General features: G+C 67.2%; 48 protein-coding genes and 3 pseudogenes. 22 read left to right on the forward strand and 29 right to left on the reverse strand.

The genetic code is table 11. The annotated features are described in order from the left end of the window. Nucleotides 1–364: 364 nt before the first annotated feature. Nucleotides 365–730, reverse strand: a pseudogene (locus tag JO059_RS19555) (peptidoglycan endopeptidase); the annotation flags it as partial. Between the two features lie 350 nt (nt 731–1,080). On the opposite strand from JO059_RS19555, the gene JO059_RS19560 reads away from it, so the two are divergent. After that, entirely contained in the window at nt 1,081–1,500 is a 420-nt protein-coding gene (locus JO059_RS19560; protein ID WP_293321727.1) for a DUF732 domain-containing protein, read from the forward strand. Nucleotides 1,501–1,626: 126 nt separating this feature from the next. Here the strand turns inward: JO059_RS19560 and ychF are convergent, their stop codons facing one another. Then, nucleotides 1,627–2,718, reverse strand: coding sequence for a redox-regulated ATPase YchF (gene ychF, locus JO059_RS19565; protein ID WP_293321729.1), 1,092 nt, complete (start codon nt 2,716–2,718; stop codon nt 1,627–1,629). Between the two features lie 101 nt (nt 2,719–2,819). On the opposite strand from ychF, the gene JO059_RS19570 reads away from it, so the two are divergent. Continuing rightward, nucleotides 2,820–4,070, forward strand: a complete 1,251-nt coding sequence (locus tag JO059_RS19570; protein ID WP_293321731.1) for a DUF6542 domain-containing protein — start codon at nt 2,820–2,822, stop codon at nt 4,068–4,070. On the opposite strand, the gene JO059_RS19575 is transcribed toward JO059_RS19570, so the two are convergent. Next, entirely contained in the window at nt 4,067–5,068 is a 1,002-nt protein-coding gene (locus JO059_RS19575) for a 4-hydroxy-3-methylbut-2-enyl diphosphate reductase (RefSeq protein ID WP_293321733.1), read from the reverse strand. The two genes, JO059_RS19570 and JO059_RS19575, sit on opposite strands and share 4 nt — an antisense overlap. A gap of 100 nt (nt 5,069–5,168) precedes the next feature. Here JO059_RS19575 and JO059_RS19580 point away from each other — a divergent pair, with 100 nt between their 5' ends. The 4 genes from JO059_RS19580 (at nt 5,169) to JO059_RS19595 (ending at nt 8,468) form a co-directional block, all read left to right on the forward strand. Next, nucleotides 5,169–5,825: a lipid droplet-associated protein gene (locus JO059_RS19580; protein ID WP_293321735.1), complete on the forward strand. Its 657-nt coding sequence runs from the start codon at nt 5,169–5,171 to the stop codon at nt 5,823–5,825. After that, entirely contained in the window at nt 5,822–7,060 is a 1,239-nt protein-coding gene (gene xseA, locus JO059_RS19585; RefSeq protein ID WP_293321737.1) for an exodeoxyribonuclease VII large subunit, read from the forward strand. The genes JO059_RS19580 and xseA overlap by 4 nt, the downstream gene beginning before the upstream one ends. Further along, nucleotides 7,050–7,286 carry an exodeoxyribonuclease VII small subunit gene (locus JO059_RS19590; RefSeq protein ID WP_293321739.1) on the forward strand — a complete coding sequence of 79 codons (237 nt, stop codon included), beginning with the start codon at nt 7,050–7,052 and terminating at the stop codon, nt 7,284–7,286. Before xseA ends, JO059_RS19590 begins: the two co-directional genes overlap by 11 nt. A gap of 72 nt (nt 7,287–7,358) precedes the next feature. Beyond that, a complete protein-coding gene (locus JO059_RS19595; protein ID WP_293321741.1) occupies nt 7,359–8,468 on the forward strand; it encodes an NAD-dependent epimerase/dehydratase family protein in 1,110 nt (369 codons plus the stop codon). A 130-nt stretch (nt 8,469–8,598) separates the two neighbouring features. On the opposite strand, the gene JO059_RS19600 is transcribed toward JO059_RS19595, so the two are convergent. From JO059_RS19600 to JO059_RS19610, 3 genes are read right to left on the reverse strand one after another with little or no spacing between them, the layout of a single operon-like run. Next, complete coding sequence (locus tag JO059_RS19600) at nt 8,599–10,143, reverse strand: carboxylesterase/lipase family protein (protein WP_293321743.1); 1,545 nt, start codon at nt 10,141–10,143, stop codon at nt 8,599–8,601. 15 nt (nt 10,144–10,158) lie between these two features. After that, a complete protein-coding gene (locus JO059_RS19605; RefSeq protein WP_293321745.1) occupies nt 10,159–10,956 on the reverse strand; it encodes a dienelactone hydrolase family protein in 798 nt (265 codons plus the stop codon). A 10-nt stretch (nt 10,957–10,966) separates the two neighbouring features. After that, complete coding sequence (locus JO059_RS19610; RefSeq protein ID WP_293321747.1) at nt 10,967–11,641, reverse strand: DUF4245 domain-containing protein; 675 nt, start codon at nt 11,639–11,641, stop codon at nt 10,967–10,969. A gap of 55 nt (nt 11,642–11,696) precedes the next feature. On the opposite strand from JO059_RS19610, the gene glpX reads away from it, so the two are divergent. The 3 genes from glpX to JO059_RS19625 are packed head-to-tail and all read left to right on the forward strand — an operon-like array spanning nt 11,697 to nt 15,213. After that, nucleotides 11,697–12,776 carry a class II fructose-bisphosphatase gene (gene glpX, locus JO059_RS19615; RefSeq protein ID WP_293321749.1) on the forward strand — a complete coding sequence of 360 codons (1,080 nt, stop codon included), beginning with the start codon at nt 11,697–11,699 and terminating at the stop codon, nt 12,774–12,776. Nucleotides 12,777–12,802: 26 nt separating this feature from the next. Beyond that, nucleotides 12,803–14,224: a class II fumarate hydratase gene (locus tag JO059_RS19620; RefSeq protein ID WP_293321751.1), complete on the forward strand. Its 1,422-nt coding sequence runs from the start codon at nt 12,803–12,805 to the stop codon at nt 14,222–14,224. A gap of 23 nt (nt 14,225–14,247) precedes the next feature. Next, nucleotides 14,248–15,213, forward strand: coding sequence for a hypothetical protein (locus JO059_RS19625; protein ID WP_293321753.1), 966 nt, complete (start codon nt 14,248–14,250; stop codon nt 15,211–15,213). Here JO059_RS19625 and JO059_RS19630 read toward each other — a convergent pair. The 5 genes from JO059_RS19630 to glyA all read right to left on the reverse strand — a co-directional run bounded on the left by JO059_RS19630 (nt 15,203) and on the right by glyA (nt 21,440). Beyond that, nucleotides 15,203–16,660 (reverse strand): adenylate/guanylate cyclase domain-containing protein, encoded by a 1,458-nt coding sequence (locus JO059_RS19630; protein WP_293321815.1) that lies wholly within the window; start codon nt 16,658–16,660, stop codon nt 15,203–15,205. The two genes, JO059_RS19625 and JO059_RS19630, sit on opposite strands and share 11 nt — an antisense overlap. 52 nt (nt 16,661–16,712) lie before the next feature. Beyond that, a complete protein-coding gene (locus JO059_RS19635; RefSeq protein ID WP_293321755.1) occupies nt 16,713–17,588 on the reverse strand; it encodes a polysaccharide deacetylase family protein in 876 nt (291 codons plus the stop codon). 88 nt (nt 17,589–17,676) lie between these two features. Continuing rightward, the gene (locus JO059_RS19640) at nt 17,677–18,978 is read right to left on the reverse strand and encodes a PhoH family protein (RefSeq protein WP_293321757.1); all 1,302 of its coding nucleotides are present in this window, start codon (nt 18,976–18,978) and stop codon (nt 17,677–17,679) included. A 250-nt stretch (nt 18,979–19,228) separates the two neighbouring features. Next, nucleotides 19,229–20,056, reverse strand: coding sequence for an acyl-ACP desaturase (locus JO059_RS19645; protein ID WP_293321759.1), 828 nt, complete (start codon nt 20,054–20,056; stop codon nt 19,229–19,231). A 103-nt stretch (nt 20,057–20,159) separates the two neighbouring features. Further along, nucleotides 20,160–21,440 carry a serine hydroxymethyltransferase gene (glyA, locus tag JO059_RS19650; protein ID WP_293321817.1) on the reverse strand — a complete coding sequence of 427 codons (1,281 nt, stop codon included), beginning with the start codon at nt 21,438–21,440 and terminating at the stop codon, nt 20,160–20,162. A 127-nt stretch (nt 21,441–21,567) separates the two neighbouring features. Between glyA and coaA the strand changes: the two genes are divergently transcribed. Then, nucleotides 21,568–22,506 carry a type I pantothenate kinase gene (coaA, locus tag JO059_RS19655; RefSeq protein ID WP_293321761.1) on the forward strand — a complete coding sequence of 313 codons (939 nt, stop codon included), beginning with the start codon at nt 21,568–21,570 and terminating at the stop codon, nt 22,504–22,506. Nucleotides 22,507–22,509: 3 nt separating this feature from the next. Here the strand turns inward: coaA and JO059_RS19660 are convergent, their stop codons facing one another. The 3 genes from JO059_RS19660 to JO059_RS19670 all read right to left on the reverse strand — a co-directional run bounded on the left by JO059_RS19660 (nt 22,510) and on the right by JO059_RS19670 (nt 25,499). Beyond that, nucleotides 22,510–22,923 carry a hypothetical protein gene (locus JO059_RS19660; protein ID WP_293321763.1) on the reverse strand — a complete coding sequence of 138 codons (414 nt, stop codon included), beginning with the start codon at nt 22,921–22,923 and terminating at the stop codon, nt 22,510–22,512. A 385-nt stretch (nt 22,924–23,308) separates the two neighbouring features. Then, the gene (locus JO059_RS19665; protein WP_293321765.1) at nt 23,309–24,679 is read right to left on the reverse strand and encodes a hypothetical protein; all 1,371 of its coding nucleotides are present in this window, start codon (nt 24,677–24,679) and stop codon (nt 23,309–23,311) included. 31 nt (nt 24,680–24,710) lie between these two features. Next, complete coding sequence (locus JO059_RS19670) at nt 24,711–25,499, reverse strand: (2Z,6E)-farnesyl diphosphate synthase (RefSeq protein WP_293321767.1); 789 nt, start codon at nt 25,497–25,499, stop codon at nt 24,711–24,713. 165 nt (nt 25,500–25,664) lie between these two features. On the opposite strand from JO059_RS19670, the gene JO059_RS19675 reads away from it, so the two are divergent. Then, nucleotides 25,665–26,402, forward strand: coding sequence for a hemolysin III family protein (locus JO059_RS19675; protein ID WP_293321769.1), 738 nt, complete (start codon nt 25,665–25,667; stop codon nt 26,400–26,402). Between the two features lie 13 nt (nt 26,403–26,415). Here JO059_RS19675 and JO059_RS19680 read toward each other — a convergent pair whose 3' ends face one another. The 3 genes from JO059_RS19680 to mca are packed head-to-tail and all read right to left on the reverse strand — an operon-like array spanning nt 26,416 to nt 29,583. Beyond that, the gene (locus tag JO059_RS19680; protein WP_293321771.1) at nt 26,416–28,440 is read right to left on the reverse strand and encodes a thioredoxin domain-containing protein; all 2,025 of its coding nucleotides are present in this window, start codon (nt 28,438–28,440) and stop codon (nt 26,416–26,418) included. Further along, nucleotides 28,427–28,714 (reverse strand): hypothetical protein, encoded by a 288-nt coding sequence (locus JO059_RS19685; protein ID WP_293321773.1) that lies wholly within the window; start codon nt 28,712–28,714, stop codon nt 28,427–28,429. Before JO059_RS19685 ends, JO059_RS19680 begins: the two co-directional genes overlap by 14 nt. Beyond that, the gene (mca, locus tag JO059_RS19690) at nt 28,711–29,583 is read right to left on the reverse strand and encodes a mycothiol conjugate amidase Mca (protein WP_293321775.1); all 873 of its coding nucleotides are present in this window, start codon (nt 29,581–29,583) and stop codon (nt 28,711–28,713) included. Before mca ends, JO059_RS19685 begins: the two co-directional genes overlap by 4 nt. 179 nt (nt 29,584–29,762) lie before the next feature. On the opposite strand from mca, the gene JO059_RS19695 reads away from it, so the two are divergent. Together JO059_RS19695 and greA are read left to right on the forward strand one after the other, a co-directional pair. Then, the gene (locus tag JO059_RS19695; protein WP_293321777.1) at nt 29,763–30,197 is read left to right on the forward strand and encodes a DUF4307 domain-containing protein; all 435 of its coding nucleotides are present in this window, start codon (nt 29,763–29,765) and stop codon (nt 30,195–30,197) included. 216 nt (nt 30,198–30,413) lie between these two features. After that, the gene (greA, locus tag JO059_RS19700) at nt 30,414–30,908 is read left to right on the forward strand and encodes a transcription elongation factor GreA (protein WP_293321779.1); all 495 of its coding nucleotides are present in this window, start codon (nt 30,414–30,416) and stop codon (nt 30,906–30,908) included. 71 nt (nt 30,909–30,979) lie between these two features. On the opposite strand, the gene JO059_RS19705 is transcribed toward greA, so the two are convergent. From JO059_RS19705 to JO059_RS19725, 5 genes and pseudogenes are all read right to left on the reverse strand, one after another. After that, complete coding sequence (locus JO059_RS19705; RefSeq protein ID WP_293321781.1) at nt 30,980–32,158, reverse strand: cystathionine gamma-synthase; 1,179 nt, start codon at nt 32,156–32,158, stop codon at nt 30,980–30,982. Between the two features lie 20 nt (nt 32,159–32,178). Then, the gene (locus tag JO059_RS19710; RefSeq protein WP_293321783.1) at nt 32,179–32,892 is read right to left on the reverse strand and encodes an RDD family protein; all 714 of its coding nucleotides are present in this window, start codon (nt 32,890–32,892) and stop codon (nt 32,179–32,181) included. Nucleotides 32,893–32,916: 24 nt separating this feature from the next. Next, a pseudogene (locus JO059_RS19715) lies at nt 32,917–33,492 on the reverse strand (RDD family protein); the annotation flags it as partial. A 121-nt stretch (nt 33,493–33,613) separates the two neighbouring features. Then, nucleotides 33,614–35,020, reverse strand: a complete 1,407-nt coding sequence (locus JO059_RS19720; protein ID WP_293321785.1) for a cystathionine beta-synthase — start codon at nt 35,018–35,020, stop codon at nt 33,614–33,616. 63 nt (nt 35,021–35,083) lie between these two features. After that, nucleotides 35,084–36,151 (reverse strand): alpha/beta hydrolase, encoded by a 1,068-nt coding sequence (locus JO059_RS19725; protein WP_293321787.1) that lies wholly within the window; start codon nt 36,149–36,151, stop codon nt 35,084–35,086. Between the two features lie 243 nt (nt 36,152–36,394). Here JO059_RS19725 and JO059_RS19730 point away from each other — a divergent pair, with 243 nt between their 5' ends. Together JO059_RS19730 and JO059_RS19735 are read left to right on the forward strand one after the other, a co-directional pair. Then, on the forward strand, nt 36,395–37,342 hold the full coding sequence (locus JO059_RS19730; protein WP_293321819.1) for an SGNH/GDSL hydrolase family protein: 948 nt from the start codon (nt 36,395–36,397) through the stop codon (nt 37,340–37,342). Nucleotides 37,343–37,437: 95 nt separating this feature from the next. After that, the gene (locus tag JO059_RS19735) at nt 37,438–38,655 is read left to right on the forward strand and encodes an acetyl-CoA C-acetyltransferase (protein ID WP_293321789.1); all 1,218 of its coding nucleotides are present in this window, start codon (nt 37,438–37,440) and stop codon (nt 38,653–38,655) included. 111 nt (nt 38,656–38,766) lie between these two features. Here JO059_RS19735 and JO059_RS19740 read toward each other — a convergent pair whose 3' ends face one another. Continuing rightward, the gene (locus JO059_RS19740; protein ID WP_293321791.1) at nt 38,767–39,606 is read right to left on the reverse strand and encodes a Bax inhibitor-1/YccA family protein; all 840 of its coding nucleotides are present in this window, start codon (nt 39,604–39,606) and stop codon (nt 38,767–38,769) included. Nucleotides 39,607–39,894: 288 nt separating this feature from the next. Here JO059_RS19740 and JO059_RS19745 point away from each other — a divergent pair, with 288 nt between their 5' ends. The 3 genes from JO059_RS19745 to JO059_RS19755 are packed head-to-tail and all read left to right on the forward strand — an operon-like array spanning nt 39,895 to nt 43,494. Then, the gene (locus JO059_RS19745; protein WP_293321793.1) at nt 39,895–40,932 is read left to right on the forward strand and encodes an enoyl-CoA hydratase/isomerase family protein; all 1,038 of its coding nucleotides are present in this window, start codon (nt 39,895–39,897) and stop codon (nt 40,930–40,932) included. Nucleotides 40,933–40,944: 12 nt separating this feature from the next. Then, nucleotides 40,945–41,724, forward strand: a complete 780-nt coding sequence (locus JO059_RS19750; protein ID WP_293321795.1) for an enoyl-CoA hydratase — start codon at nt 40,945–40,947, stop codon at nt 41,722–41,724. Nucleotides 41,725–41,733: 9 nt separating this feature from the next. Next, a complete protein-coding gene (locus tag JO059_RS19755; RefSeq protein WP_293321797.1) occupies nt 41,734–43,494 on the forward strand; it encodes an alpha/beta-hydrolase family protein in 1,761 nt (586 codons plus the stop codon). Between the two features lie 16 nt (nt 43,495–43,510). Here the strand turns inward: JO059_RS19755 and JO059_RS19760 are convergent, their stop codons facing one another. Both JO059_RS19760 and JO059_RS19765 read right to left on the reverse strand, forming a co-directional pair. Further along, nucleotides 43,511–43,972, reverse strand: coding sequence for a rhodanese-like domain-containing protein (locus tag JO059_RS19760; protein WP_293321799.1), 462 nt, complete (start codon nt 43,970–43,972; stop codon nt 43,511–43,513). Beyond that, on the reverse strand, nt 43,969–44,580 hold the full coding sequence (locus JO059_RS19765) for a cysteine dioxygenase (RefSeq protein ID WP_293321801.1): 612 nt from the start codon (nt 44,578–44,580) through the stop codon (nt 43,969–43,971). The genes JO059_RS19760 and JO059_RS19765 overlap by 4 nt, the downstream gene beginning before the upstream one ends. 163 nt (nt 44,581–44,743) lie before the next feature. Here JO059_RS19765 and JO059_RS19770 point away from each other — a divergent pair, with 163 nt between their 5' ends. The 4 genes from JO059_RS19770 (at nt 44,744) to pstS (ending at nt 48,870) form a co-directional block, all read left to right on the forward strand. Then, nucleotides 44,744–45,145: a lipoprotein LpqV gene (locus JO059_RS19770; RefSeq protein WP_293321821.1), complete on the forward strand. Its 402-nt coding sequence runs from the start codon at nt 44,744–44,746 to the stop codon at nt 45,143–45,145. A gap of 123 nt (nt 45,146–45,268) precedes the next feature. Next, nucleotides 45,269–46,327: a patatin-like phospholipase family protein gene (locus JO059_RS19775; protein WP_293321803.1), complete on the forward strand. Its 1,059-nt coding sequence runs from the start codon at nt 45,269–45,271 to the stop codon at nt 46,325–46,327. Between the two features lie 475 nt (nt 46,328–46,802). Then, nucleotides 46,803–47,669: a DUF4436 domain-containing protein gene (locus tag JO059_RS19780; RefSeq protein WP_293321805.1), complete on the forward strand. Its 867-nt coding sequence runs from the start codon at nt 46,803–46,805 to the stop codon at nt 47,667–47,669. A 109-nt stretch (nt 47,670–47,778) separates the two neighbouring features. After that, nucleotides 47,779–48,870: a phosphate ABC transporter substrate-binding protein PstS gene (gene pstS / locus JO059_RS19785; RefSeq protein WP_293321807.1), complete on the forward strand. Its 1,092-nt coding sequence runs from the start codon at nt 47,779–47,781 to the stop codon at nt 48,868–48,870. 106 nt (nt 48,871–48,976) lie between these two features. Here pstS and JO059_RS19790 read toward each other — a convergent pair whose 3' ends face one another. From JO059_RS19790 to JO059_RS19805, 4 genes and pseudogenes are all read right to left on the reverse strand, one after another. Then, nucleotides 48,977–49,846 carry a patatin-like phospholipase family protein gene (locus JO059_RS19790; protein WP_293321809.1) on the reverse strand — a complete coding sequence of 290 codons (870 nt, stop codon included), beginning with the start codon at nt 49,844–49,846 and terminating at the stop codon, nt 48,977–48,979. Nucleotides 49,847–49,856: 10 nt separating this feature from the next. Continuing rightward, the gene (locus JO059_RS19795; RefSeq protein ID WP_293321811.1) at nt 49,857–50,735 is read right to left on the reverse strand and encodes a class II glutamine amidotransferase; all 879 of its coding nucleotides are present in this window, start codon (nt 50,733–50,735) and stop codon (nt 49,857–49,859) included. A gap of 31 nt (nt 50,736–50,766) precedes the next feature. Beyond that, entirely contained in the window at nt 50,767–51,237 is a 471-nt protein-coding gene (locus tag JO059_RS19800; protein WP_293321813.1) for an SRPBCC family protein, read from the reverse strand. A gap of 15 nt (nt 51,238–51,252) precedes the next feature. Further along, nucleotides 51,253–51,419 (reverse strand): annotated as a pseudogene (locus tag JO059_RS19805) (dihydrodipicolinate reductase); the annotation flags it as partial.

The raw sequence follows: 51,419 nt of genomic DNA on the forward strand, positions 1-51,419 counted from the left end.
GGCTCATGTCCCGCCTTCAGCAAATCTCGACCGGGGGCCGGTATTGACCGCATCAGACAAACTCGTCTACTGGCACTTCATGGAATTGATGCGCGCCGGGAACCGGCGGTGCAAGCCAGCCGGGTATGTGATAGGAATTCGCACGGATCAGAGTGACCGCTGAATTCCGTGCGATCGCTGGGCTGGCATTGATTTGTTATAGAGCCGCAATTCCAGCGTCGCCGGGAGGCGGCAAATCGGGGGCTGGCGGAGGTGGAACTTGCGCGTCGACAAGAACGGGCGGCGCATCCGGCGGGGGCGGAGCGTCCGGCGGCGGAGGCGGCGCATCCGGGGGCGGAGGCAATGCGGCGTCGCCATCGGGCGGCATCGGTAAGAACATGTGGTGGGTGAATCCGGCCTGGTAGGCGCCAGCGCCGCCGACGTGGACGCCGCCGCGTTCACCACTGGACACGGCGGTGCCGTCCGGCAGGGTTACAGCCGTATGGCCGCCGTTCCAACCGATCACCAACGCATTGGGCGCGGTTCCGTATTGAAAGCCCCGCGCTAATAACGCTGCTTCCTCGTTTCCCGTATTGAATCGGCTGCCGAAAATCGGCCTGTCGGCCGCCGCGTTGGCAATCCATGAAGCCAGCCCGGAGCAGTCGGTTCCCGCGGGCGTATCCCCGCCCACAACATAAGGCGTACCGGAAACCTGATTGATAAGCGACATTAATGCTGCCAGAACAACCATGGGCAGGGACGCTAACAAGAAAGGTCATTGGCCGCCAAAAATTGTGTCGTGCGTCATGTGCAAATTCGGCAATGGCGTGCGCCACATTCGCAGCAAACTAGACGCCGGTATTCCGCGGCACCCCGGCCCGTAGGGTCATCGACCGAAACGTCACCGGCCGGCCAAGCACGCTCAGCGTGGCCGTTTGGATGACTCGCCGCCGTGACAGCTCGTCAGCTTCACCGCTCGGCGTGCTGGAGAGCCCGAACGGCGCGGTCGCGTCCCGGTGCTCGCTAAACTGCGATGAACGTTGCGTTAGGTCCAGCGCTGCTCACCCGACGCCGTGAGTCTTGTGACGAGGAGGATTCATCGTGGTGAGAGCCGTCGCCTTATTAGCCCTTGCCGTCGGATTGGCTGTGCCGGCCTATGCGGACACCACCGACGACGCGTTCCTCACGAACCTCGGCACGTCCGGCATGGATTACGGCGCCCCCGACAAAGCAATCCAGGTCGCGAAAAATGTGGTCTGCGCCACCCTGAGCAATAACCCCAATACCCCCAACGCGGAGCTGGTAACCAAAGTCACCGACGTAACGCATTGGCCCCCGCTCAACGCCGCCTACTTCACGGGCGCCGCGATCCAGGCCTACTGTCCGCAATACGGCTCCATTGCCGCCCCGAGCGTCCCGAGGAGGGCTCCCACTGCCCCCAGTACGGCCCCGCCGAAGTCGACGACGCCATCGGTCCAGCCCGCGGCTACGCGGATCAGCATCCCCGCCGACCGGAGGTAGGTACGGGCAACTGCCGCACTTCTTGGACTGCCGGGACGTTGCCGGGAGCCGGAAGTCGGTAACGTCGCGTACGGACCGCCGATTGTGGTCAGCGGAACGTCGAACGCACGTCTGGTAAGCCGTCGGCTATTTCTTCGACGCCGACGCTTGTCCGTGGCGAAATTCGACCACATCCCCGTCGGCCATGACGTAGTCCTTGCCTTCCATGCGGACCTTGCCGGCGGCCTTGGCCGCCGCCATCGACCCGGCGGCGATCAGGTCGTCGTAGGACACGATCTCGGCCTTGATGAAACCCTTTTCGAAATCGCTGTGAATCACCCCGGCCGCCTTGGGCGCGGTGTCGCCTTGGTGAATTGTCCACGCCCGCGCCTCTTTTGGGCCGGCAGTCAGGAACGTCTGCAGTTTCAGGGTGTGAAAACCCGCACGGGCCAGGGCGTCGAGCCCCCGCTCGGTCTGCCCGATCGATTCCAGCAGCTCGGCGGCCGACTCGTCGTCGAGCTCGGTCAGCTCCGATTCGATGGCGGCGTCCAGGAACACCGCGTCGGCGGGCGCGACGAGCCGACGCAACTCGGCGACCCGCGCAGCGTCGGTCAGCACGGACTCGTCGGCGTTGAAGACGTACAGGAATGGTTTGGTGGTCAGCAGGTTGAGCTCGCGCAGCGGCGAGACGTCGACGCCCGCGGCGAACAGGGTCGTCCCACCGTCCAATGTCGCCTGAGCCGCCACCGCCGCGTCGTACATCGGCTTGCGCTCCTTGTTGGTTCGAGCCTCCTTCTCCAGCCTCGGCAGCGCCCGCTCCAGGGTCTGCAAATCCGCCAGAATCAATTCGGTCTCGACGACCTCGATGTCGGATTTGGGGTCGACCCCGCCTGCGACGTGCGTCACATCGTCGTCGGAAAAAACCCGGACCACCTGGCAGATGGCGTCGCACTCGCGAATGTGCGCCAGGAACTTGTTACCCAGCCCGGCGCCTTCGGAGGCTCCCTTGACCAGCCCGGCGATGTCTACGAAAGTGACCGGCGCCGGGACGATGCGCTCGGAATGAAAAAGCTCCGCGAGTTTGGCCAGCCGCGGGTCCGGCAGCGCGACCACACCCTCGTTGGGTTCGATCGTCGCAAACGGATAATTGGCCGCCACCACGTCACTTCGGGTCAGTGCGTTGAACAGCGTGGATTTGCCGACGTTGGGCAGGCCCACGATTCCCAGGCTCAGGCTCACGGGGAATCAAGTCTAGGTTGCTGGGCGCCGACCCATGGCGCGCCCGGCATCTCGATAAGGTCTTTACGGGCGTTTCGGCACATTCCCGGTACGGTCTACATGTGTCAGCACAGCGCGAAGCGTCGGCGGTCGAGGCCGGCCACCGTTCGATCCACCCGAACATCCCGGGCGTTCCGTGGTGGGCCGCGCTGGTCATTGCCCTCACCGCGACCGCGATCGGGTACGGCATCGATGCCGGATCGGGTCACAAGGAGCTGACCCACGTCTTCGCCATCTTCTATATCGCCGGCTGCGTGGCCGCGGTCCTGGCCGTTCGCCAGGAGGGCGTGTTCACCGCGATCATTCAGCCTCCGCTGATACTTTTCTGCGCGGTACCCGGTGCCTACTGGCTTTTCCACGGACGCAAAATCGGCAACCTCAAAGACCTCCTGATCAACTGCGGCTATCCGCTCATCGAGCGGTTCCCCATGATGCTCGGCACCGCCGGTGGCGTACTGCTGATCGGTCTGATCAGGTGGTTTTTCGGGAAGTCGCAGCGGACAGGGACCGAGACCGCGCACGGCGACCAAACCGGCGAGTCGGCCCGATCACACTCCTTCATCGGCGCCGTTGCCGCGAAGCTGGGTTCGCTTCTTGCGCCGGGCACCCACGACGAGGATCTCGGCGGCGATCCCGGGGAGGCGGCACCGCCACGGCGCACTCGCGCGCGCACCTCTCGGGAGGCCACCGCCCGCAGCGACCGGTCGGCGCGTGGCGGTCGGTCCGCCACACGCCCCACCCGAACCCATTCCCGGCACGCGCGGCCGGCCACGGAGGACGACCACGAGCCCGTCGCAGAGCGCCCCCGGCGGCGGCGCCAGGCCCGTCCCCGCGACGCCGATCCTGCCGACATCCCGGGCCGGACCCGCCGTCGTCCCCGGCCGCAGGGCGATCCCGAGCCACTCGGGCAGCCGCCGCGAGAAACCCGTCGCGAAACGCGGCGGAACGGGGCCAATCCCTACGAGTGGCCGTACGACCAGGAAATGCCACGTAGCAGCCGCTTCGACGGCCCGAACCGGTACGGGGACAGGTACGAGGACAGGTACGAGCCGCCCGGCGCCAGCGGGCGTTTCAATCGCTATGCGCCGTACGAGGCGGACCCAGCCTACGAGCCTCCCCGGCGCCGGCGCGCAGCTGCCGGTGGGCCAAACGGCGCAACGCCGACACATCACCCGATCTCGCGCGTCCGCTACCGCGGGCAGGCGCCGGTGAATGAGTCCCGGCCCGAGCCGGGCGGCGAGCCGCGCGCCGAGCGCCGCAGCCGATCACGGCCGCCCGCGCCCCCTGCGGAGTCCTGGGAGTACGACGTTTAAAGGGCCGAGCGGATTTCCCGCGGCAGCGCGAACACCAGGGTCTCCTGGGCCGTCGTCACCGGCTGGACCAGGTCGTATCCGCATTCGCCGAGCCGCTCCAGCACACCACGCACCAACACCTCGGGGACCGACGCACCCGAGGTGACCCCCACCGTGGTGACGCCGTCCAACCACGCCGGGTCGATGTCGTCGGCCCAATCCACCAGGTGAGCGGCCGCGGCTCCGCCGCCGAGCGCCACTTCCACCAGCCGCACCGAATTCGACGAGTTGCGCGATCCGACGACGATGACCAGCTCACATTCGGGGGCCATCGCCTTGACCGCGACCTGCCGGTTTTGGGTGGCGTAGCAGATGTCGTCGCTGGGCGGGTCCTGCAGCTTGGGGAAACGTTGCCGTAGCCGCTCGACGATCTCCATCGTTTCGTCGACCGACAGCGTGGTCTGCGACAGCCAGACCACCTTGTTCTCGTCGCGTACCGTCACGCCGTCCACCGCCTCGACCCCGTCGACCAGCTGCACGTGATCGGGCGCTTCGCCGGCGGTTCCGATGACCTCCTCGTGGCCCTCATGACCGATGAGCAGGATGTCGTAGTCGTCCCGCGCGAATCGCCTGGCTTCGTTGTGCACCTTGGTCACCAACGGGCAAGTGGCATCGATGGTGCGCAGACTGCGTTCGGCGGCGGCGGCGTACACGGTGGGTGCGACTCCGTGTGCGGAGAACACCACGATGGCGCCCTCGGGCACCTCGTTGGTTTCCTGGACGAACACCGCCCCAGCCTTCTCCAGGGTGTCCACCACGTGGCGGTTGTGCACGATCTCGTGGCGCACGTAGACCGGTGCCCCGTGCTTTTCCAGCGCCCGCTCCACCGTCTCCACGGCCCGGTCCACGCCCGCGCAATACCCGCGCGGCTCGGCCAGCAGAACCCTCCTGCGGGCTGGTTCCGTGGCTTTCGCGGACTTCACGGCGCCGGGGATTCCCACGTCAACAGTCGGCGGCATGACATTCAGGGTACTTACCCCCGACATCGAGGGCACGTGGTCCCGCCGGCACACGGCGCGCGGCTTGGCGTTAGCCGCCCCTTGAGGCAGTCTTGGTCACATGGCTACTGCACCGTACGGAGTTCGGCTGTTGGTCGGCGCGGCGACAGTCGCCGTCGAGGAGACAATGAAGCTGCCGAAGACCATCCTGATGTACCCCATGACCCTGGCCAGCACGGCAGCACACCTGGTGATGCGATTTCAGCAGAACCTGGCCGAGCTGGCGATCAAGGGGGACAGCACGCTGGAGTCCTTGTTCCCGCCGAAGGAGGAGAAACCGGAGTGGGCGACCTTCGACGAGGACCTGCCGGATGCCGCCGAGATCTCCGGGGCTGACGCTGTCGCATCGCCCGAGGGCGGCGACGCCGATCGCCGGGCCGAGGGACGGTTCGCGTTGTACTCGATTACCGACGCGCCCGAGGCCGCCAATCCGCCGACCAACGCCGCGGCCCAGTCGACGAAGTCGGGTGCGGCCAGCGCAAAAGCCACAAAAGGCACAAAAGGCACAAAAGCCACGAAGGCACCGGCGATTCCGGAACCGCCGGTGGCCGCCGAACTGGACTATCCGACGCTGACGCTGGCCCAGCTGCGGGCCCGGCTGCAGTCGCTCGATGTCGACGAGCTCGAGGCGCTGCTGGCCTATGAGCAGGCCACGAAGGCCCGTGCACCGTTCCAGACGCTGCTCGCCAACAGGATCACCCGCGCGAACGCGAAGTGACCTCCCAGCTCAACTCCGCGGAGAACCCCTTTCCGGTGCGGGCGGTAGCGATCCGGGTCGCCGGCTGGATCGACAAGCTCGGCACGGTGTGGGTTGAGGGCCAGCTGGCCCAGATCACCATGCGGCCCGACTCCAAGACCGTGTTCATGGTGTTGCGTGATCCGGCCGCCGACATGTCGCTGACCGTGACCTGTCCGCGCGACCTCGTCCTGGATGCGCCGGTCAAACTGGCCGAAGGCGCTCAGGTGGTGGTGTGCGGCAAGCCCTCCTTCTATACCGGGAGGGGCTCGTTTTCCTTGCGGCTCAGCGAGATTCGTGCCGTTGGCGTCGGCGAGCTGCTGGCGCGCATTGACCGGTTGCGCCGGCTGCTGGCCGCCGAAGGACTCTTCGACCCGAGGCTCAAGCGGCCAATCCCCTTCCTGCCCAACATGATAGGCCTGATCACGGGTCGGGCCAGCGCCGCGGAACGCGACGTCATGACGGTGGCGGGCGGGCGCTGGCCGGCGGTGCGTTTCGCCGTGCGAAACACCGCGGTCCAGGGGCCGAACGCGGTCCCGCAGATCGTCGAGGCGTTGGCCGAACTCGACCGCGAACCTGAGGTCGACGTGATCGTGCTGGCCCGCGGCGGCGGCAGCGTTGAGGACCTGCTGCCGTTCTCGGACGAGACGCTGTGCCGCGCGATCGCGGCGTGCCGCACGCCGGTGATCAGCGCGGTCGGGCACGAGCCCGACAATCCGCTGTGCGACCTGGTGGCCGACCTGCGCGCCGCCACGCCCACCGACGCGGCCAAGACGGCGGTGCCCGACACCGCAGCCGAGCGCCGGCTCGTCGAGGACCTGCGCCGGCGCAGCGCGCAGGCGTTGCGCAATTGGGTGTCTCGCGAACAGCGCGCGCTGACCCAGTTGCGCAGCCGACCGGTGTTGGCCGACCCGCTGGCGGCGCTGACGGCACGCGCCGACGAGATTCACCGTGCCCGCTCGGCGGTCCGCCGCGACATCGGTCGGCTGGTCGAGGCCGAAACCGACCGTATCGGTCATCTGAGCGCCCGGCTGGCCACGCTCGGCCCGGCGGCCACGTTGGCCCGCGGCTACGCCGTGGTGCAGACGGTTCCCGACGCCGGGGCTGCGGCGGTGTTGAGGTCGGTCGGCGACGCGCCGCCGGGCACCCGGCTGCGCATACGGGTCGCCGACGGGGCCGTGGGGGCGGTAAGTGAGGGGCTGACCGATGGTCACTAGCGACGACCATCCGGTTACGCCTATTAGTCAGCTCGGCTATGAAGCTTGCCGGGACCAGCTGATCGAAGTGGTGCGGGCCCTGGAACAGGGCGGGTTGGACCTCGAGACGTCGCTGCAACTATGGGAAAAAGGGGAACAACTCGCAAAAAGGTGCGAAGAGCATTTAGCTGGCGCACGTAAGCGAGTCGAGGACACCCTGGCCGCGGGCCGCGCCGAGGAGGGCTGAAACCCGTCGGGTCCGCGGGGTCGATCCGCCATTTGTTTTCAAATTTGGAACACGTTTCAGTATGCTTCCGGCATGGGTGATCCATCACTGACAACCGAACTCGGCCGCGTCCTGGTCACCGGCGGCTCGGGTTTTGTCGGCGCCAACCTGGTGACCACCTTGCTCGACCGCGGATACCACGTCCGCTCCTTCGACCGGGCCCCGACACGGCTGCCCGAGCACGACCGCCTGGAGGTGCTACAGGGCGACATCACCGACCCGACCGTCTGCGCCAAGGCGGTGGACGGCATCGACACGGTGTTCCACACTGCGGCGATCATCGAGCTGATGGGCGGGGCGTCGGCGTCCGAGGAATACCGGCGGCGCAGCTTCGCCGTCAATGTCGACGGCACCAAGAACCTGCTACGCGCCGCGCAGGCGGCCGGCGTGAAGCGGTTCGTATACACCGCATCGAACAGCGTGGTGATGGGCGGTCAGCGCATTGCCGGCGGCGACGAAACCATGCCGTACACCACACGGTTCGACTCCCTGTACACCGAAACCAAGGTGGCTGCCGAGAAATTCGTGCTCTCCGAGAACGGCAACGGTGGCGTGCTGACCTGTTCCATCCGGCCGAGCGGCATCTGGGGCCGCGGCGACCAGACCATGTTCAAGCGGTTGTTCGAAAGCGTCGTGGCCGGCTACCTGAAGGTGCTCGTCGGCGGGAAAAACGCCAAGCTGGACAACTCGTACGTGCACAACCTCATTCACGGGTTCATCCTGGCCGCCGAGCATCTCGTCCCCGGCGGAACCGCACCCGGCCAGGCTTACTTCATCAACGACGGTGAACCCATCAACATGTTCGAGTTCGCTCGACCGGTAGTCACGGCCTGTGGCGTACGTTGGCCGCGTGCGCGGGTCTCCGGCCGGCTGGTGCGCGACGTGATGGCGGTGTGGCAGCAGTTGCACTTCCGGTTCGGGTTGCCCAAACCGCCGCTGGAACCCAATGCCGTCCAACGCCTTTACATTGACAACTATTTTTCAATCGCGAAGGCCGAGCGCGACCTGGGCTATCGTCCGCTGTTCACCACCGAGCAGGCGATGGCCGAGTGCCTGCCGTACTACAAGGAACTTTTCGAGCAGGTCAAGGCGGCGTCCAAACCCCACGTGGCGTCCGTGGTTGCAAGCCCGCCACCGGAGTAGAGCACAACGAAAGCCAGCCGGCGGCTCGCGTCTCCTCTGCTCACCGACCGTGGTGGCTAGGTACGGGTTTTGACGAATTTTCGTCCATATCGCCCACGGTCGACGCGCGATTTCTCGTCGCCGCCGGCGATCAGCGGAAGCTGACCATCTCGGTGCCCCAGGCGGCCCGGATGCCGGCGTCGACGTCGCGGACGACGGTGTCGCGCCTGCCGATGATCAGGCAGGCACGGTCGGGGACCTGGTACGGAGCCCAATCCGGCTCGCCGCCGACGCCCGCGGGCTTGCCGTAGGCGGCGAAGTTGAGCCAGCGGGTACGCACCCGCTTCGAGACCGCCTTCGCGGTCTTGACGCCGCCGAGCTTCAAGGTCGGGTCCTTCGGCGCACCGAGATTGCCCCACACATAAGGTAATTCGGTGGCGTGGGCGGCGCCGACCAGCAGGAGCTTCAGCAACGGGGTCGAGTAGTCGAATCGGTACAGATACACCGGCGCCACCCGCCGGTGGCCCTCCGACAGCCACACCGACGGCATGCGGAACCCGACGTCGGTCGCGATGCTCAAATATCTTGCCCGGCGCGGCATTCGGGAGTACGCCGACACGATCTGCTCCTGAGTGGGCAATTGCAGGTCGGGCTGCTCGGCGGCAATCTGGGTGAACATCGACGTGATCGCACGCGGGGTGACCGGCATCAGCGGCGAGCGCATCAGCCGGAAGAGCGCCGCCTCACGCTTGTTGCTGCCGATGATCACTGGGACGGGGTGCGTGCGGCCCTGCTGCGCCAGCTTGACCGGGTAGTCGTGCAGCAGCTCACCGTCGACGATCGGGACGAACGCGAGCGTACCCGGATTTCGCACAGGGACCTCGTCGAAGACCTCTTGCGATGCGGCGATGATCGCGGCGATCGGCGCTTCGACCAACCTGCCGGCGTCGGACGGGGTCACTCCCATCTTGTCCAGGACGCTGACCGCGACACGCTGTGCCCTCTCGCGGTCGTAGACCGACGTGGCCGGCGAGCTCTGAGCGATCGCGCCGGCGAACAACCCCTCGGCCGCGGGGGCGGCGAGCAGCGTCGTGACGATGCCCGCGCCTGCCGATTCCCCGAACAGCGTGACGCGTTGGGGATCACCCCCGAACGCCGCTATGTTGTCCCGCACCCAGCGCAACGCCGCCAGCACGTCGTGCACACCGATGTTGGAATCGAAGCGGCGCCCGGCGGTGCTGAACGACGACAGGTCGAGAAAGCCCAGCGCTCCGAGCCGATAGTTGACCGTCACCACGACGACGTCGCCACCTGCGGCCAGCCTGCGTCCGTCATACAGTGGCTGACTGCCCGATCCCAGGATGTAGGCGCCGCCGTGCAGCCACACCAGCACCGGCTTCCCGTCACCCGGCTCGGTGCCCGACGACGTCCAGATATTCAGGCGCAGGCAGTCTTCACCCTGCGGCGCACCCAGGTCGAGGGGCATGTTCGGGAAGGACGGCTGCGGGCAGGCCGGACCGAAGGAGGTGGCGTCGACCACCTCGGTCCACCGTTCGGGGGGCTCGGGAAGCCGGAACCGCAGGTCGCCGGCGGGCGGTGCGGCGTACCGGACGCCTCGCCAGGTGCGGATCTCGCCGTCTTGGGTGCCGCGGACGGGGCCGTAGGTGGTGTCGACCACCCGGTTGTCGATCGCCATGCGTTCGGGGCTTCCCTAGCTGAGCCGCTCGGTGAGAAACTCGACGACCCGTTTGCGGGCCTCGTAGGCGGGTTGGCCGTCGACCTCGCGCACCTCGTCGGTGAGCACCGAGTGCGCCATCTTCCCGAAACCGCCTTCGTTGCCCGGGCTCGAGTCGATTTCGATGACCTCGAACGCGTCGCCGAGCCGCTGCTTGAGCGTCGCGAACCGTTCCCGCGGGACGGTGCGGTCCTCGCTGAATCGCAACCCCATGGCGCACAGTCCTTCTCGGGCGCAGCGCTCGGCCACGGTGGCCAGCTCGGGCTCGCTGAGCCCTGGATCGGCGCGTCGGGCACGGCCCAACGGCAGCGGCACCGACGGCTGGCTGAGCACGGGAGCCAGCACACTGTCGTCGACCGCGGCGGCCAATGCGAATCCACCGGTGAAGCACTGCCCGATGACGCCGACCCCCTTGCCGGGCGTCGACGCGTTGAGGTCACGGGCCAGCGCGCGCAGGAACAACGAGACCGGCCGCTGCTTGTTGGTGGCGAACGCAGCGAATTCCCTTGCGACACAAGCCCTGCTGATGCTGCTCAGGATGTAGCCGACGGTCTTCGGCTTGCCCGGCTCCCCGAACAGTGACGGCATGGCGACGGTGAAACCGTTGTCCACCAGGTGATTACCCAGGGCCAGCACCGCGGGATGGATGCCGGGTATCTCGGGTATGAGCACCACACCCGGGCCGGCGCCCTTCCGATAGACGTCGTGGGTGTAGCCGCCACCGGAAAACGGCGCCACCGTCCATCCGGAGAGGTCTGCGTGCGGTGCGGTCACGTGCTTTCCTTCAGCGTGCGGGCAGGGGCGGCTGCGATTGTGTGGCCGCCGCCAGCGTACGGAACTGATCGGCGCTGCCCGCACCGGTGATCGCGACCTGGGTCGCGCCGGCCGGGCCGCTGAGCCTGGTGGTCCATATCGGTTCGGCGGCGGCGCCGTCCTGTCCGACCCCGCGATAGACGATCCAGCTGGTGCCGTCGACGTCGACCGTGCCGGTCGGATACGCCGACGGATGGATCGAGCCGACCAGCCTGTCCTCGTCGGCGTTGCTCTGCGTGAGGCTCAGATAGAGGCCCGAGGGGCTGATGAATCCGACCGTCGAGGTGGCCGCGTGCAGCCGCTGACCGGTCGCCGGGTCGGTGCGGCTGTTCTCGATGCCGCCCCGGCCGCCAGAGTTGGGCTGCCAGCCGGCGGGCAGGTGGGCCAATCGGATGGGGAACCCCAGCGTCTGGGCATCCGCCCGCAGGGCCGTCGCCGCGTCGTAGGACGGAACAACTCCCTTCCCCGTCCCTCCCGGTTGAAACGAGCACATGCCGACCAGGCCCGCCAGCAGGATGCAACCGACCACCAGCGGTACGAGCGACCACAGCATGTCGCGGCCATCCTGCAGCAGCCGCGGCTTGGCGGGTCGAGGCGCCGGAGCCGGCTCGCGTACCTCGACGTTCGGCTGCGGCTGCTCGGTCATCCCCCGAGTATCCCAGTTTCAGCAGACCGATTCGCTTCTGGGACAATCTGCAGCCATGACAGTTGAGGGGGACCGCCCCGCCGCCGCGACTGGCCGCGACCCCGCGCAGGCACGTCCGCGAGGCGAAGCACCGGACCGCAACCTTGCCCTGGAACTGGTGCGGGTCACCGAGGCGGGCGCGATGGCCGCCGGCCGCTGGGTGGGCCGCGGCGACAAGGAAGGCGGCGACGGCGCCGCGGTCGACGCGATACGCGAGCTGGTGAACACCGTGTCGATGCGCGGGGTGGTCGTCATCGGGGAGGGCGAGAAAGACCAGGCGCCGATGCTCTACAACGGCGAAGAGGTCGGCAACGGTGACGGCCCGGAATGCGACTTCGCCGTGGACCCCGTTGACGGCACGACGCTGATGAGCAAGGGCATGCCGAACGCCATCTCTGTGTTGGCGGTCGCCGATCGCGGCGCCATGTTTGATCCGTCGGCGGTGTTCTACATGAACAAGATCGCGGTCGGACCGGAAGCCGCAAACGTGCTGGACATCACCGCGCCGATCGCCGAGAACATCCGGGCGGTCGCCAAGGTCAAGGCCTTGTCGGTACGCGACATGACCGTGTGCATCCTGGACCGCCCGCGGCACGCTCAATTGATCCAGGACGTGCGGGACACCGGAGCCCGCATCCGGCTGATCACCGACGGCGACGTGGCCGGCGCCATCTCGGCCTGCCGGCCCGACTCCGGCACCGACATGCTGGCGGGTATCGGCGGTACCCCCGAGGGCATCATCGCCGCCGCGGCCATCCGCTGCATGGGCGGTGCCATTCACGCCCAGCTGGCGCCCAAGGACGACGCCGAACGCCGCAAGGCGCTCGACGCCGGCTACGACCTGGACCGGATATTGACCACCGAGGATTTGGTATCCGGGGAGAACGTCTTCTTCTGCGCGACCGGGGTCACCCAGGGCGACCTGCTCAACGGCGTCCGTTACTATCCGGGCGGTTGCACCACCCACTCGATCGTGATGCGTTCCAAGTCGGGCACCGTGCGCATGATCGAGGCCTACCACCGACTTTCCAAGCTCAACGAATATTCCGCCATCGACTTCATCGGCGACAGCTCTGCCGCCTATCCCCTGCCGTAATCGAATACAGAACAAGGACCTCATCAATGGCCGATGAAGCCGAGTACCGCATCGAGCACGACACCATGGGCGAGGTGCGGGTGCCCGCAAAAGCCCTGTGGCGCGCCCAAACTCAGCGAGCCGTGGAGAACTTCCCGATCTCGGGCCGCGGCCTGGAGCGCGCCCAGATTCGGGCCTTGGGCCTGCTGAAAGGTGCGTGTGCGCAGGTGAACAAGGACCTCGGGTTGCTGGCGCCGGAGAAGGCCGACGCGATCATCGCCGCGGCCGCCGAGATCGCCGACGGCCGCCACGACGACCAGTTCCCCATCGACGTCTTCCAAACCGGTTCGGGGACAAGCTCGAACATGAACACTAATGAGGTCATCGCGTCCATCGCGGCTACGGCGACCCCTCCGGTTAAAGTGCACCCCAACGACGACGTCAACATGTCGCAGTCTTCCAACGACACGTTCCCGACAGCCACCCACATCGCGGCCACCGAGGCGGCGGTGCGTCACCTCATCCCGGCGCTCGAGGTGCTGCACGACGCGCTGGCGAGCAAGGCGCGTGAATGGCGCACGGTGGTCAAGTCGGGCCGCACCCACCTGATGGATGCCGTGCCCGTGACGCTCGGCCAGGAGTTCAGCGGGTACGCCCGTCAGATCGAGGCCGGCATCGAGCGCGTGCGCGCCACCCTCCCGCGGCTGGGTGAGCTGGCAATCGGCGGGACCGCGGTCGGCACCGGCCTCAACGCTCCCGACGGCTTTGGCGCCCGGGTGGTCGAGACCCTGATCGCTTCGACGGGCTTGTCCGAACTGCGCACGGCCACAAACTCTTTCGAGGCGCAGGCCGCCCGCGACGGGCTGGTCGAGGCGTCCGGCGCGCTGCGCACCATCGCGGTGTCGTTGACCAAGATCGCCAACGACATCCGCTGGATGGGATCGGGTCCCCTGACCGGCCTGGCCGAAATCCAGCTGCCGGACCTGCAGCCGGGCAGCTCGATCATGCCGGGAAAGGTGAATCCCGTTCTGCCCGAGGCTGTTACGCAGGTCGCCGCGCAGGTGATCGGGAACGACGCCGCGGTTGCCTGGGGCGGCGCCAACGGCGCCTTCGAGCTCAACGTCTACATCCCGATGATGGCCCGCAACATCCTCGAGTCCTTCAAGTTGTTGACCAACGTCTCCAGGTTGTTCGCGGAGCGCTGCATTGTCGGGCTGGCCGCCCACATCGAACGCCTGCGCGAGCTGGCCGAATCCTCCCCTTCGATCGTGACGCCGCTGAACTCGGCCATCGGCTACGAGGAAGCCGCCGCGGTGGCCAAGCAGGCGCTCAAGGAACACAAGACCATTCGCCAGACCGTCATCGACCGGGGGCTGATTGGCGACAAGCTGTCGATCGAGGAGCTGGACCGCCGGCTCGACGTGCTGGCGATGGCCCGCGTGGATGACAATGTGAAGCTGCAGGACTGAGTGAGGGTGAGGGTGGTTCGGCGATGACGGCTCCTCCTGGCGGCCCCTACGGTCAGGATCCCTACGGGACCAATCCCTATGGTCAGCCCCCGAATTGGGGCGGCCAGCCATCGGGCGGCTACCCGTACCCACCCCCCGGCGGCCCATACGGCAACACGCAGGGCGGTGCGAATCCCTATGCGGCGGGCGGCTATCCACCGCAGCAGTTCCCCCCGCCCGGGCAGCAGGCCCCTCCGGGCTGGCCGGGCGGCCCGTACCAACCCGGACCACCACCGGGCGGCCCGCGCTCGAAGCTGCCATGGCTGATCCTCGCGGGCGTCGCGGTGCTGGGCGTCATCGTGCTGGCGGTGATCCTGGTCATCGGCCTCAGCAGTGGGAATAAGTCGAACAAGGCATCCCCCTCGTCGACCACAGCGGCGCCGACCTCGCAGCCCAACAATTCTCAGCAGACGGCGACCGGGTGCACGCCCAACGTGTCCGGCGGCGAGAAACCCGCCGGCGGTAGCCCGGTCAGGGCGGGCAAGCTCTCGTTCCCGGACACCGCGGCGCCCGGTTGGGCGCCGTTCTCGGACGACCAGAACCCGAATCTCATCGGCGCGGTGGGCGTCGGCCAAGAGGTGCCCAACGCCAAGGGGTGGATGACCCTGGCCGAGGTTGCCGTAACCAACTTCGTCAGCAGCATGAACGTCAGTGCGCAAGCGTCGAAGTTGATGGACTGCGTGGCCAGTGGGCCCGGCTACTCGAATGCGTCACCGACCCTGGGCCCGAAGAAGACGTCGTCGATCACCGTCGACGGGGTCAAGGCCGCCCGAGTGGACGCCGACATCACGATCGCGGACACCTCGATCGGCGTGAAAGGCGACTCGGTCGTCATCATCGCGGTGGACACCAAGCCGGTCACCATCTTCATGGGCGCCTCACCGATCGGCGATGCGGGCAACGCGAACATCGTCAATGGGGTCATCGCGGCACTGAAGGTCAGCCAGTAGCCGCGGCCGCCGGTGCCGAGACGTGGGTGGCTTCCGAACGCCCACGCAGGACCGTGGAATAGCATTCGGCCCAGTGCGCCCGCTCGGCCTCGCCGGCCCGTTCGATGGCCGCCGCCGAGCACAAAATCCGTCGGTCGGCGGTTTTGGCCAGGTCGGCCAGCCGCGCAGCCTCGTTGACCGCGTCGCCGATCACGGTGTACTCGTAACGGTTTTCGGCGCCGACATTGCCGGCGAAGACCCGCCCCGCCGAGACGCCGATGCCGAAATCGACTGGTAGCCGGCGCAGCTCGGTGGCCAGTGCGCGCGCCGTCGCCAACGCGGCTGACCCCGGCTGACTGGTGCGCAACGGCGCTCCGAAGACGGCAAGCACGGCGTCGCCGGCGAATTTGTTGATCAGGCCGTGGTGCTCGTCGACCGCATCGACCACAATCCGGAAGAAGTCGTTGAGCACCTCGGCGACCTCTTGTGGTGGACGGCTTTCCGCGAGCCGCGTCGACCCCACCAGGTCGATGAAGAGGACCGCCGCGTCGACCACGTCTCCGGACAGCGACGCGCCCTCTTGGATGGCGCGCTGGGCGACGTCAGTTCCGACGTGGCGTCCGAACAGGTCGCGCAACCGGTCCCGCTCGGCGAGCCCGGCGACCATTTTGTTGAATCCCGTTTGCAGACGCCCGATTTGGGACCGCTCATAGGCGCCGACGTATGTTGCGATGCGGCCATGCTCGACCTCGGCCATCGCGTCGACGACCTCGTCGAGCGGATCGGAAATGGACCGCGACGCCAAAATCATGGTCGGCAGCCCGAGCACCAGCGCGGCCAGCGACACCATCAGAACGGGGACATCCAGCGACGCGAACCGTTCGATGAGCCAGCCTTTCGAGCGCAGAACGACCAGGGTGGCGATCACCCCGATGGGAAGCGCGCTGCACAGGAACCACAGCAGAACCAGCCGCGCGAAGACGCCGGGCACCAGGAGGCGGGGCTCGGAACGCAGCGTGGCCGCGGCCAGGATGGGGCGCAGGGTGCGTTGGGCAAGCAGCATTCCGGTGCCCGCGGCAGCCGGTCCGCCGAGCAGCACACCAAGCAGAATTGGCAACAGCAGCGCAGCTCCGCCGCCGCGATTGAGCAGCATCAGAACGGCGCCGGCCACCACCCAGGCCACGAACAAGATCGCCGATTGACGGCCGGCAATTTTCAGTGCGGCTTTTCGCTGCTGCTCGTTCGGTTCCTCACCCGCGGCAAACCAGCGCAGCGTCGGGACGAGAGTCACGACACCCGCCACCGCGACACTGATGGTTCCCAGCACCACCAAAACCACCACCGTCGAGGTGTTCTTCTCGGCGAAGCCAACCGACGTGTGGCCCCGCAGCGGGATCAAAATGGCGGTCGCGCTGACGACGGCGACCACGTAGGCGCTGGCGAGGTCAATCGCGTACCGAATCGCCAACCTGCGAGCGGACTTTCGTTGCACCGTCGCCGTGGGCGCACCCGGAGTGGTTCTAGGCACCGTTGTTCGGTCCGCCCGAGTTCTGGCCGGGGATGTCGGTGATCGGGAAGTTGGGCATCGGCTTGGGTGAGGACGTGTTGGGTAGCGTCGGAATCTCGCCGGCCGGGATGTCGTGCAGTTGGTTGGCGGGCGGCCCGTTTTCCCGGCCCCCGTAACTGCTGCCGGGCGCGCGGGGCCCCAGCAGCTCCGTGACCGTCACCAAGCGGTAGCCATTGGCCTTGAGCACCGGAATGAACTGGTACACCAGATCGACGGTGCTCGAGTAGGTGTCGTGAAACAGCACCACCGAGCCGGGCTTGAGGTAAGTCATCAGCATGTACCGCGTCGCGGCCGTGTTGGAGTCGTTGATCCAGTCGAAAGGGACTACATCCCAGAGGATTTCAGCCAGTCCGAAACGCCCGGCGGTCTGGCGCACGCCTTCGTTGGACAGTCCGCCCGCGGGACGCCACAGCGACGGCGTACGGCCGGTCGCGGCGGTGATCGCATCGTTGGCCTTCGAGAGCTGGCCGGCGACGTCCTCGGGGGGAATCGTCGTCATGTTGGGGTGCTCCCACGTGTGGTTGCCGAATTCCATGCCGGCGTCGGCGATGCGCTTAGCCCCGGCCGGGTTGGCAGCGACCTTGTTGCCGATCAGGAAGAACGTGGCCTTCGCGTCGGCGTCCTTGAGGATTTGCAGCAACCGGTCGGTGTAGGGGCCGGGGCCGTCGTCGAACGTCAGCGCGATGCACTTGACGACCGAGCAGCTGAGGTTGTCGGCGCGGGTCACATGTCCGGTGAGCCCGCCGACCAGCAGCACCACGGCGGCCGCGATGACACCGAGCACCGTCCGCCAGTAGCGCCAGGCTTGGCTGTCGGGTCGTTTCCGCACCTGGGAAGTTTACCCGCCGCGAGACTGCAGCCAGCGACGCGTTTCGCGAGTGGAGCTGTAGTGGAATGCGGTTTCGCGACGGAAGGGCTCAGTGCGGCCCGGCGATTTCCTCGAGCATCTCGGTGACCAGCGCGGCGATCGGCGACCGCTCGCTGCGCAGCAGCGTGATGTGGGCGAACAGCGGATGACCCTTGAGCTTCTCGATCACCGCCGCAACGCCATCATGGCGGCCGACCCGCAGGTTATCGCGCTGGGCGATGTCGTGGGTCAGGACCACCCGCGACCCGGCGCCCAACCTGGACAGCACCGTCAGCAAAACATTGCGCTCCAGCGACTGCGCCTCATCAACGATGACGAACGAGTCGTGCAGCGAGCGGCCGCGGATATGCGTCAGCGGCAGCACCTCGAGCATGCCCCGGGACAGGACCTCCTCCAGCACGGCGGGGCTGGCCAGCCCCTCGAGGGTGTCGAAGACCGCCTGGGCCCAGGGGCCCATCTTCTCGCTCTCGCTGCCGGGCAGATAGCCCAGCTCCTGGCCGCCCACGGCATACAGCGGACGAAAGACCACCACCTTGCGGTGAGTCCGGCGTTCGAGCACCGCCTCGAGACCCGCGCACAGCGCCAGTGCCGACTTGCCGGTGCCGGCCTTGCCGCCCAGCGACAAGATGCCCACCGACTCGTCCAGGAGCAGGTCGAGCGCCACCCGCTGCTCCGCGGACCGTCCGCGCAGCCCGAACACCTCGCGGTCGCCCCGGACCAGCTGCACGCGTTTGGCCGGGGTGACCCGGCCCAGCGCATGCGAACTGCCGCCTAGCAGGCGAATGCCGGTGTGGCAGGGAAGATCTCGTGCCTCGACCAGATCGATCTCGCCGTCCGCGAACAGCGCGTCGATGTCCTCGGCGGCGGTCTCGATCTCGAACATGCCCGACCATCCGGAGGCCACGACGTCCTGTGCGTGGTACTCGTCGGCGGACAGGCCTACCGCGGCGGCCTTCACCCGGAGCGGAATATCCTTGCTGACCAATGTGACTCGCTTGCCCTCTGCGGCCAGGTTGGCAGCGCAACTCAAGATTCGGGAGTCGTTGCTGTCGGTGCGAAAGCCCGCCGGTAACACCGCCGGATCGGTGTGGTTCAGTTCGACGTGAAGCGTACCGCCTTGTGCGCCAACGGGAATGGGCTGATCCAACCGTCCGTGCTCAAGCCGGAGATCATCGAAGAGACGCAACGCCTGACGGGCGAACCACCCCAGCTCGTGGTGGTGGCGCTTGGCCTCGAGTTCACTGATCACCACCAGCGGGACAACCACCTCGTGCTCGGCGAACCGGCTGCACGCCCAGGGGTCGGACAGCAGCACGGAGGTGTCGATCACGTAGGTCCGGGTTTCGGTCACGAAGCGCTCCTCGAGCGGGTAAGCCCGGGCGGACCCGCGCGGGCATGTCGGCGGGAGCCGCAGCACCAGGACCGGGGCCGGTCCTGCCTAGAAACACCTGAGCGGTGACGGAAGGTGCCGCCCTGGCAGCAGAGCATGTCGCTGGCCATCGAGAACGACGCTACTCTCGTCGCCGGTCGGCCGCCGTGCAGGCGCGCCGAGAGTCACACGGCACCACAAGTCCGGTTTAGAGTCCGGCTTAACGTCCGGCTTAACGGATGACGAATTCCCTCAGCGAGGGCTCGTCGGCCACACTCCATTCAGTGATGCGGTCGGAGATCGCCCGCTGCAGGTCGGCCGGGCCGAAAATGCCGGCGTCGGCGACTCTGCGCACCTTGTCGGCGTAGGCGTCGATGTCGGCACCCGGAACCTGAAGATCCGCCGCGCGCGCCGCGATCGCGGCGATCGTCTCGTCGCGGGTGTACTCCAGGCAATGCGCCACGAGGCTGGCGAAGATGTGCTCGTGGCGCGCCTCGTCGCGGGCGATGCGGTCGACGAGTCCGGCGAGGATGGGCTCTTCGATCTCGGCGGCCAGGTTGCGGCAGAGCACGGCGTGGGCGCGTTCGCTGAACGCCATGTAGACCAGGGTCTCGACCTGCGTGTACGTATCGGCGCGGTAGCCCTTCATGACGTACTGGACGCGCGCCTCTTCATTGGCGACCGGGTCGACCTCCCGGGTCACCACCAGGTATTCGCGCAGCGCGATGGCGTGCAGGTGCTCCTCGGCAGTCCACCGGCCCAGCCAGCGGCCCCACCACTCCTCGAGGATGAAGTGCTCGACGAGTTCGCGATGGTGGCCGGCCATGTTGTCCTTGAGCAGCAAGAGGATCTCACAGGCGTCGGTGATGGTCCTGGGCAGCGTCGCGTCGGAGGACTCCCAGTCGCGGCCGCCGAGGAAGGCGAAGTTCTCGCCCTGGTCGAACGGCACGTAATCGTGCGCGAACCAGAGATCCTCGGTGCTGAGGTGGTGGTCCATCAGTCGCTCGACGACCGGCTCCAATTCGAGGGTCAGCGCGTTCGGAATGGGTTTCTGTGCCATGCGGTAACTGTAACTTCCAGACACAGGTTCGGTGAAATTGTGCGCTCGTGTCGCGACCAAATGGTGACTTTGGTCCTTCGGAGCCCCGAGTGGAGTGGGCGGCCTAGCGGTCGACCAGCGTCCAGTCTTCAATTCCGTCGTAGAGGGGGAAGTCCCTGGCCAGCCGCGTTACTCGCTGCCTCAGGGCGGCAACGTCGGCCGACGTGCCGGCCGCCAGGGCGGTGGCGATGATATCGGCGACCTCGGTGAATTCGGCGTCCCCGAAACCGCGCGTGGCCAGCGCCGGGGTGCCCACGCGCAGGCCCGATGTGACCATCGGCGGTCGCGGGTCCTTGGGCACGGCGTTGCGGTTGACGGTGATGCCGATGTCGTGCAGCAGGTCCTCGGCGGCCTTGCCGTCCAGCGGCGAGTCGCGCAGGTCGACAAGCACGAGGTGCACGTCCGTTCCGCCGCTGACCACCGAAACCCCGGCCTTGGAGACGTCGGCCGCCAAGAGCCGGTCGGCGACGATGCGCGCCCCCGAAAGCGTGCGCTGCTGCCGGTCGGCGAATTCGGGCGTGGTGGCGATCTTGAGGGCGACCGCCTTGCCCGCGATGACGTGCATCAGGGGGCCGCCCTGCTGGCCGGGGAACACCGCCGAATTGATGGCCTTGGCGTATTCCTGCTTGCCCAGGATCATGCCGGAGCGGGCGCCGCCCAGCGTCTTGTGCACCGTCGTGGACACCACGTCCGCGTGCGGCACGGGCGAGGGATGCAGGCCGGCGGCGACCAGGCCGGCGAAGTGCGCCATGTCCACCCACAGCTTGGCGTCGACCTCGTCGGCGATCGACCGGAACGCCGCGAAGTCGAGAATCCGCGGGTAGGCCGACCAGCCGGCGATGATCACCCGGGGCCGGAATTCGAGAGCCTTGGCCCGTACCGCATCCATGTCGACCACGTGGGTCGTCGGGTCGACGCCGTAAAACCCGACGTCATACAGCTTGCCGGAGAAATTGAGCTTCATGCCGTGCGTCAGGTGGCCGCCGTTGGCGAGGTCCAGCCCCAGCAGGCGCTCCCCCGGCGACATCAGCGCGTGCAGCACCGCGGCGTTGGCCTGGGCGCCCGAATGTGGCTGGACGTTGGCGAAGTCGGCGCCGAACAACGCCTTCGCCCGGTCGCGAGCGATGTTCTCCACGACGTCGACATGCTCGCAGCCGCCGTAGTAGCGCCGGCCTGGCAACCCCTCGGCGTACTTGTTGGTCAGCACGCTGCCCTGGGCCTGCAGCACCGCGCGCGGCACGAAGTTCTCCGACGCGATCATCTCCAGGGTGTCCCGCTGCCGGTGCAGCTCCTTGTCGAGCAACTCGGCGATGTCGGGATCGACCTCCGCAAGCGGGGCCGACATCATCGAGGCGGTATCAGAGATGGCGGTGCGGGCGTCGGGTGCAGCAGTCACGGGCGCCAGTCTATCCAGCGGCACCATTAGCCAGCCCAGCCGTCGGGGGCGCGTCCGCCCCTGCGACACTGGCACTATGCCGCGGCTGAGCGAGCCGAGCCCCTACGTGGAGTTCGACCGAAAGCAATGGCGTGCGCTTCGGATGTCGACACCCCTGCCGCTCACCGAAGAAGAGCTGGTCGGCCTGCGCGGCCTGGGCGAGCAGATCGACCTGCTCGAGGTCGAAGAGGTCTATCTGCCGCTTGCCCGGCTGATTCACCTGCAGGTCGCAGCCCGGCAGCGGCTGTTCGCCGCCACCGCGGAATTTCTCGGCGAACCTCAACAGAATCCGGACCGGCCGGTGCCGTTCATCGTCGGCGTGGCCGGCAGCGTGGCGGTCGGCAAGTCGACGACCGCCCGCGTGCTGCAGGCGCTGCTGGCCCGCTGGGACCATCACCCTCGCGTGGACCTGGTGACCACCGACGGGTTCCTGTACCCGAATGCCGAGCTCGATCGGCGAAACCTGATGCACCGCAAAGGTTTCCCCGAGAGCTACAACCGTCGGGCGCTGATGCGCTTCGTCACGTCGGTCAAATCCGGTTCCGACTACGCGTGTGCGCCGGTCTACTCGCACCTGAAATACGACGTCATCCCCGGGGCCAAGCAGGTGGTTCGCCACCCCGACATCCTGATCTTGGAGGGTCTCAACGTGCTGCAGACGGGCGCGACGCTGATGGTGTCAGACCTGTTCGACTTCTCGCTATATGTGGACGCGAGAATCGAAGACATCGAGCAGTGGTACGTGTCGCGGTTCTTGTCGCTGCGCAGCACGGCCTTCGCCGACCCCGAATCGCACTTCCACCACTACTCGGGCCTCAACGACACGGAGGCGGTTGCCGCCGCCCGCGAGATCTGGCGGTCGATCAACCGGCCCAACCTGGTCGAGAACATCCTGCCGACCCGGCCGCGCGCGACGCTGGTGCTGCGGAAAGACGCGGACCACTCGATCAACCGGCTGCGGCTTCGCAAGCTCTAGCGCCTACGCGGCGAGACGGCGCAGGCCCAGGTACTGCAGCGCGCCGAACGCCGCGGTGTAAACGCCGGTGGCCAGGGTCGCGGCGACCCCGAACCCGGTCATGGCCACCGCCCCGGCGGCCAGGATCGCGGCCAGCGTGTACACGATGTTGGCCGCGATGACGCCGATCCCGGCCCGGCGCAGGTTCGGCAGCGCCGCGAGGCTGAACACCACCAGGCCGTAGAGCGCGAAGAAGGCCCCGAGGCTGTACTCCTGGATGGAAGTCAGGCCCGTCATGGACGACAGCGGGTCGGCGAAGAAGGCGACCGCCAGACCGCACAAGCCCGTCAATGTGGCATCAGCACGCATGGCGAAACGCAGCAGCGAGTCGGTCGAGTCGTAGAGGGGTCGGGTGGGAAGACCAGAAACTGCGGTCATGTGATTACTCCTAGCGATGGCGGAGGGGGTCGAACTGGTTTGAGCGTGCCGCCGGGGCACTGCCAGATCGACTCGTGGCGCTGCCAACTGCTGCCACGGGAACAACGACCAGCGAATTCGCCCGGGTATTCCCCTCAGCTGTGGCGGCGACCGAAGGTGTCTCGCAACGCGGGGCCGCTGGCCGAAAGCGTGGGCCGCGCGGCGCCGTCAGATCGCGCGCCCCTCGACGAGGCTGACGGGTGATGCGGTCTCGACCACACGCGTCATGCGAAAGCCGGCTCGGCTGAGGAGCTGACCGTACTCGGCCGGGCGGACGGACGGTCGCTGGTCCACAACGGGGTCCGCAGCATCCGAACGGGGACCGCTCGGCGCGTTGCGGCGGGGCTCAATCGCTGGGAACCGGGACGCGCCCGCGCAAGTCGGCGGCGATGAGCCGGGCCGCGGCGTTTTGCCAGTTGTGCAGCGAGCGCTGCGGGACCTCGGTGACCAGCCACTGCCACGCCTGCCGTGCGACCGGATCGAGGCCGGCGGCGGTGGCGTTCTGGGCATACGCGCGCACGCCGACGACGTAGGGGAAGTACAGGGAGTTGTAGTAGCGCCACTCCTCGGTGGTTCCGAAATCGCCCGCGTTGCGGGGCTTGAGTCGGGCGATGCCGTCGGCGAGGACGGCCTTGAGCTCGTTGGCCCGCTCCACCGGGTGATCGGGGGCGCCGCGCGCGGCCAGGCGCTCGTCGATCACCGGCAACGCGGTCAGCGGGCTGGCGACCAGCTTGGTCAGGTCGGCGTAGTGGCCCAGAGCCCGGCGGGTGAGCCGGGCGAACGTGTCATCGTCGACGTCGACCAGGGGGTCGGCCGAGCGCAGCGGCAACGCCGCGCCGGTGTGCCGCAAGGCGGCGCGGTCGGCGCGCAGCGCGGGCGACTTGGAGAACGCCAGCCGGTCCAGCACGCCGGCCAGCGGGTCGGCCAGCACCTGCACCGTGATCGCGATCGCCAGCGTGGTGAACAGCAGCACCGTCAGGACGGTCTGGGTGGTGGCCTCGTGCCGCGTCAGGGCCAGGCCGACCAGCGCCTGCCCACCGAAGAGCACGGCCACCGCCATCGAGCCGGCGAACGAGCGCAGCATGTCCGACCGCAGCGCCTGACCCTCGTCGAACGCGTCCCACAGCGCCACGGCCACACCCAGCAGCACCACATCGAACCCCGTCGACGCCAGCGCCAGCCAGCTGGGCACCAAGCCCAGCGGGATGATCAGGATGGCGTTGGCCAGCGCGAAGAACAGCGTCGCGACGACAACTACCCCGACGACCGACACCGGCTGGGCCGGCCGCCGCGCTGCTGTGACCATTGCACCCAGGGTCGAAACGGAGATCACTCCGAACATCAGCCAGTGGCCGGGGCGTAACGGTCCCTCGACGCTGCCGGCCATCATCGCCCCGAACAACGTGACCGCAGCGACCCCTGCGATCAGCAACAACTCACCCGTGCGCGCCCGCCACCCGTCGCACGGCCGGGAGAGCTCGACGAGCACCGCGAACCAGGCAACGCTCGGCACCGCAACCAGATAGACCTCTATGTGGCTCAGCATCTGGGTATGCGCCGCGCCGGCCGTGCGCACCGCGTCCAGCGCCACCACCAGGGCGAAGCCGCACAGCCCGATCGCCGCGAGCGCCAGCACCGGCTTACGCGGATCGCGGGCCAGCAGGTACAACCCCAGCCAGCCGCTCAGCGTGAACACCACCGCCGACAGCGCAGCCATGCATCCAGTTTGGCATGGGGCCTGATTCGTGCTATTTGCCGTACCTGCGGTGCCGTTGGCTGTAGTCACGCAGCGCGCGCAGGAAGTCAACACGCCGGAATGCGGGCCAGTGCGCCTCGGTAAACCACATCTCCGAGTAGGCGCTCTGCCACAGCAGAAATCCGGACAAGCGCTGCTCACCCGAGGTGCGGATCACCAGGTCGGGGTCGGGTTGGCCGGAGGTGTAAAGGTTTTCGGAGATGGCGTCAACGGTCACCGCGTCGACGAGTTCCTCGGCCGTGGCGCCGTTCGCGAGTTCCTTGCTCAACAACGCCCGGACCGCGTCGACGATCTCCCGGCGGCCGCCGTAGCCGACGGCGACGTTGACGTGAAATGGCGCGACGGCGGGCGTGGACTCCACCGCGTCGCGCAGGCGCCGGGCCGGTTCCTCGCCGATCAGCCCGAGATCCCCGACGGTGCGCACGCTCCACCGATTGGCGGGCGCGCAGATCTCCTCGACCACGTCGGTGATGATTTCGATGAGCCCGGCCAACTCCGCGGGATCGCGCTGCAGGTTCTCGGTGGAAAGCAGGTACACGGTCGTCATCTCGATGCCGGCTTCCTGGCACCAGCGCAGCATTTCGGCGATCTTGGCGGCACCCATGCGGTAGCCGTAGCTGACGTCCTCGTAACCCGCGTTGCGCGCCCACCGCCGGTTCCCGTCGCACAGCACCGCGATGTGGCGGGGCAGTTGGGATTTCGAGGCGGCCAGACCCTGCCTGAGCCGCAGCTCGTAGACGCGGTACAACGGCTCCTTGAGCCGCGGCGGGACAATCTCCACGGAAAACACCCTACTGTGAGCTGCGACATGTGCCGGGCCGCATTTCGGGGCATGTCACCGCACGTTGGCGGCGTGTCTGGGACCACCCACGACTAATGTTGGGTACGCCGGTCATCGGCGCCGGTCATCGGCATTCCCCGACCTTCAACAACGGCATCAGGAGATATGAGCAGCCACACCAGCACGGTTACTCACGCCGAGTCCGGGTCGCACGGGCCGGCGGCCAGTGCGGCGCAGCATGTCGTCGACGGCGTCGCTCGCGTACTGACCAAGCCACGCTTCCGCGGCTGGATTCACGTGTATTCCGCGGGCGCGGCCGTAGCCGCCGGTGCGTCGCTGATCGCGGTGTCGTGGGCCGTCTCGTCCGCCCGCGCCGGGCTCGCGACGTTCGCCTACACCGCGGCCACTGTGGTGATGTTCACCGTCAGCGCCACCTACCACCGGGTCAACTGGAAGTCCGAGACCGCCCGCAAATGGATGAAGCGGCTGGATCATTCGATGATCTTCGTGTTCATCGCCGGCAGCTACACGCCGTTCGCCCTACTTGCCATGCCGCCCCACGCCGAGCGGGTGGTGTTGTCCATCGTTTGGGGTGGTGCGCTGGCCGGAGTCCTGCTGAAGGTCTGCTGGCCGTCGGCCCCACGCTGGTTGGGGGTTCCGCTCTACCTGCTGCTGGGTTGGGTGGCGGTCTGGTACACCGGGACGATCCTGCACAACGCCGGGGTGACCGCCATGGTCCTGTTGTTCGTCGGCGGTGTCCTGTACAGCGTCGGCGGCATTCTCTACGCATTGAAATGGCCAAACCCGTGGCCGTCGACCTTCGGCTTTCACGAGTTCTTCCACGCCTGCACCGCGGTCGCAGCGATTTGCCACTACATCGCGATGTGGTTCGTGGTCTTCTAGGGCGCGAAAGGCGCTACCGCCCGGCGAAATCCAGGGCGGCCGCAAGTTCCGTCGCCCGGGTTACCGGCAGGTCGCACACTCGGCCGCGGCAGACGTAGGCGGCGTCGGCGCCGGCGATTCGGTCGCGTCCCACCAGCAGCGTCGAGGAGTCGCGCTGTCCGCCCACGACGATCGCCCCGCCGGGCGCCAGCCGGCGTGCCTCGGCCAGCAACTCCGACTGTGACGGGTCACCGGCGACCGCGATCTGCAGCGGTCCGCGGACCGCGGATTCGGCGACCGCCAACCAATGCCCGGCCGAGCGCGGCGCGCGCTCCAGCAGCACCGAATGAGCACTGAGCGCGTCGGCCGCCGCCCGCAGGTATCGCTCGGCGCGGTCTCCGTCGACCAGGTGGGCAGCGGTCAGCAGCGCCTCGGTGACCGACGACGCCCCCGACGGGGTCGCGCCGTCCAGAGGGTCGCCGGGCCGCAGAAGCAACTGCTCGGCGTCGTCGGCCGTGTCGAACCAGCCGCCGGGCCGCTGCGGGTCGGCGAAGTGCAGCAGTGCCGTGTCCAGCAGCGTGGCCGCCGCCGTCAGCCAGGCCCCGTCGGGGGTCAGCTGGTAGAGCGCGAGCAAGCCGGTGGCCAGCATCGCGTAGTCCTCCAGGGTGGCGACGCTGTCGCCGACCACGCCGCCCAGGCTGGCGCGCCGCAGCCGGCCGTCGATGACATGCAGGTCCAGCAGCGCCTTCGCGCAGCGACCCGCGGCATGCGCCAGCCCGGCATCCCCCAGGGCCACACTCGCCTCGGCCAGTGCGGTGATCGCCAGCCCGTTCCAGGACGTCACCACCTTGTCGTCGCGCCCGGGCTGGGGACGCGTGCGCCGGGCGGCCAGCAACGCCGTCCGGACCCGGTCCAATCGTTGCGGGTCGTCCGGATCGGTCGCCAACTGCAGCACCGAGGTGCCATGCTCGAACGTGCCGGTCGCGGTGACGCCGAAAACATTTGCGGCCCAACGCCCGTCGTCGGCGCCGAGCACCTCGGTGAGCTGGGTGGGCGTCCAGACGTAAGTCGAGCCCTCCCTGCCGTCGGCGTCCGCATCCAACGACGACGTGAACATGGCTCCGTCGGCCAGCTCGTCGAGCAGGAATCGCGCGGTCTGGGCGGCGACCCGGCGGGCCAAGGGATTCTCCGTGCGGCGCGCCCAGTGCGCGTACACGCGAAGCAGCAGCGCATTGTCGTAGAGCATCTTCTCGAAATGCGGTACCACCCAGGCATTGTCGACGCTGTACCGGGCGAAGCCGCCAGCGAGCTGGTCGTAGATGCCGCCACGGGCCATCGCGGCGCCGGTGCGCGCGACGGCCTCCAGCGCCGCCGGCGACCCCGTCCGCTCGTAGTTGCGCAGCAGCGCCTCGAGAATCGCCGACGGCGGAAACTTGGGTGCGCCACCGAACCCGCCGCGCACGGTGTCCTGATCACCCAGCACGAGCGCGACGGCGTGGTCGCACAGTGCCGGCGCGACGTCCGGGCCGCCGCCCGGGAGCTGCGCGAGCGCCCGGCTCCCGGCACGCAACTCCCCGGCGATGTGGTCCGACGCCTCCTCGACCTCCCCGCGGCGATCTCGCCAGGTGGCGGAGACGGCCGAAAGAAGCTGAAGGAAGCCGGCTTTCGGGTAGTACGTGCCGCAGAAGAAGGGCCGACCGTCGGGTGTGAGGAAGCATGTCATCGGCCATCCGCCGTGCCCCGTGAGCGCGACGGTGGCGTTCATGTAGATGGCGTCGATGTCCGGTCGTTCCTCGCGGTCCACCTTGATGCACACGAAACCGGCGTTCATCACCTCGGCCACCTCGTCGTCCTCGAACGATTCGTGGGCCATGACATGGCACCAGTGGCAGGCGGCGTAGCCGACGGACAGGAGGATCGGCACGTCGCGCGCGGCCGCGTCGGCAAGTGCCTGCGGCGTCCATTCCTGCCAGTGCACCGGGTTGTCGGCATGCTGGCGCAGGTAAGGGCTGGTGGCCTGCCGGAGCGTGTTGCTTCCGGCCGATTCAGCCGGGCTCATCGCCGGGCCCGGGTCGCCGCACGGAACCGTTGCCGTCCTCGGGCGGTTCGTCGACGGTGTCGGTGCCCTCGTCGGCGGCCTGATCGGCCTCCGGACGTTTGGGGTCGAACGAGTCGGGCACTTTTCGGAGTTGCCGGTTCATCGAGCGGATCAGGAATACCGTGGCGATCAGCAGCAGGACGATGACCAACAGTCCGATCGGGCTGGCCTTGCCGAAGTCGGGTCCCTGGTTGTGCGGCGCGTCGGCGAGCACCGCGCCAAGAAGGCTGTTCATTCGTCGCTCTCGATTCCGGCGAACAGATCGTCCTCTGGCAATTTGACCGGAACTCGGGAGCGCGCCAGCTCGAATTCCTCGGTGGGCCAAAGTCGCTGCTGCCATTCGATGGGCGCGGCAAAGAATTCGGCGTTCGGGTCGATCTGCGTTGCGTGGGCCCGCAGGGCGTCGTCGCGCTGGCTGAAGTACGCCGAGCACTCGACGCGCGTCGTCACCCGGGACTCGAACGGATCGTGCTCGGGATCCCAGTGTTTGAGCCACTTCTGGAACGGGCCCTCCTGCCCGCGCTTGACGAATTCGTCGTGCAGCAACTGCATTCGCGCGCGCAGGAAGCCGTGGTTGTAGTACAGCTTGCTGACCGTCCACGGCTCGCCGGCGTCAGGGAAGCGGGCGTAGTCGCCGGCGGCCTCGAAGGCGCCTACCGAAACCTGATGGCAGCGAATGTGGTCCGGGTGGGGATAGCCCCCGTTCTCGTCGTACGTCGTTATGACGTGCGGCCGGAACTCGCGAATGACGCGCACCAGCGCCTCGACGGGCTCTTCCAGTGGCACCAGCGCGAAGCAGCCCTCTGGGAGTGGGGGCGGTGGGTCGCCCTTGGGCAGGCCGGAGTCGACGAAACCCAGCCAGGTGTGCTCGACGCCGAGGATCTCCGCCGCCTTCGCCATTTCGTCGCGGCGGATTTCGGCCATGTGCTCCAGCACGTCGGGCAGGTCCATCGCCGGGTTGAGGATCTCGCCCCGCTCGCCGCCGGTCAACGTCACCACGAGGACCCGGTGCCCCTCGTCGGCGTAGCGGGCGAGGGTGGCCGCGCCCTTGCTGGACTCGTCGTCGGGGTGGGCGTGCACCGCCATCAGCCGCAGCTTGCTCACATGCCCCCTACGTTTTCCGGTTCGGTTCACCGCCCCGAAGGGCTAACAGCGACCCTATAATTCCAGTTCCGATCGTTGCATCGCCGGCGAGGGCCGCAGCAGTGCCGGCAGCCCACCCGTCCAGGCTTACCCAGCTTCACCCGGCTTCACCCGACCACCACCCGACTGGCACTCCGGCTATGAGCGAAACCCCCATCCGCCGTCCCGAGGCCCGCTACGGGCGCTCGCGGCTGTCGCGCCGCTCACGGCGCCGCTTGGCCCTGGGCCTGGCGGCGCTTGTCGTTGCCGCCGGCATCGCCGTCGCGGTAGTCGGCTATCAACGTCTGGGCACCAGTGACGTCGCCGGGTCGCTGGCCGGTTACCGGGTGATCGACGACGAGACGGCGTCGGTAACGATCAGCGTGACGCGATCCCACCCATCGCTGCCGGCGGAGTGCATCGTGCGGGTTCGCGCCAAAGACGGCAGTGAGACCGGCCGGCGAGAGGTGCTGGTGCCCCCGTCCGATCAGGCCACCGTTCAGGTCACCACCACGGTGAAATCCTCCCGGGCGCCGGGGTCGGCCGACATCTACGGCTGCGGCACCGACGTGCCGCGCTATCTGCGAGCCTCGTGACGAAGCGAGGGACTAAGAACTGCGAACAATGGGAGTCATCAATCGTTTGCATGGTGGTAACATGGGTGAATGCACGGTTCCTGCTGGGGCCGTGTATTGCTGCATTAATGGCCGTGAGCGGGACGATAGGCGGGTCGACCCGAATAGCCTCCCGGCAGCGGCATTCACAGGCTTACCGCGAATACGCGGAAACGACAATACGAGGAGCACGACGAGATGACGGATACTCAGGTGACCTGGCTGACCCAGGAGTCACATGACCGGCTCAAGGCCGAGCTCGATCAGCTGATCGCGAACCGTCCGGTCATCGCCGCGGAGATCAACGACCGCCGCGAGGAGGGAGACCTGCGGGAAAACGGCGGCTATCACGCCGCGCGCGAAGAGCAGGGCCAGCAGGAGGCCCGAATCCGTCAATTGCAGGACCTGCTCAACAACGCCAAGGTCGGCGAGGCGCCCAAGCAGTCCGGCGTCGCCCTGCCGGGTTCGGTGGTGAAGGTGTACTACAACGACGACAAATCGGACACGGAGACCTTCCTGATCGCCACCCGTCAAGAGGGCGTCAACGACGGCAAGCTCGAGGTGTACTCGCCGAATTCGCCGCTGGGTGGCGCGTTGATCGATGCCAAGGTGGGCGAGACCCGTAGCTACACGGTCCCCAACGGAAACACCGTGAAGGTGACGCTGATCAGTGCGGAGCCCTACCACTCCTAGCCCCTCGCGAGCAGACGCAGAATCGCGCTCAGGGCGCCCCGCGCGTGCGATTCTGCGTCTGCTCGAGGTCGTCAGGCGAGGGCTTGTTCGAGATCGGCCAGCAAGTCGGCGACGTCCTCGATACCGACCGACAGCCGCACCAGGTCGTCGGGCACTTCGAGTTGTGAACCGGCCGTAGACGCATGCGTCATGGCGCTGGGATGCTCGATCAGCGACTCGACGCCTCCCAGCGATTCGGCCAGGACGAAAACCCGGGTGCGCGCACACAGCTTCTCGGCGGCCGCCCGGCCCCCGCGCATACGCACCGACACCATGCCGCCGAAACCGGCCATCTGCCGGGCGGCGATCTCATGCCCCGGGTGGCCTGGCAAGCCCGGGTACAGGACCGTGCTCACCGACGGATGTGTGGCCAGCAATTGCGCCACGGCCGTGGCATTTTCGCTGTGTCGCTGCATCCGGAGCACCAAGGTCTTCAGCCCGCGAATCGTCAGGTAGGCGTCGAACGGGCCCGGCACCGCGCCGGCTCCGTTCTGCAGGAAAGCGAAGGCGTCGTCGAGGTCTTGATCGTTGGTAACCAATGCACCACCCACCACATCGGAGTGCCCGCCGATGTACTTCGTGGTCGAGTGCAGCACCACGTCGGCGCCCAGCAACAGCGGCTGCTGAAGCGCGGGCGAGGCAAACGTGTTGTCCACCAACACCTTCGGTCTACCGCCTGCGGTGTACCCGGCCGCCAGCTCGGCAATTGCCGCGATGTCGGCGATCGACAGCAACGGATTGGTCGGCGTTTCCACCCAGATCAGGCGGGTCCGCGGCGTGATGGCGGCGCGCAAGGCATCCAGGTCCGAGAGCGACACCGGGGTGTAGCTGACGTCCCACTGGGTGAACACCTTGTCGATCAGCCGGAAGGTGCCGCCGTAGGCGTCGTTCGGGATGACCACGTGGTCGCCCGGCCGCAGCATCGCTCGCAGGGCACAGTCCGTCGCGGCCATGCCCGAACCGAACGCCCGGGCGAAGGCGCCCTCTTCGACTGCGGCCAGCGAGGTCTCCAGCGCGGCCCGGGTGGGGTTGCCGGTGCGCGCGTATTCGAATCCACCACGCAGGCCACCGACACCGTCCTGGGCGAACGTGCTGCTGGCGTACACCGGGACGTTCACTGCCCCGCTCGCCGCGTCAGGACGGTAGCCGGCGTGAATGGCTTTTGTGGCTAGTCCGGTGTACGCGTGCGGTGCGTTACGGTCTTCGCTCATCGGCGATCAGCCTAAAGGGCTCAGCGGACCTTGATCACCAGGTCGTTGGCTACCCTGTCGTGCCAGCCCTGCAACCGACCGGAGGTGTCGAACAGCGGCGAGAAATAGACCAGCAGCGTCAGCAGAAAACAGAACAAACCCGCGGCGGAGGGAACCAGCTGCCGCAGAAACGCCGGCCCATGGCCAAGGTTTTGACCCGTTGACTGATTGACCACCCTGATGCCCAGCGCCATCTTGCCCAAAGTCGCGCCCCTGTACGCCAACATGAGCCACTCATACAGCATGGGGCCTGAGGCCCCGATCGCAACTGCCAAGAAGAACCCGACAAGTCCCAAAGTGGAAGCCTCAGAACTGGGTTGGCCGTTCTGATCGATGACGGTGTGCGCGCTCGCGTTTGCCAGTACCACACCGAGAGCCACGACAATCGCGCAGAAGACACCTTCGATCAGCGTGTCGATCAACCGCGCCAGGAAACGCCGTCCAAACGTGGCGACGGCGACTGTTCCGACACCAGGAAGCGCGACGAAACCGCGGGGAGCTGGCGGCGGGTATTCACCAGGTGGATAGCCGGTGCCATCGGGAGGTGCCGGATAGCCGCCGACGGCGACATGGGCACCGGGCGGCGCCGGATAGCTCCCGTAGGACGGCGGGGGATAACCCCCATACCGCGCCGCCGGGTAATTACCCGGCGGCGGTGGATAACTGCCCCACGGTGGGGACGGATCGCTACCCAAGCGCGGTGTCCTTTCCGAATCCGTTCAGCGTTGTTCGATCGGCAGGCACACCGTCGTCATGATCTTGTCCGCCAACGTTTGCCGCTTGGCGTCCCACAGCGGGAACAGGTACCCGATGTAACAGATGATCGAGTCAACGAAGTGCGCAAGCTGGCGCACGACGGACGGGCCGAAACCGATTGGCTGCCCGGTCTTCTCGCTCACTACCTTGAACTTCATGACCGACTTGCCGATGCTGGAACCGGTCGTGCCCTGGCGGTAACCGTAGTTCCACACTGCATAGGCCAACGCGACCAGCCACAACACCCAGTAGGCCATCGTGCCTATGGTGCTGGGCTGGCTGACGCAGTACTGGTTGTTGTCGTATTGGTACGCGCTGGTGACGCACGACTTCTCCATGGTGAGCATCTGGATCAGGTAACCGATGCCGACCAGGACGGCGACGGGGATGTTGTCGACGATGAACGCCAGCACCCTGGTGGCCCAAGGTGTGTAGGACTCGGTCGGCAGGGCGCGGATCGCCGGCCCGGGTGGTGGCGGGGCGGACCCACCAGAGGACGGGGGAGGCGGCGGGTAGGAACCGCCGGCGGGCGGGGGGGGCGTGGGTTGATCGGTCATGCGAATCCTTCCAACTCAACATTTGCTGAACCCGGCCGCATCACAGTACCTGATGGGCGGCGACGGGGCGAGACCTGCGTCACACGCAGATCCGCAGTCCCAGCTAGCGTCGCCCTTTCGGGCCCGCAGGGCCCTCCGACAGGAACCCCAGCAAGTCATACCGGGTGATGACCCCGACCGGTTTGCCCTTCTCCACCACCATCAGTGCGTCCCAGTCCCGCAGCGCCTTGCCGGCGGCGCTGACTAACTCGCCGGTGCCGATCATCGGGAGCGGCGGGCTCATGTGCTGCGAGACGGCGTCCGCCAATTTGGCCCGACCCTCGAAGACGGCCGAGAGGAGTTCCCGTTCCGAGACACTGCCGGCGACCTCGCCGGCCATCACCGGTGGCTCGGCGCCGACTACGGGCATTTGGGACACTCCGTACTCCCGCAGAATGCCGATGGCGTCGCGCACCGTCTCGGACGGGTGGGTGTGCACCAGGTCGGGCAGCGCACCGGACTTGCGCCGCAAAACATCCCCGACCGTCGACTGCTCGGTCGATCCGTCGAGACGGCTACGCAGGAATCCGTAGGACGACATCCAGGCGTCGTTGAAGATCTTCGACATGTAGCCCCGTCCGCCGTCGGGCAGTAAGACCACGATCAGCGCGTCCGGTCCGACTTCCTCGGCGACCTGCACGGCGGCCACCACCGCCATCCCGCACGAACCACCGACGAGCATCGCTTCCTCGCGGGCCAGCCGTCTGGTCATGTTGAACGAGTCGGAGTCGGAAACCGCGATGATCTGGTCGGGCACCGTGCGGTCGTACGCGTCCGGCCAGAAGTCCTCCCCGACACCTTCCACGAGGTAGGGCCGCCCGCTGCCCCCCGAATACACCGAACCCTCGGGGTCGGCGCCGATGACGCGCACTTTGCCATCGGACACCTCCTTGAGGTAGCGCCCCGCACCGGTGATCGTCCCCCCGGTGCCGATGCCGGCGACGAAATGGGTCACCTGGCCGTCGGTGTCGGCCCAGATTTCCGGACCGGTGGTCGCGTAGTGGCTGGCCGGACCCTCCGGGTTGGCGTATTGGTCGGGCTTCCAGGCCCCGTCGATCTCTTTGACCAGCCTGTCCGAGACGCTGTAGTAACTGTCGGGATGCTCCGGCGGCACGGCCGTCGGGCAGACGACGACCTCCGCGCCGTAGGCGATCAGCACGTTGCGCTTGTCCTCGCTGACCTTGTCGGGACAGACGAAGACACACTGGTAACCGCGGCGCTGGGCGACCAGGGCAAGACCGACGCCCGTATTACCCGAGGTGGGTTCCACGATGGTGCCACCGGGCCGCAGCTGCCCGGTAGCCTCGGCGGCGTCGATCATCCTCACCGCTATTCGGTCCTTGGCGCTCCCGCCGGGGTTGAGGTATTCGATCTTCGCCGCCACCGTGCCGGCGCCATCGGGGACAACAGAGTTCAGCCGAACAAGCGGCGTGCCGCCGATGAGGTCACTGATGTGCCGCGCGATCCGCATGGGTTAATCGTCTCAGGCGCTTTCGGACCGCGCACACCACGCCCCGGCCGGCAACAGGGAGCGCTACCCGGTGGCTTCGCGGATGTATTCGCCGATCTGGCGCAGGGAGCGGATCGCCTCGGGCAGCAGCGGCCCGGCCACCTGGAAGTCGTGCACCTGGCCCGGCCAGACTCGCACCTCGGCCGGCACACCGACGGCCGCGAGCCGGGTTGCCGCCAACTGAGCGTCGTGCAGCAGCACCTCGGATCCGGAGACGTGGATCAGCGTCCGCGGCAGGCCGGGTTTGATGTGCTCCAGGGGCTCGCAAATCTCTTCCGGCTTGCCGTCGATCATGTTCTTTTCGGCTGCCCTAGCAACCAGTTCGACGAGCGCATCGAATGCCCTCGCCGGAAACACGGCGTCGGTCTTGATGTTCGGGTGCGCCTGCTTGTATTCCTTTGCTAGCTGCAGCAGCGGCGAGATGGCTACCAGCGCCGCCGGCTCCTCGCCCTCCTCTTGCAGACGTTGCGCCAATGCCAGCGCCAGATAGCCCCCCGCGGAGTCACCGGCAAGCACAATCTGGTCCGGCGCGAAACCGCGGGCGCGTAGCCAGCGGTAGCCGTCCCAGCAGTCGTCGAGCGCCATCCCGATCGAGTGCTTGGGCAAGAGCCGATAATTCACCACCAAAACGGGTGAGTCAGCAAACTTTGACAGGGCCTCGACCAGCCTGCCATGAGAGTTTGCTCCACACGTGAGAAACGCTCCCCCGTGCAGGTATACGACGACCCGGCGGGTGCCATCCGCGGGCAGCACCCCGGGTGCGCGCACAAATTGCGCCGAAGCATTGGGCAAGTTCACCGTCTCGCGAACCGTGGCCGAAACCGGAAGCAGGAGCCGCGAAGCGAGGTCTATGAGACCCCACGGCCACGGCAGGTTGGGAGCGTAGCTGCCGACCTGCAGAACGGGCCGAATGGCCAAGCGCGAAGCGAGGCTAGCAACTCGCGCCGGGACACTGGGCCCCGATTCCAGGACCTCGACCGGCGCCCCGTCGCTGATGGCGAACCTGCGTGCTGCGACTCGGCGTGCTCTGAGGACGTCGTGTAGGCGAATGGCGTTCCGGGGGGAACCGGAAACCCTGCGCGGTGCGGTCATGCTCAACACTTCCTACGCCGTTGTAGTGCGATACAGCATGTGACGAGCCAGCCAAGTGTCTGGTTCAGCCCATTCCCCAGGGAGTTCAGCCAACCCGCGAAACTTAGCTTGACAGGTATCGTTCAGTAGAACGTCTGAAACGTTCGATTTGATACCACATTTGATTCACAACGTAATCACTTTGTTGATGAGCCGTACGCGCAAACACCGACGCCGAACTAAACTGGCTTCGTGACCATCCGGGTGCCACGTCGTTCGACGATCGCCCTGGCCACCGCGGGCGCGCTCGCCTCGACGGGAACGGCCTATCTGGGCGCGCGCAACCTGCTGGTCGGCCAGGCGTCGCACGCGCGCACCGTCATACCGAAGGCCTGGGACATTCCACCGCGGGCCGATGGCGTGTACGCCCCGGGCGGCGGGCCGGTGCAACGGTGGCGGCGCGGCATGCCGGTGGACCTGCACCTGATGATCTTCGGCGATTCGACGGCCACCGGTTACGGCTGCATGACCGCCGAAGAAGTGCCGGGCGTGCGGATCGCCCGGGGACTGGCCGAGCGGTCGGGCCTGGTTGTTCGGCTCAGCACCAAGGCCATCGTCGGCGCGACGTCGAAAGGTGTCTGCGGCCAAGTCGAGGCGATGTTCGTGGCCGGTTCGCCACCGGACGCGGCGGTGATGATGCTCGGTGCGAACGACGTGACCGCCCTCAACGGCATCAGCCAGTCCGCGCAGCGGCTGGCGCTGGCCGTCCGCAGGCTACGTGCCCGCGGCGCCGTCGTGATCGTCGGCACCTGCCCCGATCTCGGCGTGATCACCGCCATCCCCCAGCCGCTTCGCTCGCTGGCTCATGCGCGAACGTCGCAACTTGCTCGCGCGCAGGCCGCTGCCGTACGGGCCGCGGGCGGGGTGCCGGTCCCGATGGCCCAGCTGCTGGCACCGAAATTCCGGGCCGCGCGCGAAGCGATGTTCTCCGCCGACGGCTTCCACCCTTCGGCCACCGCATACGCCCTGGCCGCCGAGGCGTTGCTGCAGGCGCTGTGTGATGCGCTGGGCAACAAGGCCGACTGCGCGGCGGCCGACGCCCCGGTACCCACCACGCAGACGCCGGTGCTCGCTCAAGGCGACCTGCGCCTGTCGCTGGTCTCGCGGCTGTGGCGGCGACCGCAACCCGGGATGCCCGCCCCGTCGTCGTAGCGGTTGATCGGCGCCGACTAGATTTGTGCTAGCCCGTCGGGGGTGGAGGTGCCACCCGCCAACCACGCGAGCGCATCCGATCGGAGGGAATCCCCGTGCCCGAAGCAGTCATCGTCTCAACCGCTCGCTCGCCCATAGGTCGCGCCATGAAGGGGTCGCTGGTAAGCATCCGGCCCGACGACCTGGCCGTCCAGATGGTGCGCGCGGCACTCGACAAGGTCCCCGCCCTGAACCCGCATCACATCGACGACCTCATTCTGGGCTGCGGCCTGCCGGGAGGCGAACAGGGCTTCAACATGGCGCGGGTGGTCGCCGTCCAGCTCGGGTACGACTTCCTGCCGGGCACGACCGTCAACCGGTACTGCTCGTCGTCGCTGCAAACCACCCGAATGGCCTTTCACGCCATCAAGGCGGGTGAGGGCGACGCGTTCATCTCGGCAGGCGTGGAGACTGTCTCGCGCTTCGGGAAGGGCAATTCCGACTCCTGGCCGGACACCAAGAACCCGCTTTTCGACGAGGCCCAGGAGCGTTCGGCGGCCGCCGCCTCGGGTGCCGACGAATGGCACGATCCCCGCGGCGACGGCAATCTGCCGGACGTTTACATCGCGATGGGTCACACCGCCGAGAACGTCGCCCTGTTGACGGGCATCAGCCGCGAAGACCAGGACCGCTGGGGAGTGCGCAGCCAGAACCGGGCCGAGGAGGCGATCAAGAACGGGTTCTTCGAGCGCGAGATCACCCCGGTGACCCTGCCCGACGGGAGCACCGTCAGCAGCGACGACGGACCCCGTCCGGGCACCACCTACGAGAAGGTAGCCGAGCTCAAACCGGTGTTCCGGCCCAATGGCACGGTGACGGCGGGCAATGCCTGCCCCCTCAACGACGGCGCCGCCGCCTTGGTGATCACCAGCGACACCAAGGCCCACGAACTCGGTCTGACGCCGCTGGCCCGCATCGTGTCGACCGGCGTCAGCGGCCTATCGCCGGAGATCATGGGGCTGGGCCCGATCGAGGCGTGCAAGAGGGCGCTGGAAAGGGCCGGCATGTCGATCAGCGACGTCGACCTCGTCGAGATCAACGAGGCCTTCGCCGTGCAGGTGCTCGGCTCGGCCCGCGAGCTGGGCATCGATGAGGACAAGCTCAACGTGTCGGGGGGAGCGATCGCGCTGGGCCACCCGTTCGGCATGACCGGTGCGCGCATCGCCACCACGCTGCTGAACAACCTTCAGACGCACGACAAGTCAGTCGGCCTGGAGACCATGTGTGTCGGCGGCGGCCAGGGCATGGCGATGGTGATCGAGCGGCTCAGCTAGGGTCCGCACGACGTCGAGTGTGCACCGTGGGCGTTGCGCGTGCATTAAAGGAGGCGACACGCCGCTCGACCCAGCCGTCAGCGCACACTCAACGCGGAATCCCCGGCGAGGCTAGTCGTTCTGGAAGTAACTGAGCAGACGCAGGATCTCGAGGTACAGCCAGACCAGGGTCACCGTCAGGCCTAACGCGATGCCCCAGGCCGCCTTCTCGGGGGCGCCCGCCCGAATCATCTGGTCGGCCGCGTCGAAGTCGATGAGGAAGCTGAACGCTGCGATGCCGATGCACACCAGCGAGAAGATGATCGCGATCGGTCCGCCGCTGCGCAGGCCCAGGCCCGTGCCGCCGCCGACGTGGAACATCGCCAGCACGAAGTTGCCGAGCATGAGCGCCAGCACGCCGAACATCGCGGCAACCAGCATGCGGGTGAACTTGGGCGTGACCCGGATGGCTCCCGTCTTGTAAACGACGAGCATGCCGAAGAAGACACCGAATGTGCCCAAAATGGCCTCGCCGATCAACGCGCCGGCGTTTGCGTGTTGCACCTGGAAGTTCGCGAATACGAACGAGATGGCGCCCAGCGCCAGGCCCTCGAGGACGGCGTAGCTGAGCACGATCGCCGGGCTGTCCTGCTTGCGACCGAAGGTCGCCACCAGGACCAGCGCCAGGCCGCCGAGCGCGCCGATCAGCAGCAGCGGCATGGCCAACGCGACGTTGGACGACACCAGGAAGAAGGAGACGATCGCCGAGGCCGTCAGGACCCCCAGCGTGATGCCCGTCTTGGTGACGACATCGTCGATGGTCAGCGGACGAGAAACCTTGGCTTCCCGGTAGGGAGCCATGTAGGGGTCGGCTTGGTAATACCCCTGCTGGGCCGCGCCACCGCCGAACTGCGCGTATCCGCCCCGCTGCCTAGGCAGCGAACGAAATACCGGATTGCTTGTCTCCCGCACCGTCGGATCCTCTCTTAAGACTGTGGCTTCACATGACTGTGTGCTTCGAACCGAACACCTGCTCAACGATCAGCGGCCCGCCCGGGTTCCCAGCGGAACGGCTGCTTTCCTGGTATTTCAGGCCTTCAACAAACTGCGAGTTGTCGTCCGGACAAACATAAACCTTACCCGCGAGCGGCGCTTGCCCGATAACGATCTAGATTGCATCGTCGAGGCCCAACTACTTTTTTGGTGTGCCTCCCCCGGCAGCATTCCTGGTCACGAATTCCGGCGATGGGAGGCCACGGCGTGAGTGAGGAATCCGACGAGGTGCTGACCCGCGTCGAGGCCGGCGTCGGCTTGGTCACCCTCAACCGCCCCAAGGCCATCAACTCGCTGAATCATTCGATGGTCAACCGGCTGAGCGCCGTGCTCGCCCGTTGGGAAACCGATGACGCGGTGCACGCGGTGGTGCTGTCCGGCGCGGGCGAACGCGGACTATGCGCCGGCGGTGACGTCGTCGCGGTCTACCACAGCGCCCGCGCGGACGGGGTGCAGACACGGAGGTTTTGGCGCGACGAATACCTACTCAACGGCCAGATAGGCCGGTTCACCAAGCCCTACGTGTCACTGATGGACGGCATCGTGATGGGCGGCGGCGTAGGCGTCAGCGCGCACGGCAGCGTCCGGGTCGTCACCGAAACGTCAAAGGTGGCAATGCCGGAGGTGGGCATCGGCTTCATCCCCGACGTGGGCGGGGCATTTCTGCTGTCCCGGGCTCCGGGCAAGCTGGGCCTGTACGCCGCGTTGACCGGGGCCCCGTTTTCCGGTTCCGATGCCATCGCAATGGGATTCGCCGACCACTTCGTGCCGCATGGCGAACTTGGCGCGTTCACTCGAGCTACCGTCGAGGACGGTATCGAAAGCGCGCTGCGCGCCCATGCCACCGAGCCGCCACCCAGCAACCTTGCGGCGCAACGTTATTGGATCGACAAATGCTTCTCCGGCGACTCTGTCGAAGACATCGTGGCCGCCCTGCGCGGCCACGACGCCGAGCCGGCCCGGGAAGCGGCCGACCTGATCGGCACCCGTTCCCCGATAGCCGTATCGGTTGCGTTCGAGGCGGTGCGTCGCGCGGCGAAGCAGGAGACACTGGAAGACGTTCTGATTCAGGATTATCGGGTGTCGAGCGCGTCGGCGCGCTCACACGACCTGGTCGAAGGGATCAGGGCCCAGATCATCGACAAGGACCGCAATCCCAAGTGGTCGCCGGCGACGCTGGCCGAAATAACCGCCGGTGACGTCGAGGCGTATTTCGCGCCGGTCGACGACGACTTGCGCTTCTAGAAAGGAAATCCGGTGACCGACAAGTACGAAACTATTCTCGTCGAGCGCGATTATCGAGTCGGGATCATCACAATGAACCGGCCCAATGCACTCAACGCGCTCAACACCCAGATGATGAACGAAGTGACCAGCGCGGCAGCGGAATTGGATGACGACCCCGGCATCGGGGCGATCGTCATCACCGGTTCGGCCAGGGCATTCGCCGCCGGGGCCGACATCAAGGAGATGGCCAGCCTCACGTTCGCCGACGCGTTCGGCACCGACTTCTTTGCCCCCTGGGGCAGGCTGGCCGCGGTGCGCACCCCGACGATCGCGGCGGTGGCCGGACACGCGCTCGGCGGTGGTTGCGAGCTCGCGATGATGTGCGACCTGATCATCGCGGCCGACACGGCAAGGTTCGGGCAGCCCGAGATCAAACTCGGTGTGCTGCCGGGCATGGGGGGTTCGCAGCGGCTGACCCGCGCCATCGGCAAGGCCAAGGCCATGGACCTCATCCTGACCGGGCGGACCATCGACGCCGCCGAAGCCGAACGGAGCGGCCTGGTTTCGCGGGTGGTGCCCGTCGACGACCTGCTGGAGGAGGTCAAGTCGGTCGCCACCACCATCTCGCAGATGTCGCGGTCGGCGGCGCGCATGGCGAAGGAGGCCGTCAACCGCGCTTTCGAATCCACGCTGTCCGAAGGACTTCTCTACGAACGCCGGCTATTCCATTCAGCTTTCGCGACGGATGACCAGTCCGAAGGAATGGCCGCATTCATCGAGAAGCGGGCCGCGAACTTCATCCACCGCTAAGGAGCCGTCATGAGCGAGCCGGGCTCGGTGAAAGACACGAAAATCAGCGAGGAATCGCCTGCGGAAACTGCAGGGACTCCTGGCCCGCTAGCCGGCCCGGAAGCGACGCCGGCTCACCGGCCATGGTGGGTGCGCCGCTACACCTTTACCGGCACCGCCGTCGGGTTGCTTTTCATCTGGTTCTCCATGACGCCGTCGCTGCTGCCACGAACCGCGTTGTTCCAGGCACTTGTCAGCGGCTTCTCGGGTGCCATCGGCTACGGCCTGGGCGTCCTCGCCGTCTGGCTGGTCCGATATATGCGTTCTAGGGATTCCAGCCCGCCGGCACCACTTTGGGCCTGGAGGGTGCTGGTCCCGATCGGTGTGATCGGCATGGTCCTCATGGCGATCCGGTTCCACGTCTGGCAGGACGACGTGCGCAACCTGATGGGCGTCAAGCACCTGGAATGGTACGACTACCCCGAGGCCGCGATCCTGTCACTGGTGGTGCTGTTCACGTTGGTCGAAATCGGTCAATTGCTCCGACGGCTGACCATGTTCCTGGTCGGACAGGTGGATCGGATCGCGCCCTTCCGCGTCTCGGCGACGATCGTCGTCGTCGTGCTCGTGACGCTGACGATCACGCTGCTCAATGGCGTGGTCATCAAGTTCACCATGGACAAGCTGAACCGCACCTTCAACGCCGTGAACGAGGAGGGCAAGGCCGAAACGGATGCGCCCAAATCCCCGCTGCGGTCAGGCGGCCCGGCGTCGCTGGTGAAGTGGGACACGCTGGGCCACCAGGGCCGCATCTTCGTCGAGGCCGGCCCCAGCGTCGCCAAACTCACCGAATTCAACGGCGCACCGGCGACCGAACCCATCCGGGCCTATGCGGGATTGAACTCCGCGGAAGGCATCGCGGCGACCGCGGAGCTGGCAGCGGCCGAACTGGAACGCACCGGCGGACTGCACCGGGCCGTCGTCGCAGTTGCCACCACCACCGGCACCGGCTGGATCAACGAGGCGGAGGCCGACGCGCTCGAATACATGTACAACGGCAACACCGCGATCGTCAGCATGCAGTATTCGTTCTTGCCCAGCTGGCTGTCGTTCCTGGTGGACAAGGAGAATGCCCGACGCGCGGGCCAGGCGCTGTTCGAGGCCGTCGACAAACGCGTACGGCGGCTGCCCGAAGGTCAGCGGCCCAAACTGGTCGTCTTCGGTGAGAGCCTGGGATCCTTCGGCGGCGAGGCGCCGTTCATGAGCCTGAACAACATCCTCGCCCGCACCGACGGTGCACTGTTCAGCGGTCCCACGTTCAACAACACCGTCTGGCGTCAGCTCACGGCAACACGCGATGCGGGCTCTCCCGAGTGGCTACCCATCTATGACGACGGCCGCAACGTCCGCTTCGTCGCTCGCCCAAGCGATTTGGAGCGCCCCGCCGCGCCGTGGGACCACCCGCGCGTGGTGTATCTGCAGCACGCCTCCGATCCCATCGCGTGGTGGACCACCGACCTGCTGTTCAAGAGTCCGGCATGGCTGCGGGAGAAGCGGGGCTACGACGTGCTGCCGCAGACGCATTGGATCCCGCTGGTGACCTTCCTGCAGGTCTCGGCCGACATGGCGCTGGCGACCGACGTGCCGGACGGCCACGGCCACCGCTATGTCGCCGACGTGGCCAACGGCTGGGCGGAGGTGCTTTCGCCGCCCGGCTGGACGCCGGAGAAGACCGAAAAGCTGCGGCCTCTGATGCACGCCGACGCCATCATCAGCGGCTCCACCGGCTGAGCAACACGCCATCCCCTTAAATCCATCGGCGCCCGGTGCTCGCGAGATCCGGGGACAGGAGGTCCGGCTGCGCCGGGCGCGGCCGGGGTCGGCCACTGCCGCCCAGCCGATCCAGCACGCCGGCGGCCGCCAGCGCTCGGTAGCCGCCGACGACGTCGGTGGCCCGGTGCAGGCCGATGTCGAGCAGCGCGGCCGCCGCCAGGCTCGAGGTGTAGCCCTCCGAGCACACGATCACCCATTCGACGTCGTCGCCGACGGCCTCGGGCAGCTTGGCCTCGCTGGTCGGATCGCAGCGCCATTCCAGCACATTGCGTTCGATGACGAGCGCGCCGGGCAAATCGCCCTCGCGCGACCGCTGCGCCTGCGGCCGGATGTCGACGAGCACCGCCCCGCGAGCCAGCGCGGCCGGCACCTCGGCGGCGGGCAGGCGCCGAAAACGCCGCCGCGCGGCTCTCAAGACAAGGTCGATGCGGCTCATTGCCATCCTTCCGGTTGGTCGGTCAGTTCTGTGCGCTGGCGGCGCAACCTGCTGCGGTCGGTGACCTCGTAGTACGACATCGCGGTCAGCGGCGGCGAGTAGGCATGCACGCTCAGGGTGGGCCGCTCCGGCCGACCTGGGGCGTCATCGAATAGCCGCGCGCTCGAGTGTGCGGCTGGCCGCATGTTCGCGGCTGAGGGTGCCGCCGGCCCGGTCACGGGCCTGGGCGCCCACACCACGTCGTGCACCCAGCCGAGCGGGAAGCCGGCCTGATCGCCCGCGTCGAGTCGGCGCCGTCGCAAACCAGTTCCGTCCCAACGGAATTCGTTGAGGGAGCCCGACAGCACGGTCAGTGCACCCAGTGACCCGCCGTGGTCATGCAATTCGGTGGGCTGCCCCGGCACCCAACTGATCAGCCAGACGTCGAGTTCGTCGTCGCCGCGGATGCGGGCGAACCAGCGCCGCGACTCCGGCACACCGCCCGCCGGCAGCAGATGGTCACAGCGTCCGCTGAGGACATCGTCGGCGGCTTGGTCGGCGGCGTGCAGGAGGTCAGGCACCCGCAGCCGGGTGGGCGCGAGCGCACGCGTCGCAAGGGGAAGAGACATCGGAGAGCTCCAAGGTGGACGGATAGGGCGAGCGGCGGCGTGTTACGGCCGACAACACTCGCGAAATCCGAAGAGCTCCGTCACGGCAGCCAGTGTTGCATAGATTGGCATGGTGCGCTGGCGCGGTCTCCGTCCCCTACTCTGGGGCGCAGTTGTCCTGGTGATGATTTTGGGTGGTGTGCCCGGGATGACCGGTTGCTCCCGCCACGGCCCAACCAACGGCGGAACCTCGGCACCGTCGGCACGGCCGTCTGGCATCCCCAGGGGCCCGAGCACGGCGCCGCCGGATGCCGTCGGGGTGTCCCCCGGCGGCGTGACGACCAGGATCGACATCCCCGCGGACTCGACAGAGGAGGAGTATTTCCAGGCCTGTCACGCGGCAAAAGTGTGGATGGAACAGCACAGGACCGGTGCGTCGCTCTTGGAGCCGTACCTGGCGATGGTTCAGTCGTCGCCGTCCGGGACACCGGGCAGCTGGAACACGCGGTGGTCGGAGCTGACGCTGGCCCGCCAGGCGGCCCTCATCACCGCCGCGCGGGCGGCCGCCAACGACGAATGCGGCTAGCTCGGGGGCTAGCGCCGTGGCTAGGTCGGGGCAGCGGTTCGAACGCCTGCGCGCTTGGAATCATGGATGAAAAAAGTGCCGGCCCGGCCCGTGAAGCTGGCTTCCGCCGCGCAAAATGAACGCATGCCCGACCGACCTTCAGGAGCAGCGGCGCGTCGGGCGCCGCCGACTCGGGTGGCGCTGACGCTCGGCAGCGGCGGCGCCCGCGGCTACGCCCACATCGGCGTAATCGAGGCACTGGTGGCGCGCGGTTACGACATCGTCGGCATCGCCGGCTCGTCGATGGGAGCGCTGGTTGGCGGTCTGCACGCCGCGGGATGCCTCGGCGAGTTCGCCGAGTGGGCGAAGTCGCTGACACAGCGCACGATCCTGCGGCTGCTGGACCCGTCGATCAGCGCGGCCGGAGTGATGCGTGCCGAGAAGATCCTGGACGCGGTGCGCGACATCGTCGGCCCGGTCTCCATCGAGCAACTGCCCATCCCCTACACCGCGGTGGCGACCGATCTTTTGACCGGCAAGTCCGTGTGGTTTCAGCGCGGTCCCCTCGACGAGGCGATCCGGGCGTCCATCGCGATTCCGGGCGTCATCGCCCCGCACGAAGTAGACGGACGCCTGCTCGCCGACGGCGGCATCCTCGATCCGCTGCCGATGGCACCGATCGCAGCGGTCAACGCCGATGTGACGCTCGCCGTGAGCCTGAGCGGCAGCGAAGCCATCGAGCACCGCTACGCGGAGCCGGGCGCCACGGCCGAGTGGTTGAACCGCATGGTGCGCAGCACCTCCGCGCTCTTCGACATCGCGGCGGCGCGTTCGCTGCTCGACCGGCCGAGCGCACGGGCCGTGCTCAGCCGGTTCGGCGTGGACACCTGGACCGAAGACGTTGATGGGGAGCCCAGCGGCGAGGAGAGGGTCGACGACATCGGCGACCCACCCGAACTCCCGAGACTGGGCGGCTTCGAGGTGATGAATCGGACGATCGACATCGCCCAATCCGCACTGGCACGCCACACGCTGGCGGCCTACCCGCCCGACGTGCTGATCGAGGTGCCGCGTACGACGTGCCGCGCCCTGGAATTCCACCGTGCGGTCGAGGTGATCGCCGTGGGTCGGGCGCTGGCCGACCAGGCCCTGGACACCCTAGAAGCCGACCGCCCCACGGCCACCTCCGCGCTCGAGGGCTGATCCGCGCAGTGAGCAAGGAATCCGGCCAGTCACCTTCTCCGACAACGTAATCCGAGCAGGGCAGCTCGCCGACCGAAATCTCAAGTGCCAGAACGCATCCAGCACAGCCGAGGAGCGCCGACTCCAGCTGACGATCGACGTCGGCTGTCGTTGCCGGCCCAAATCCAGAATGAACTCTACGTCGGAATTCGTCGTTGCCAACGGCCGCCCGGCGGCCCCAATTGACGTCTTGGCCCGGCGCGACAAGCGGCGTCCAGGCGCGCGCTGGGCAGGTCATCAGAGACGCGCATTCCGCGAAACTTGACTGGATCGGTTATCGTGACTGACGGGCATGAGCAGGATAGCGGCGGGACATCGGGCATAAGCCTGCGGCCAAATTTCGCGTTTTTACATCTCTGCGTGGAAACACTTTCCATGCGGGTACATAAGGGGGCCTGTTGTCGGCGGATGGTTGTTGCGTGCGGAGCCGTAGCTCATGAGACTCAGCATCATCAGTGTGGTGGTCTTCATTGCCGTCTATGTCGCCTCGATCGTGTTGTATGGCACCGCGGGTTCGAACGCTCGTCATGAACTTGCTCAAGGCGAGCCAACGGCCGATGGGACGACGGTAACCATCGATGTCGAAGATCTTCAGCCGTTGAAGGGCGACCTGGTCACCGAAGTCGCCGTTTCGCCCGGACCTGCACTGCTCGACCCGCTGACCCGCGGTCTCAGGGAAGACCTCGGTATCGCGGTCACATACGGGGCAACCCCTGTCAAGCACACCTGGCCCAAGGGCCAAGTGCCCAGTGTTTTTCCAGTCACTATGGATGTTTCCGGTGACGTCTCGCAATGGCCCTTCGATCAATACCTTGCCGGGCCGATTCACGTTGTCCTCTTCCACGGCGCCGCCGAAGTACCGGAACCGGTGAAAGCGACGGTTATCGAACATGTGCCCGGCTGGACCGCGAAGGTCCTGGCCGGCGCCAAAGACAATCCGCTGGGACAGTACTCGGTGCAGCTGCACCGGACGCGTAGCGTCGCACTGTTCACCTGCATCCTGGTGGTTGTTCTCATCGCGCTTGCCGGCCTTGCCCTGGTGGTGGCCGTCCAGACGAAACGTGGCCGACGAAAGTTTCAGCCGCCGATGACAACCTGGTATGCGGCAATGCTCTTCGCGGTGGTACCGCTGCGAAACGCGTTTCCCAACGCGCCCCCGTTCGGAGCCTGGATCGATGTCGTCGTCACCGTCTGGGTGATCGTCGTGATGGTCATCTCGATGGTGCTTTACATCTTCTGCTGGTGGGAGCACCTCAGACCCGACGCCCCAGCGAAACCGGCGGAGTCAGCGTCGAGTCGCTGACGAGTGGCGCGCCGAACGCTGACCTTTCTGCTGTCAGCTCCCGCCGCGAGACACGGCTTTGCGCACGCCGAGAGGCGATCGTATTTCATCCTTAACGTGAGGAACGAGATTGAAGCTCAACCGATTTAGCACCGCGGTGAGTGTATTGGCCGCCGGGGTACTGACTTTGTCAGCGTGTGCGGGAACCACAACATCGACCGCAGGCGTAGGGAAGGTGGTGTGCGGAGGGAAGAAGGTCCTGACGGCCAGCGGAGCGACCTTCCAAGCCAAGGCGATGGACCATTTTGTCAACTCCTTCGAACGCGCCTGCCCTGGCCAGACGCTGAACTACACAGCCAGCAACTCCGGCGTGGGGATCAGGGAATTTATCAGCAAACAAACCGATTTCGGCGGGTCGGATTCGCCGTTGGACCGCAACGAGTACGCCGCGGCGGAGCAACGCTGCGGCTCGCGGGCGTGGAACCTGCCGATGGTCTTCGGCCCGCTCGCGATCGCCTACAACGTCAAGGGTCTGAGTTCGCTGAATTTGGACGGGCCGGCCGCGGCGAAAATCTTCAACGGCGCGGTGACCACCTGGAACGATCCCTCGATCCAGGCGTTGAACTCGGACGTCGCGTTGCCTGCCGAACCCATTCATGTGGTGTTCCGCAACGACGAGGCCGGCACCACCGACAACTTCCAGGAATATCTTCATGTCGCGTCCGGCGGCGCGTGGGGTAAGGGGACCGGACGTACGTTCAACGGCGGTGTCGGTGAGGGCGCCAAGGGTGACGGGGGCACCGCCGCCTCCGTCGAAAGCACTGAAGGGGCAATCACCTACGTCGCATGGTCGGTCGCCCGGGAGCATGAGCTGAACATGGCGAAGATCATCACGTCCGCCGGTCCCGATCCAGTGGCGATCAGCACCGTTTCGGTCGACGCAACGATTTCCGAAGCCTCGATGATCGGGAACAGCAACGACCTCGTGCTCGACACACTGTCGTTTTACCGACCCACAAAAACCGGCTCCTACCCGATCGTGGAGGCGACATACGAGATCGTCTGCTCGAAGTATCCCGACGCCCAGGAGGGTGCGGCGGTGAAGGCGTTCATGCAGAGCTCGATCGGCGCCGGTCAGGATGGATTGCGGGAACATGGGTACACCCCGGTCCCCGATCAGCTGAAGCAGAGACTGTCGGTTGCGGTGAACGCCATCTCGTGAACCGAGATGGTCGGGGATAATCGCACGCCCGATCAGCAGGCTGACGTCCGATTACGTTGCCCGCCTTGGCATTCGATCTTGCCTCACGCGATCGGCACGGGCCTCATCAGACACCCAGGAAACGCGCGACGGCCTCGGCTTCACGGCGACCTTGTTCGCGTCCGGCCACCGCCGAGGCGATGCGGCACCTCGGGTCCAGGGGGTTTGATCCGAATGCCGCCAACGAGTCGTCGTCGGCGAACACCGCGAACGTCGCGCCGGAGAACGCCGCGATAGCGGCAGCCGGCGCCTCGCCGAAGGGCGATGGCGCGTCGACACCGGAGGGCACCAGCACCACGGCCACGTCGCAGTCGCCGGCCACCCACAGGTTGACCGAGCTGGCGACGCCGCCGTCCATGTAGCGCCGGCCCGCGATCGTCACCGGTGGCCATGCCCCCGGCACCGCACAGCTGGCCGCGACGGCGTCGACGAGTTCGACGCCCGACTCGCGAACGAAGACGACCAGTTGGCCGGTCGCGACGTCGATCGCGGTGATCCGCAGCACCCGCTCGGGCCAGTCGTGCGATGGCAGGCGCCGCTCGATCACCCTGCGTCGCACGGGTTCGGGAACCGTCTTGGCCCTCAGTGCCACGGCGCCGATCCGCCGCAGCTGTTCTCGGGTGTTGTCCTCAGCCCCGTGGTACGGCTCGCCCAGCGCGGCAAGGAAGAGTTCGGTGATGTCGTCGATGTCGACGCCGGAATCTATTTCGGCCGAGGACTCGGCGGTTTGTCGGTCGAACAGCACATCGAGCGCGCTGCCGCTGCCGATCTGCGCGGCGACCGCCGAACCCGCCGACGTACCCACCAGCACGGCTGAGTTCAGCAACATCCGCGCCGCCTCCGGCGCTTCGTCGGCGATGCCGCGCAGAACCCCTGTCTCCCATGCGATTCCGGCTATTCCCCCGCCGGCCAGGACGAGCGCGCGTCTGCTTGCCACCTCCGGGACCTCAGACCGAGGTGTGCTGGGCCTGCCGGACCGGCGCGCTCAGGTCGCCCCGGTGCAGCAGATGCGCGGGCGGGTCGGGCAGCACCACGCTGCGGGTGATCCCCAGATCGGGCCCCACGTGGACCAGCTCTCCCGGTTCCAGCAGACGCCAGCGCGGGTCGTCGTCCATTCGTTCGCTGGCGAACACCACCGACGAGCGGGTGCACAGATGCTCCGACTGCGCGCGAATGCGCTTGGTGCGCAAGTCGAATGCGGGGTCGCGAGCTTCCTCCGGCTGGTCACAGCGCCGATCCAGAAGGTACAGCTCATGGGAATCCGGGTAGCGCAGAGCCCACATGTCGGCCGCCGTGCTCACCAGCACGTTCACCGCATAGATGGGCACATTCGCCGCGAGCCACCTCACGGCGTCGACCAGACCGGCCGTCTGGTCACCGTCACGGGCGCGGATCGAACCGGTGATGAGGGCGAAGATACGCTCGGAGTCGGTCTGGCCCAAGACCACATCGCGAGTGCCGAGCTCACGCAGCCGTTCATCGATATCGGCCAGCCCCTCGACCACGCCGTTGTGCGCGAAGATCCGGCCGTCCTGCAAGAAGGGGTGGGTATTGCGGACGTCGAGCGCCCCCGTGGTCGCATAACGAACATGGGCGACGAAGGTCGTGCCGCTCAGCCGGTGCGCCTCGGTGGCGAACCGGGAGTCCTGCCACGCCGCGATGGGTTCCTTGCGGACCTCCGGCCGGCCGTGACCGTCGAACACGCCCAGGCCGGTGCCGTCCGGGTTCCTGCGGCTTTGCGCGGCCAGGCTGTCGGGCGCATTCAGCAGCCAGAACGTCGCGGTGCAGACGTGTGTCCCGGCGTGCAACCCAAAAAGTCGGCACATGGTTCCGACGGTACCGAAGGCCCTCGCGCCGTCAGCGCGCGAGCCTTTCAGAGAGATATTTCAGCGCTCGTCGCGCGTAGCCCTTCCACACCATGCCGAACACCGGCAGCGCCGGGCCGGCCAGCCGCGATTTGGGATAAATGGTCCAGCGCCAAGTGATTTCGGTTCCGTCGCCCACCTGGTCGAAGTTCCACACGCCCGTGACGGACCCGATCAGCAGCGCCATCGGGCCTGTGATATCGGTGAGCCGGTATCCGAATGACCGCGGCGGGTCAACGCTGTTGAGTTCTTCGCGCACACTGCCGCCGGGCATGATGAGCCTGCGACTTCGGCCGGGCGCGTCCCAGTCGCCCGTCTGATCGCGCACTTCCTTGATCGGCGGGATCGGCCCGTACCAATGGCTGAAGAGTTCGGGGAGTGGTAGTTGCATCGTTTCGCGGAATGCCTTCTCGGGCGGCACTTCTACGACGCGCGATTGCGCGACGACAAGCGGCTTAACCATCGACACCCCTGTTCCTCAGCGTGTTCCTGTGCGCGCCAAGAATGCGGCGGCCCGGCCGGTGATGAGCGGCAGATCGAAGAATCTTTGCAGACCCGCCGGCGCCGCGCAGGTCGCCGGATCGCGTTGACGCAATGCGCGGCCGTCGCGACGATCCCGGGATTGCTCCGCAAGCCGGCTTGCAC

This window comes from Mycobacterium sp., from assembly GCF_019247615.1.
Taxonomy (GTDB): domain Bacteria; phylum Actinomycetota; class Actinomycetes; order Mycobacteriales; family Mycobacteriaceae; genus Mycobacterium.

Coding starts and splice junctions, on each gene's coding strand:
- JO059_RS19645 (WP_293321759.1), bottom strand. CDS start 20,056: ATGGCACAGAAACCCATTCCGAACGCGCTGACCCTCGAATTGGAGCCG.
- JO059_RS19595 (WP_293321741.1), top strand. CDS start 7,359: ATGGGTGATCCATCACTGACAACCGAACTCGGCCGCGTCCTGGTCACC.
- JO059_RS19795 (WP_293321811.1), bottom strand. CDS start 50,735: ATGTGCCGACTTTTTGGGTTGCACGCCGGGACACACGTCTGCACCGCG.
- JO059_RS19775 (WP_293321803.1), top strand. CDS start 45,269: ATGCCCGACCGACCTTCAGGAGCAGCGGCGCGTCGGGCGCCGCCGACT.
- JO059_RS19625 (WP_293321753.1), top strand. CDS start 14,248: ATGACGGCTCCTCCTGGCGGCCCCTACGGTCAGGATCCCTACGGGACC.
- JO059_RS19665 (WP_293321765.1), bottom strand. CDS start 24,679: ATGGCTGCGCTGTCGGCGGTGGTGTTCACGCTGAGCGGCTGGCTGGGG.
- JO059_RS19800 (WP_293321813.1), bottom strand. CDS start 51,237: ATGGTTAAGCCGCTTGTCGTCGCGCAATCGCGCGTCGTAGAAGTGCCG.
- JO059_RS19620 (WP_293321751.1), top strand. CDS start 12,803: ATGGCCGATGAAGCCGAGTACCGCATCGAGCACGACACCATGGGCGAG.
- JO059_RS19765 (WP_293321801.1), bottom strand. CDS start 44,580: ATGTCTCTTCCCCTTGCGACGCGTGCGCTCGCGCCCACCCGGCTGCGG.
- JO059_RS19705 (WP_293321781.1), bottom strand. CDS start 32,158: ATGAGCGAAGACCGTAACGCACCGCACGCGTACACCGGACTAGCCACA.
- JO059_RS19725 (WP_293321787.1), bottom strand. CDS start 36,151: ATGACCGCACCGCGCAGGGTTTCCGGTTCCCCCCGGAACGCCATTCGC.
- JO059_RS19575 (WP_293321733.1), bottom strand. CDS start 5,068: ATGCCGCCGACTGTTGACGTGGGAATCCCCGGCGCCGTGAAGTCCGCG.
- glpX (WP_293321749.1), top strand. CDS start 11,697: ATGACAGTTGAGGGGGACCGCCCCGCCGCCGCGACTGGCCGCGACCCC.
- greA (WP_293321779.1), top strand. CDS start 30,414: ATGACGGATACTCAGGTGACCTGGCTGACCCAGGAGTCACATGACCGG.
- JO059_RS19675 (WP_293321769.1), top strand. CDS start 25,665: ATGAGCAGCCACACCAGCACGGTTACTCACGCCGAGTCCGGGTCGCAC.
- JO059_RS19780 (WP_293321805.1), top strand. CDS start 46,803: ATGAGACTCAGCATCATCAGTGTGGTGGTCTTCATTGCCGTCTATGTC.
- glyA (WP_293321817.1), bottom strand. CDS start 21,440: ATGTCGGCCCCGCTTGCGGAGGTCGATCCCGACATCGCCGAGTTGCTC.
- JO059_RS19760 (WP_293321799.1), bottom strand. CDS start 43,972: ATGAGCCGCATCGACCTTGTCTTGAGAGCCGCGCGGCGGCGTTTTCGG.
- JO059_RS19770 (WP_293321821.1), top strand. CDS start 44,744: ATGATTTTGGGTGGTGTGCCCGGGATGACCGGTTGCTCCCGCCACGGC.
- JO059_RS19685 (WP_293321773.1), bottom strand. CDS start 28,714: ATGAACAGCCTTCTTGGCGCGGTGCTCGCCGACGCGCCGCACAACCAG.
- JO059_RS19610 (WP_293321747.1), bottom strand. CDS start 11,641: ATGACCGAGCAGCCGCAGCCGAACGTCGAGGTACGCGAGCCGGCTCCG.
- JO059_RS19720 (WP_293321785.1), bottom strand. CDS start 35,020: ATGCGGATCGCGCGGCACATCAGTGACCTCATCGGCGGCACGCCGCTT.
- JO059_RS19580 (WP_293321735.1), top strand. CDS start 5,169: ATGGCTACTGCACCGTACGGAGTTCGGCTGTTGGTCGGCGCGGCGACA.
- coaA (WP_293321761.1), top strand. CDS start 21,568: ATGCCGCGGCTGAGCGAGCCGAGCCCCTACGTGGAGTTCGACCGAAAG.
- JO059_RS19600 (WP_293321743.1), bottom strand. CDS start 10,143: ATGGCGATCGACAACCGGGTGGTCGACACCACCTACGGCCCCGTCCGC.
- JO059_RS19695 (WP_293321777.1), top strand. CDS start 29,763: ATGAGCGAAACCCCCATCCGCCGTCCCGAGGCCCGCTACGGGCGCTCG.
- JO059_RS19680 (WP_293321771.1), bottom strand. CDS start 28,440: ATGAGCCCGGCTGAATCGGCCGGAAGCAACACGCTCCGGCAGGCCACC.
- JO059_RS19660 (WP_293321763.1), bottom strand. CDS start 22,923: ATGACCGCAGTTTCTGGTCTTCCCACCCGACCCCTCTACGACTCGACC.
- JO059_RS19755 (WP_293321797.1), top strand. CDS start 41,734: ATGAGCGAGCCGGGCTCGGTGAAAGACACGAAAATCAGCGAGGAATCG.
- JO059_RS19590 (WP_293321739.1), top strand. CDS start 7,050: ATGGTCACTAGCGACGACCATCCGGTTACGCCTATTAGTCAGCTCGGC.